Annotated in this window: 47 protein-coding genes and 1 tRNA gene; 23 read left to right on the top strand and 25 right to left on the bottom strand. The window is 40.0% G+C overall.

What is annotated here, in order from left to right; translation table 11 throughout:
* Positions 1 to 20: 20 nt before the first annotated feature.
* A complete protein-coding gene (locus ACKPEB_RS12295; RefSeq protein WP_408965209.1) occupies positions 21 to 512 on the bottom strand; it encodes a DUF29 domain-containing protein in 492 nt (163 codons plus the stop codon).
* Positions 513 to 526: 14 nt separating this feature from the next.
* Positions 527 to 742 (bottom strand): type II toxin-antitoxin system Phd/YefM family antitoxin, encoded by a 216-nt coding sequence (locus ACKPEB_RS12290; protein ID WP_408965208.1) that lies wholly within the window; start codon positions 740 to 742, stop codon positions 527 to 529.
* A 303-nt stretch (positions 743 to 1,045) separates the two neighbouring features.
* Here ACKPEB_RS12290 and ribBA point away from each other — a divergent pair, with 303 nt between their 5' ends.
* Entirely contained in the window at positions 1,046 to 2,782 is a 1,737-nt protein-coding gene (ribBA, locus tag ACKPEB_RS12285) for a bifunctional 3,4-dihydroxy-2-butanone-4-phosphate synthase/GTP cyclohydrolase II (protein ID WP_408965207.1), read from the top strand.
* A 44-nt stretch (positions 2,783 to 2,826) separates the two neighbouring features.
* Here ribBA and ACKPEB_RS12280 read toward each other — a convergent pair whose 3' ends face one another.
* The 3 genes from ACKPEB_RS12280 to ACKPEB_RS12270 form a co-directional block, all read right to left on the bottom strand.
* On the bottom strand, positions 2,827 to 3,165 hold the full coding sequence (locus ACKPEB_RS12280) for a helix-turn-helix domain-containing protein (protein WP_408965206.1): 339 nt from the start codon (positions 3,163 to 3,165) through the stop codon (positions 2,827 to 2,829).
* A 171-nt stretch (positions 3,166 to 3,336) separates the two neighbouring features.
* Positions 3,337 to 4,512 (bottom strand): ABC transporter permease DevC, encoded by a 1,176-nt coding sequence (gene devC, locus ACKPEB_RS12275; RefSeq protein ID WP_408965205.1) that lies wholly within the window; start codon positions 4,510 to 4,512, stop codon positions 3,337 to 3,339.
* 98 nt (positions 4,513 to 4,610) lie between these two features.
* On the bottom strand, positions 4,611 to 5,912 hold the full coding sequence (locus tag ACKPEB_RS12270; RefSeq protein WP_408965204.1) for an ABC exporter membrane fusion protein: 1,302 nt from the start codon (positions 5,910 to 5,912) through the stop codon (positions 4,611 to 4,613).
* Positions 5,913 to 6,106: 194 nt separating this feature from the next.
* On the opposite strand from ACKPEB_RS12270, the gene ACKPEB_RS12265 reads away from it, so the two are divergent.
* The 3 genes from ACKPEB_RS12265 (at position 6,107) to ACKPEB_RS12255 (ending at position 9,788) form a co-directional block, all read left to right on the top strand.
* Positions 6,107 to 6,745: a TetR/AcrR family transcriptional regulator gene (locus ACKPEB_RS12265; protein WP_408965203.1), complete on the top strand. Its 639-nt coding sequence runs from the start codon at positions 6,107 to 6,109 to the stop codon at positions 6,743 to 6,745.
* A gap of 8 nt (positions 6,746 to 6,753) precedes the next feature.
* A complete protein-coding gene (locus tag ACKPEB_RS12260; protein ID WP_408965202.1) occupies positions 6,754 to 8,559 on the top strand; it encodes a DUF3685 domain-containing protein in 1,806 nt (601 codons plus the stop codon).
* A gap of 638 nt (positions 8,560 to 9,197) precedes the next feature.
* Entirely contained in the window at positions 9,198 to 9,788 is a 591-nt protein-coding gene (locus tag ACKPEB_RS12255; RefSeq protein WP_408965201.1) for a thioredoxin family protein, read from the top strand.
* Positions 9,789 to 10,032: 244 nt separating this feature from the next.
* On the opposite strand, the gene tkt is transcribed toward ACKPEB_RS12255, so the two are convergent.
* Positions 10,033 to 12,027 (bottom strand): transketolase, encoded by a 1,995-nt coding sequence (tkt, locus tag ACKPEB_RS12250; RefSeq protein ID WP_408965199.1) that lies wholly within the window; start codon positions 12,025 to 12,027, stop codon positions 10,033 to 10,035.
* 302 nt (positions 12,028 to 12,329) lie between these two features.
* On the opposite strand from tkt, the gene plsX reads away from it, so the two are divergent.
* The 6 genes from plsX to ACKPEB_RS12220 all read left to right on the top strand — a co-directional run bounded on the left by plsX (position 12,330) and on the right by ACKPEB_RS12220 (position 19,271).
* Positions 12,330 to 13,373: a phosphate acyltransferase PlsX gene (gene plsX, locus ACKPEB_RS12245; protein WP_408965198.1), complete on the top strand. Its 1,044-nt coding sequence runs from the start codon at positions 12,330 to 12,332 to the stop codon at positions 13,371 to 13,373.
* Between the two features lie 127 nt (positions 13,374 to 13,500).
* Positions 13,501 to 14,493 (top strand): beta-ketoacyl-ACP synthase III, encoded by a 993-nt coding sequence (locus ACKPEB_RS12240; protein ID WP_408965197.1) that lies wholly within the window; start codon positions 13,501 to 13,503, stop codon positions 14,491 to 14,493.
* Positions 14,494 to 14,609: 116 nt separating this feature from the next.
* Positions 14,610 to 15,470: an ACP S-malonyltransferase gene (fabD, locus tag ACKPEB_RS12235; protein ID WP_408965196.1), complete on the top strand. Its 861-nt coding sequence runs from the start codon at positions 14,610 to 14,612 to the stop codon at positions 15,468 to 15,470.
* Between the two features lie 82 nt (positions 15,471 to 15,552).
* Positions 15,553 to 16,377 (top strand): alpha/beta fold hydrolase, encoded by an 825-nt coding sequence (locus ACKPEB_RS12230; protein ID WP_408965195.1) that lies wholly within the window; start codon positions 15,553 to 15,555, stop codon positions 16,375 to 16,377.
* A 231-nt stretch (positions 16,378 to 16,608) separates the two neighbouring features.
* Positions 16,609 to 17,625: an ABC transporter substrate-binding protein gene (locus ACKPEB_RS12225; protein ID WP_408965194.1), complete on the top strand. Its 1,017-nt coding sequence runs from the start codon at positions 16,609 to 16,611 to the stop codon at positions 17,623 to 17,625.
* 38 nt (positions 17,626 to 17,663) lie between these two features.
* The gene (locus ACKPEB_RS12220; RefSeq protein WP_408965193.1) at positions 17,664 to 19,271 is read left to right on the top strand and encodes a methyl-accepting chemotaxis protein; all 1,608 of its coding nucleotides are present in this window, start codon (positions 17,664 to 17,666) and stop codon (positions 19,269 to 19,271) included.
* A gap of 12 nt (positions 19,272 to 19,283) precedes the next feature.
* Here the strand turns inward: ACKPEB_RS12220 and ACKPEB_RS12215 are convergent, their stop codons facing one another.
* The 6 genes from ACKPEB_RS12215 to ACKPEB_RS12190 form a co-directional block, all read right to left on the bottom strand.
* Positions 19,284 to 20,039, bottom strand: a complete 756-nt coding sequence (locus tag ACKPEB_RS12215) for a metallophosphoesterase family protein (RefSeq protein ID WP_408965191.1) — start codon at positions 20,037 to 20,039, stop codon at positions 19,284 to 19,286.
* A 45-nt stretch (positions 20,040 to 20,084) separates the two neighbouring features.
* A complete protein-coding gene (locus ACKPEB_RS12210) occupies positions 20,085 to 20,828 on the bottom strand; it encodes a DUF1995 family protein (protein WP_408965189.1) in 744 nt (247 codons plus the stop codon).
* A gap of 40 nt (positions 20,829 to 20,868) precedes the next feature.
* Positions 20,869 to 21,435: a hypothetical protein gene (locus ACKPEB_RS12205; protein WP_408965188.1), complete on the bottom strand. Its 567-nt coding sequence runs from the start codon at positions 21,433 to 21,435 to the stop codon at positions 20,869 to 20,871.
* Positions 21,435 to 22,751: a hypothetical protein gene (locus ACKPEB_RS12200; protein ID WP_408965186.1), complete on the bottom strand. Its 1,317-nt coding sequence runs from the start codon at positions 22,749 to 22,751 to the stop codon at positions 21,435 to 21,437. Before ACKPEB_RS12200 ends, ACKPEB_RS12205 begins: the two co-directional genes overlap by 1 nt.
* 34 nt (positions 22,752 to 22,785) lie before the next feature.
* Positions 22,786 to 23,964 (bottom strand): cysteine desulfurase family protein, encoded by a 1,179-nt coding sequence (locus tag ACKPEB_RS12195; protein WP_408965185.1) that lies wholly within the window; start codon positions 23,962 to 23,964, stop codon positions 22,786 to 22,788.
* 79 nt (positions 23,965 to 24,043) lie between these two features.
* Complete coding sequence (locus ACKPEB_RS12190; protein WP_408965184.1) at positions 24,044 to 24,445, bottom strand: hypothetical protein; 402 nt, start codon at positions 24,443 to 24,445, stop codon at positions 24,044 to 24,046.
* Between the two features lie 273 nt (positions 24,446 to 24,718).
* Here ACKPEB_RS12190 and ACKPEB_RS12185 point away from each other — a divergent pair, with 273 nt between their 5' ends.
* Entirely contained in the window at positions 24,719 to 26,389 is a 1,671-nt protein-coding gene (locus ACKPEB_RS12185) for a DUF655 domain-containing protein (protein ID WP_408965183.1), read from the top strand.
* 177 nt (positions 26,390 to 26,566) lie between these two features.
* Here ACKPEB_RS12185 and ACKPEB_RS12180 read toward each other — a convergent pair whose 3' ends face one another.
* The 3 genes from ACKPEB_RS12180 to ACKPEB_RS12170 form a co-directional block, all read right to left on the bottom strand.
* Positions 26,567 to 28,090: an ATP-binding protein gene (locus tag ACKPEB_RS12180; RefSeq protein WP_408965182.1), complete on the bottom strand. Its 1,524-nt coding sequence runs from the start codon at positions 28,088 to 28,090 to the stop codon at positions 26,567 to 26,569.
* A gap of 214 nt (positions 28,091 to 28,304) precedes the next feature.
* Positions 28,305 to 28,760 carry a response regulator gene (locus tag ACKPEB_RS12175; RefSeq protein ID WP_408965181.1) on the bottom strand — a complete coding sequence of 152 codons (456 nt, stop codon included), beginning with the start codon at positions 28,758 to 28,760 and terminating at the stop codon, positions 28,305 to 28,307.
* A complete protein-coding gene (locus ACKPEB_RS12170; RefSeq protein WP_408965180.1) occupies positions 28,735 to 30,948 on the bottom strand; it encodes a PAS domain S-box protein in 2,214 nt (737 codons plus the stop codon). The genes ACKPEB_RS12175 and ACKPEB_RS12170 overlap by 26 nt, the downstream gene beginning before the upstream one ends.
* A gap of 384 nt (positions 30,949 to 31,332) precedes the next feature.
* Between ACKPEB_RS12170 and ACKPEB_RS12165 the strand changes: the two genes are divergently transcribed.
* Positions 31,333 to 32,292 (top strand): protochlorophyllide reductase, encoded by a 960-nt coding sequence (locus ACKPEB_RS12165; protein ID WP_408965211.1) that lies wholly within the window; start codon positions 31,333 to 31,335, stop codon positions 32,290 to 32,292.
* Between the two features lie 100 nt (positions 32,293 to 32,392).
* On the opposite strand, the gene ACKPEB_RS12160 is transcribed toward ACKPEB_RS12165, so the two are convergent.
* The 3 genes from ACKPEB_RS12160 to ACKPEB_RS12150 all read right to left on the bottom strand — a co-directional run bounded on the left by ACKPEB_RS12160 (position 32,393) and on the right by ACKPEB_RS12150 (position 36,276).
* Positions 32,393 to 33,805, bottom strand: coding sequence for a GTP-binding protein (locus tag ACKPEB_RS12160; protein WP_408965179.1), 1,413 nt, complete (start codon positions 33,803 to 33,805; stop codon positions 32,393 to 32,395).
* A 95-nt stretch (positions 33,806 to 33,900) separates the two neighbouring features.
* Positions 33,901 to 34,200, bottom strand: a complete 300-nt coding sequence (locus tag ACKPEB_RS12155) for an RNA recognition motif domain-containing protein (RefSeq protein ID WP_408965178.1) — start codon at positions 34,198 to 34,200, stop codon at positions 33,901 to 33,903.
* A gap of 777 nt (positions 34,201 to 34,977) precedes the next feature.
* Complete coding sequence (locus ACKPEB_RS12150; protein WP_408965177.1) at positions 34,978 to 36,276, bottom strand: hypothetical protein; 1,299 nt, start codon at positions 36,274 to 36,276, stop codon at positions 34,978 to 34,980.
* 993 nt (positions 36,277 to 37,269) lie between these two features.
* Between ACKPEB_RS12150 and murF the strand changes: the two genes are divergently transcribed.
* The 4 genes from murF to ACKPEB_RS12130 all read left to right on the top strand — a co-directional run bounded on the left by murF (position 37,270) and on the right by ACKPEB_RS12130 (position 41,289).
* Positions 37,270 to 38,664, top strand: a complete 1,395-nt coding sequence (gene murF, locus ACKPEB_RS12145) for a UDP-N-acetylmuramoyl-tripeptide--D-alanyl-D-alanine ligase (RefSeq protein WP_408965176.1) — start codon at positions 37,270 to 37,272, stop codon at positions 38,662 to 38,664.
* Positions 38,665 to 38,856: 192 nt separating this feature from the next.
* Positions 38,857 to 39,585 (top strand): UMP kinase, encoded by a 729-nt coding sequence (gene pyrH / locus ACKPEB_RS12140; RefSeq protein WP_408965175.1) that lies wholly within the window; start codon positions 38,857 to 38,859, stop codon positions 39,583 to 39,585.
* Positions 39,572 to 40,120, top strand: coding sequence for a ribosome recycling factor (gene frr / locus ACKPEB_RS12135; protein WP_408965174.1), 549 nt, complete (start codon positions 39,572 to 39,574; stop codon positions 40,118 to 40,120). The genes pyrH and frr overlap by 14 nt, the downstream gene beginning before the upstream one ends.
* Before the next feature lie 80 nt (positions 40,121 to 40,200).
* Complete coding sequence (locus ACKPEB_RS12130) at positions 40,201 to 41,289, top strand: geranylgeranyl reductase family protein (RefSeq protein ID WP_408965210.1); 1,089 nt, start codon at positions 40,201 to 40,203, stop codon at positions 41,287 to 41,289.
* A gap of 251 nt (positions 41,290 to 41,540) precedes the next feature.
* Here the strand turns inward: ACKPEB_RS12130 and ACKPEB_RS12125 are convergent, their stop codons facing one another.
* The 4 genes from ACKPEB_RS12125 to ACKPEB_RS12110 form a co-directional block, all read right to left on the bottom strand.
* Positions 41,541 to 43,136 carry a metallophosphoesterase gene (locus ACKPEB_RS12125; RefSeq protein ID WP_408965173.1) on the bottom strand — a complete coding sequence of 532 codons (1,596 nt, stop codon included), beginning with the start codon at positions 43,134 to 43,136 and terminating at the stop codon, positions 41,541 to 41,543.
* 106 nt (positions 43,137 to 43,242) lie between these two features.
* Positions 43,243 to 45,036 (bottom strand): N-acetylmuramoyl-L-alanine amidase, encoded by a 1,794-nt coding sequence (locus ACKPEB_RS12120; RefSeq protein WP_408965172.1) that lies wholly within the window; start codon positions 45,034 to 45,036, stop codon positions 43,243 to 43,245.
* Between the two features lie 361 nt (positions 45,037 to 45,397).
* Positions 45,398 to 45,949, bottom strand: coding sequence for a GNAT family N-acetyltransferase (locus ACKPEB_RS12115; protein WP_408965171.1), 552 nt, complete (start codon positions 45,947 to 45,949; stop codon positions 45,398 to 45,400).
* Between the two features lie 79 nt (positions 45,950 to 46,028).
* Positions 46,029 to 46,817, bottom strand: a complete 789-nt coding sequence (locus tag ACKPEB_RS12110; RefSeq protein ID WP_408965170.1) for an HAD family hydrolase — start codon at positions 46,815 to 46,817, stop codon at positions 46,029 to 46,031.
* Positions 46,818 to 46,914: 97 nt separating this feature from the next.
* Here ACKPEB_RS12110 and ACKPEB_RS12105 point away from each other — a divergent pair, with 97 nt between their 5' ends.
* The 7 genes from ACKPEB_RS12105 to psbV2 all read left to right on the top strand — a co-directional run bounded on the left by ACKPEB_RS12105 (position 46,915) and on the right by psbV2 (position 51,303).
* Positions 46,915 to 47,178, top strand: a complete 264-nt coding sequence (locus ACKPEB_RS12105) for a hypothetical protein (protein WP_408965169.1) — start codon at positions 46,915 to 46,917, stop codon at positions 47,176 to 47,178.
* 185 nt (positions 47,179 to 47,363) lie between these two features.
* The gene (locus ACKPEB_RS12100) at positions 47,364 to 48,179 is read left to right on the top strand and encodes a prepilin peptidase (RefSeq protein ID WP_408965168.1); all 816 of its coding nucleotides are present in this window, start codon (positions 47,364 to 47,366) and stop codon (positions 48,177 to 48,179) included.
* 39 nt (positions 48,180 to 48,218) lie between these two features.
* Positions 48,219 to 48,440, top strand: coding sequence for a hypothetical protein (locus ACKPEB_RS12095; RefSeq protein WP_408965167.1), 222 nt, complete (start codon positions 48,219 to 48,221; stop codon positions 48,438 to 48,440).
* A gap of 132 nt (positions 48,441 to 48,572) precedes the next feature.
* Positions 48,573 to 49,535 (top strand): acetyl-CoA carboxylase, carboxyltransferase subunit beta, encoded by a 963-nt coding sequence (gene accD / locus ACKPEB_RS12090; protein WP_408965166.1) that lies wholly within the window; start codon positions 48,573 to 48,575, stop codon positions 49,533 to 49,535.
* 160 nt (positions 49,536 to 49,695) lie between these two features.
* Positions 49,696 to 49,899 carry a translation initiation factor IF-2 gene (locus tag ACKPEB_RS12085; protein ID WP_408965164.1) on the top strand — a complete coding sequence of 68 codons (204 nt, stop codon included), beginning with the start codon at positions 49,696 to 49,698 and terminating at the stop codon, positions 49,897 to 49,899.
* A 207-nt stretch (positions 49,900 to 50,106) separates the two neighbouring features.
* Positions 50,107 to 50,598, top strand: a complete 492-nt coding sequence (gene psbV, locus ACKPEB_RS12080) for a photosystem II cytochrome c-550 (protein WP_408965163.1) — start codon at positions 50,107 to 50,109, stop codon at positions 50,596 to 50,598.
* Positions 50,599 to 50,787: 189 nt separating this feature from the next.
* Positions 50,788 to 51,303, top strand: coding sequence for a photosystem II cytochrome PsbV2 (psbV2, locus tag ACKPEB_RS12075; protein WP_408965162.1), 516 nt, complete (start codon positions 50,788 to 50,790; stop codon positions 51,301 to 51,303).
* 112 nt (positions 51,304 to 51,415) lie between these two features.
* Here psbV2 and petE read toward each other — a convergent pair whose 3' ends face one another.
* From petE to ACKPEB_RS12060, 3 genes are all read right to left on the bottom strand, one after another.
* Entirely contained in the window at positions 51,416 to 51,823 is a 408-nt protein-coding gene (petE, locus tag ACKPEB_RS12070; RefSeq protein WP_408965160.1) for a plastocyanin, read from the bottom strand.
* Positions 51,824 to 52,007: 184 nt separating this feature from the next.
* Positions 52,008 to 52,080 (bottom strand) — tRNA-Met (locus ACKPEB_RS12065).
* 166 nt (positions 52,081 to 52,246) lie between these two features.
* Positions 52,247 to 53,439, bottom strand: a 1,193-nt coding sequence (locus tag ACKPEB_RS12060) for a M23 family metallopeptidase (RefSeq protein ID WP_408965159.1), incomplete at its 5' end; no start/stop codon positions are given.

Here is a 53,439-nt window from a genome sequence, read left to right as displayed (position 1 = left end):
ATTGAGCGGTAGATCTATTTCTAGTTTTGGAAGGTATCAGAAGGTTGTCCGGGGAAAAATTCAGCGTCTAAAACTTCCTCTAGGGTATAAAGACATTCTGTGGGAAAATCTTGATCAGTTAGGGATGTTTCACGTATAGCTAAGTCAATTCCACTTTGATAACCTTTGTATAAAGCTTCAGTAAGATAGGGTTTTAAACTGGGATTTTCTGTTAATAAATAGCCAATCTCTCGGCGTTGTTCTCGCAGAGTTACAAACCAACTTTTAGAAGGTTTACTGGGTTGACATTGCCACTTGAGTAAATGACCGAGTAAAATTCCTAAACGGTTTCTTAACTCTTGACGTTGTTGCTTCCCCAAAGATTCAATTTCCTCCGCCAAATTAACAAAATCAAGCTGATTTAATGTTCCTTCCCGTAACAGTTTAGCTTGTTGTTGTGTCCATCCATAGAAATCTTGTTCATAAAGAGTTGAGTTTTTTTCAAAGGATGTTTTTTGTTTTATTATATCCATGAGATTAGTTGATGCTATTCTAACGATTGAAATAAACGTTTGGCATTTTCAGGCGATCGCAATAAATAAACGCATTCTAAAAAACTCGATAATTCTGATTCAGAAATCAAAGCAATATTTTTATTATTTTCACGTCTAATCACAATAATATTAGATTCATCATAAACTTGATTAAGTAACTGATCAAGGTTAGCTTCAGCTTCAGAATAACTAATATCTCGGCTTAACATTACAGTTATCCCCAAGTTTACATAACACTATTATGGAAAATTCTCACGATTTCGTCAATCAATCTCACTGATCAATAATCAGGTTTAATTGCTGGTCGTGCGAATGATGACGCTGGCTTGATCACTTTACTGTGTTGAGCTCAATAATGATAAAATTTACCGCACCTAAGCAGACTATCCTATTTTTGTCTAACTCCCCTGAGCCAAATTTTAATTCCTTGGAGTGGGAATGCGATCGCAATCAAACAACAGCGTTACAATCAATAAAGAAGCGTTGATGACAAAACGATTTTGAACGAGTCTGTGCTAACGACCAACCCCTTCCAATTTGACCCCATTGAAGCCGCCTTAGCCGATCTAAAAGCGGGACGCTGTATCGTGGTGGTAGACGATGAACACCGCGAAAATGAAGGCGACTTAATTTGTGCGGCTCAATTTGCGACACCGGATATGATTAATTTTATGGCGGTGTACGCCAGGGGATTAATTTGTTTAGCGTTAACTGGAGAACGTCTGGATCAGCTAGACTTGCCGTTAATGGTAACGAAAAACACCGATGCGAACCAAACCGCCTTTACGGTGAGTATCGATGCGTCGCCTCAAATGGGAGTTTCAACGGGAATTTCCGCCGATGACCGGGCGAGAACGATTCAAGTGGCCATTAATCCCGCCACCCGACCGGAAGATTTACGACGTCCTGGCCATATTTTCCCCTTGCGGGCCAAAGAAGGGGGAGTCTTAAAACGGGCGGGACACACCGAAGCCGCCGTTGATTTATCTCGCTTGGCGGGATTATATCCGGGGGGTGTGATTTGTGAGATTCAAAATCCTGATGGGTCAATGGCGCGACTTCCTGAATTAGTGGAATATGCCAAAACCCATGAATTAAAATTAATTACCATTGCGGATTTAATTAGTTATCGCCTCAAACATGACCGCTTTGTTTATCGAGAAACCGTTGCTAAATTACCTACACAATTTGGTGATTTTCAAATTTATGCCTATCGCAATACGTTAGATAATACTGAACATATTGCCTTAGTAAAAGGGGAACCCGAACAATTTAAAGATAGACCTGTTATGGTGCGGGTTCACTCCGAATGTTTAACCGGAGATTCCTTTGGTTCCATGCGTTGTGACTGTCGAATGCAGTTACAAACCGCCATGAAAATGATTGATTATGCGGGAGCGGGAGTGATTGTTTATTTACGACAAGAAGGGCGAGGAATTGGATTAATTAATAAAATTAAAGCTTATTCTTTGCAGGATATTGGACTGGATACCGTTGAAGCCAATGAACGCTTAGGTTTTGCTCCTGATTTACGGGATTATGGCATGGGGGCACAAATGTTAAATGATTTAGGCGTGCGTCAAATTCGTTTAATTACGAATAATCCTCGAAAAATTGCCGGATTAAAAGGTTATGGAATTGAAATTGTGGATCGAGTTCCGTTAATTATTGAAGCAACGGATTATAATACGGTTTATTTGGCAACTAAAGCTCAAAAATTAGGTCATTTGTTATTGCAAACTTACTTAATTACGATTGCGATTACTTGGGATGAACCTCAATCTTTATCGCGAAATTTAGAAGAAGAATCCTTAGAACGAAAACGACATTCAACTCATGTTCCTAGCCGTTATGAACGGTTAGAAAAGTTACGGTTTTTAGCCCAAACCAATGATTTATTATTACAAGAAGAAGCACGACCAGTGGCGATCGCTTTGTTTGATCAAGCACCCTTAATCGTTAATTTAGGCTTTGATCAAGCGGAAGTCGCCGATCCTTACTGGTATCAACAATTAGATCATCCCTACTTAAAAGCCATTACAGAAATTTTAGATCAAATTGCTCAATGGCCCCATCTCCAAACCTTACAATTTCTGATTTCTTCTGGGGTCGATCCCTTAACTAATTTACAAGTTAAACTCAAACGAGAACAATTTTTACTGACTCAAAAACCAGCTTCGATTTGTCAACAGTTACAGACTCAAACGATTTATAGCTTTTCTGATCAATTCAATCAACTGGAGGATTAAAACTGATGAATGAATAAAGCTTCATAATTCTATTATTCAGTGATCTAGCCAATCAACTGCGATGTTTGTCTGTCTGTTTGGGACTGTTCGCTAGATGAATCTGACTGATGTAACGGGACAAGTTTAATCTCAACAGCGTACCCTACACTGGCGGCGATCGCTGCAATTGTTTCTAATCGTGGAGATTGTTTTCCCGATTCAATTCTAGCAAGCTGAGGCTGTTTAATTCCAGCTTTTTCTGCTAATTCTCGTTGAGTTAGAGCTAATTTTCGTCGAATTTCGATAAGAGCGCGGGCTGCTTCAAATTCCGGTTTAATTTCCTGATAATGGGCTTTGACTTTGGGATCGCTCAGAAGTTTGGTTTTAAGATTTTCTAAACTCATAACTAAACTCTCTGTAATAAAATTGTAAGATCAAATGAGAGCAGGTAGCACTATGACGCCAAACCTAGCAGCGTGTTCGAGTTGTCAAAGTTCAGATGGTTTGATTTACCCTGATAACTTTTATGTGATCAAGCGAGAAGCTGGTTGTCAAGAGTTAATCCATAATTGTAGTTAAAAGATATCGGCGGGGTCAGCAGCTTGTAATTTACGAGTTGCGATCGCACCGGATGACATACACATAATAATCGTTAATATTAATACTTGAATGGCTCGAAATAAAGTCATATATAAGGGTAAATTAGTCGCTTGTCGAGTTAAGTGATATAACCCTAAAGAAATGGTAGCACCGGGGATAAAACCTAATAAAGCTAAAATAATAGCTTCTTCAAAGACAATTCCTAATAAATAAGCATTGGTAAATCCCATGGCTTTAAAAGTCGCATATTCAGGTGTATGGTCAGCAACATCCGTAGCTAGAACTTGATAAACAATAATGACCCCAACCACAAACCCCATTGCAGTTCCTAAACTAAAGACAAATCCAATGGCGGTATTTTTCGACCAATAATCCTGTTCAAAAGCTAAAAATTGTTCACTGGTTAAAACTTTTACATCTTCAGGTAAATAATTTTGTAGGTCTGTTACGACTTTTTGCACATCATAACCCGGTTCAACTTTCACCAGTCCCGCACTAATTCCACCCGGTTTTCTGCGGGGAAATAAGCGTAAAAAATTGCGATCGCTGGTAATTAAAGTTCCATCCGCCGCAAAGGAAGCCCCCACTTTAAATAATCCGGCAATTTTAAGGGTGCGTTTCTCTAATTCCGTACTAACAATTCCTCCTTGTTCAACTTTTTCAATCACGTCTTGATAATCTCCCCTGGAAGACCGATCAAATAAAACTTGATCCTGTAATTTAATGACGTCTAAATTTTGTTGAACTTCTGGTAAATTAAAAGCTGATTGATGAGGATCAAATCCAATCACTAAAATAGCTGTTTTTTTCCCAGTTTTAGGAGTTTTCCAATCAGAAAAATTGACATACAATGCTTCTGCGGATTTCACCCCTGGAACATCAAGTGCTTGATATAAACGTCGTCGGGGTAAGGTTGATAAATTCACTAAATTTCTGGCTTGGGGACTAATCATAAAAATATCGGCATCTAAATAGTTATGCAATCGAGTATTACTGTCATATAATGCCGTTTGAAATCCCAATTGCATAAAGATTAAAACATCAGCAAAAGCAATCCCTGATAACGCCACTAACATTCGGGTTTTATCATGACTTAATTGCAACCATCCTAATGGTGTTCTATTGGTCAATCGTTGTATAAATCCAATCATAATATCAGTTATTGGTGGTAGAGGCGGGGTTCTCCTGCCCAAAATCTTTTATCAATGATCAGTTATTACGAGCGAGAAAACCTCGCCCCTACAACTGATTACTGATTAATGGTAACTTTAACTTGTAAATTTGTTAAACTCTCAGCTTTTTGACTAGAAGTTTCATCTAATTTAACACGAACTTCGATAATTCTGGCATCAATATTCGTGGTTGGATCAATATCTAAAGCACTTTGTTTTTTGACTCTTAACCCTACTTCTTCAACCGTTCCTTTTAAGGGTTGAGGTAACGCATCCGCCGTAATTATTGCCGTTTGTTCGGGGCGAATTTTAGGAATATCACTATCATAAATTTCTGCAACCGCATACATTTGTTGAGTTTGTCCCAGTTCCAGAATTCCTTGATTAGAAATTAATTCTCCAGCCTGGGTATGAATCTCAATCACCCGTCCCCCGTGAGGCGATCGCACATAAGCTTGTTCTAAGTTGGCTTTGGCTTGTTTAACTGAGACTTGAGCTTTTGTTAACTCACTTTTAGCTAACTGAATATCCACTGGACGCACCTCCGTAACGGCTGTTAAGGTGGCTTCTGCTTCGACAATTTGTTGGTCTACGGTAGCAATGGTGCGGCTGAGGTTCGCTTGAGCTTCTCGAATTTGTTCTTGACGGCTGGTAATCGTTTCGTTGAGGTTCGCTTGGGCTTCCTGTAACCGTTTCAAACTCGTTTCAGCCTGCAAACATTCACTATCTCGATCCTGGGCGGAGACAGCCCCATCTGCATATAAGGTTTCGTAGCGTTGACAGTTGGTTTCGGCGTTTTTCAGTTCCGCTTCAATGCGGTCAAGGGTGGCTTCTTGGGCGCTGCGTTCTCCCCGCAGTTGAGCTTCTAAAGTTGCAATCGCCGCTTTTTGGGTAATCATTTGTCCCTCTAACTCCGCTTGGTTGCGTTGAAATCGGGCTTTTTGAGCTTCAATTTCTCCTTGTTTGGCTCCCGCTTGAACTTGATCTAAACGAGCTTGGGCCACTTCTACTTCGGTTTTTGCTTGTTCTAGGGCGGCTTGAAGTCGATCTCGACTATCCAAAATCGCGATTGTTGTTCCCGCCTCCACCCAGTCTCCTTCTTTGACCAACAGTTGATCAACTCGACTCCCTGAGTTCGACTGGGGGGCTGAGAGTTGAATAATCTCTCCTTGGGGTTCTAGCCAACCTAACGCCGTCACCGTTTTGACTTCTCGAACGTAGGTTTCTGATAAGGCTACAGGTTCAGCCGGGATGGGACGATACCGCCAGAAGGTATAAGCCGTTAAACCACTCATGGTTAAGGTGGTGGCTGCAATGAGAATCCCGATGTGAGGGGATTTTGGGGATGAAAGCTTACCAACTGTTCTTTCGCGCACCATAATTGTGCCTCCCGGCTGATTTGATACTAAACTGTTTAGTTTAAATTAGTGTATCATGAAAACCTGAGATGAAACAAGCACTCTCCCATCCTCAATACCCAAAATTCTTAGGAGGATAGAAAATGATCAGGGAATAACGGTTGACCGGGAAGGATTCTGTACAATGAAGTCAATATCATTGAACTCAAAAATTAATGAACCCAGTGGAACAAACCGAAGTCTCTCAATTGGATAGTATTGGCGAAAAAGCAGAACAAATTTTTGAGGGGGCACTGCAAGAATTTTTAGTACATGGCTATACAGGAACCAGCATGGATCGGGTTGCAGCATCGGCGGGAGTGTCGAAAGCGACGATTTATAACTATTTTGGGGATAAAGAAGGGTTATTTATTGCGTTAGTCAAGCGGTTAGCCCAGAAAAAATATCAAATTTTTATTGAGTCTAACAAAGCCGAATTGATGTCAGTTGAACCTGCAATTGCGTTGCGACAGTTGGCAAATCTTATTTTAGATCATTCCATGCAAGATCAGGAATATTTAGCCTTTATCCGCCTTGTGATTGGGGAATCTGGGCGGTTTCCAGAATTGGCTCAAACCTTTGTTCATAATTTAGGAAAACCCGGAATTCAAGTATTAACAGAATATTTAACCAATCAGCGCTATATTATGATCAGTGATCCTGAAGCTATGGCACGAGTGATTATTGGAACCTTAGCCCATTATGTGTTATTGCAAGAAATTTTACTCGGTAAAGAGATTGTTCCGATGGAACGAGATCGTATTATTAATACGTTAGTCGATTTAATTAGTCCTCAGCCGACACCTGACACTTGAATTGATTTATGAGTCCATCTCCTTTACAACTTCTAATCATTGATGATGACCCGATTTTTCGGATCGGGTTACGAACAGCATTGGAACCTTTTTCAGATTTGGAAGTCATCGCAGATCTTGAAAGTCAGGATGCGGCATTACAGGTATTAGTCAGCCGCCGTCAGATAACAATTAACACAACTAACCAGAAACCTGTTGATTTAATGATTTTAGAATTCGGATTAAACCCAGATTCTATTCTTAATTTTTGCCAAGAATTAAAAAAACAATATCCTGAAATTCCGCTTATATTATTAACAGCAATTCAAAACAAAAGTTTATTATTAACAGCCCAAAAAATAGGGGTAGAGGGTTATTGTCCCAAGGGAATTCCGGTGATAGAATTAGTTCCGATTATTCGGAGAGTAGCGACGGGAGAACGCTATTGGCTAGAATCTTTAGCCAGTTTAAATCGAGAACCTGTTTCTGAAATTTTATCTCAAAAAACCGGATTGTTTTTCAATAAAATTCGAGGCTTTTTAGTTCAACCAGGACTGCGACAAATTGAACAAGCGATCGCCGAAGTTAACCAAGAAATTCAACAGAATCTAGCTGAATTCAATCAACCGGATAAAATCACCATTATTAATCAATTTATTCTGACGGGAAAACGGCGAGAACTGTTAGTCGCTCGTTGGCTAGTGAGTCAGCTTTTACCCGATTCTCCTGCTTCAACTCCAGAAAATTATCCTACCATTTCTTCTGATAATGTTCCCGTTTTTAATAGTTCTAATCCTGAAGCTGACAACTTTAATTCACAAGAAGCCTTAGTGATCAATTCTAACTCAATTAACGTTCAGAATTCAGCAATTATCCTCAGTGATTTACAATCTATTTTGTTTGATAAAACTGTTATGAAGTTACAGTCTGGATTAATTAATGTCACTGGAATTCCGTTAGAAATTGATATTTTAAGATTATCTAAAAAACGAGAATTATTATATATATTATTAAAACAATTAGAAAGTTTATTAGATGAATTAATCTTATCCGATGTTCAACCGGAACAACTTTCAGAAAAAGTTTCTGATTTAGTTCAAGATTTCTGGAAATCTGCTATTTTAGATTTTTTTGGAAAATATTATACTCTGAACGCAAATAACCTGGATTTTGAAATTGTTCCGATTTTATTAAAAGATGCTAATCTGATTCAACGGGATATTTTAAGTAAAATTCCGTTAATCAGTGAATTATTTGAGCATTTATTATTCCAAACTCCCTTAACCATTGATAATCTATCCTGTCCGGCTGGAAGTTTGGAAGCCATGCAACGTTCAGAAGCATTGTTACAAAACTTATTAATTCAAGTAGCAAACGCAGTGATTCAACCCTTACTGAATTATTTTTCTGATTATGAAGAAGTTAAACTAAAATTTTATGATCGACGTTTATTATCAACCCGTGAAATCGAGAAATTCAGAAATAATTTATCCTGGCGATATCGTCTTTCTCAATATGTAGCAGAACCCAAAGCTATTTTTGAAAGTTCCTATTTACTCTTTATTTTAGGAGAAAGAGGAATTCAAAAACAAGTCATTTATTCTCCCCGCAGAGAGGAGTTAGAAAAGTTAAAAGGAATTCCCTTAGCAGTAACATTACTCTTAGAAACACGGGATGCTGTTGCTCCTCGTCTTCGGTCAGCCGTTGCCTTTTTAGGAAGTGGAATTATTTATATTTTAACCAATGTTGTCGGTCGAGGATTAGGGTTAATTGGAAAAGGAATTTTACAAGGCATTGGAACATCTTTTCAGGATAATAAGATGGGAAAAAAATAGATAAAGTTGATGGGATGGTGCGTGCACTGTGCTTACCCACCCTACTTTCATCCTCCTCGTTGCTAGGTTCCACCTAGCAATGCCTTATTGCAGGCTCCGCCTGATATTAATTGGAAGCAGAGCGTCCGGTTGTCTTCTCCTGGTAGAACCAGGGAAAAAGGTTAAAGGAAGTGAAGCAACTTTAAAAGCACCTTTTCCCTTCCTAACCCTCCTCTGATTTAGGGGAGGACTTTTTAGTCGGATCTGATTCTTTCTCTCAACGCTCAATATTGAAGTTTTGTATAGATTTTAATCTGATTTGGATGCAATACAATAACTCCGTTTTATAATCTTTGTTATGTCAATCTCCTTATAATAATAAGACTTATAGTTTTGTTTTTGGCTGGGGGTTGAGATGAACAGTTGAAGACTATGCGATCGCGTTTATAAGAATACAGAATAGCATCAATGACGTAGGTTAAATAGATTAAATCTTACCAGAATTTGTAGCAAATATTGAAGGATAGAATATCACTCATCGGGAAGCCTAAAGATCATTAATTCTAAAAGAACAACCCCTAACTGTCATCCTGAACCGAGTAAAGTATCTTAAATTAACCTCTAAAATAGTAAGAGATTTTGCATTATTTTCAAGGATCATGAACGAAAATCCATCCTATTCAACAACCTCGGCTCAACCTTCCGATTTAGCCAAACGAATTAGAAACTTTTTAATTGTTATCGCCGCAATTATTCTGGGTGTCGCCATCTACTTAGGAATACGAATGGACGCCACCTCTACCTCCCTTCCTCAACTCGCAGAAGAATCTGTTCCCTTGGAGGTCGCCTTGAGTAATGGTAAACCGACTTTAATCGAATTTTATGCCAATTGGTGTACCAGTTGCCAAGCGATGGCTCCAGAATTGCATGAAATTAAACAAGAATATGCTGAAAAACTTAATTTTGTGATGTTGAATGTCGATAATAGTAAATGGTTGCCCGAACTCTTGAAATATCGGGTAGATGGTATTCCTCATTTTGTGTATTTGAATCAAAAAGTGGAAACCCTTGCACAAACTATTGGTGAAATTCCTCGAAATATCCTAGAAGCGAATTTAAACGCTTTAATTGCAGAAAATCCTATCCCCTATACTCAATCTATGGGTCAAGTTTCTGCCTTTAATTCTCCTCTAACAACGGATAAACCTAGTGCGGTTGACCCGCGTTCTCATGGTTCTCAAGTCCAATAATTGACTAAAGTGCTTAGTGCTAACAAAGATTTTGTAGAGACGCGCCATGGCGCGTCTCTACGGGGAACGGATGCGTAGCAAACCATTTATTTCATATTACTGTTCCCTGTTCCCTCGCGCGTAGCGCTATAGCCCTCAAGACAAAAAGAGCTCAGGTTTGAGGAAAGAGTCAGAAGTTAATCATTTTTCCTGAGTCTTTTCTTTCTGTCCTGAGCTCTGCTTCTATTCCCTAAAATTTTGTTGTCTAACCTAATAACGCTTTAGCTTTGGTTAAGACATTCTCAAGGGTGTAACCGAATTTCTCCATTAACACATTACCCGGAGCAGAAGCACCAAAACGATCAATACTGATCATGTCTCCTTCAGTTCCGATATAACGTTCCCAACCGAAACGGCTGGCAGCTTCCACCACTAAGCGTTTCGTGACTGCGGCCGGTAAAACGGATTCTTTGTAAGCAGCATCTTGCTCTTCAAACAGTTCCCAACAAGGCATGGAAACCACACGAACGTTGTTGCCTTCGGCGGTTAATTTTTCAGCCGCTTCCACACACAGAGACACTTCGCTTCCGGTTGCAATCAAAATTAAATCGGGGGTTCCTTCGCAGTCAGACAGAACATAAGCGCCTTTGCTGACCACATCAACGGAACTGCCCTTTAAGTTGGGTAACGCTTGACGAGTTAAGGCGATTAAGGTGGGACGATGACGATTTTCAACGGCGATTTTGTAAGCACCAGAGGTTTCGTTACCATCCGCCGGACGCATCACCAACAAATTCGGAATCACCCGTAAAGAAGCAATGGTTTCGACGGGTTGGTGAGTTGGGCCATCTTCCCCAAGAGCGATGGAGTCGTGGGTCATAATGTAAATGATACCCACTTCCGATAACGCGGATAAACGAATTGCCGCCCGCATATAGTCAGCGAAGACTAAGAATGTGGCGCAATAGGGGATTAATCCAGAGTGATGTAAACCAATCCCGTTACAAATGGCGCCCATTCCGTGTTCACGGACACCGAAACGCAGGTTGCGGTTTTGATATTGTCCTTTTTGGAAATTACCAAAACCTTTGATTTCCGTTAAGTTGGAGTGGGTTAAGTCCGCCGAACCTCCAATCAATTCAGGCAGAACGGGGGCTAAGGCATTAAGAACCCCTTCTGAATATTGACGGGTGGCTTTACCTTTTTCTTCCGGGGTAAAGCTCGGCAGGGCTTTTTCCCAACCTTCGGGAAGTGTTCCGCTAATGCGACGTTCAAATTCTGCGGCTTCTTGGGGATATTTGGCTTTGTAAGTTTCCCAAGTTTTGCTCCATTCGGCTTCCAAACTGGCACCGCGTTCAACGGCTTTACGGAAATGGGCTAAAGCTTCATCGGGAACCACAAACGGTTCATAGTCCCAACCGAGGTTTTTACGAGTGGCAGCCACTTCATCTCCACCTAACGCCGCCCCGTGAACTCCGGCGGTATTTTGTTTATTCGGAGATCCGTAGCCGATGGTGGTGGTGACTTTAATTAAAGACGGTTTATCGGTGACAGCTTTAGCGGCGGCAATGGCTTCAGCAATCGCTTTTAAGTCGGTGTTTCCATTCTCAACGTGCTGAACGTGCCAACCATAAGCTTCAAACCGTTTGCTGACATCTTCGGTAAAGGAAATTTCCGTATTTCCGTCAATGGAAATATGGTTATCGTCGTAGAGGGCAATTAATTTACCCAGTCCCAGGTGTCCGGCTAAGGAGCAAGCTTCACCTGAAACCCCTTCCATGTTGCAGCCATCCCCTAAGATCACATAGGTGTAATGGTCTACCAATTGGGCATCGGGTTTATTAAAGGTTGCTGCCATGTGGGCTTCAGCCATTGCTAACCCAACACCATTGGCAATTCCTTGACCCAAGGGGCCCGTTGTGACTTCCACCCCGGCCGTGACAAAGTTTTCTGGATGACCGGGGGTTTGAGAATGCCACTGACGAAATTGTTTGATATCTTCTAAGGAAACGCTATCAAATCCCATCAGATACAGCAGGGCATACTGTAACATAGAGCCATGACCTGCTGAGAGGATAAAGCGATCGCGGTTATACCATTTAGGATTTTTGGGATTGAACCGCATGAACTGATCCCACAACACAAAGGCCATTGGCGCAGCACCCATGGGAAGCCCGGGGTGGCCAGATTTGGCTTTTTCTACGGCATCAATGGCAAGGAAGCGGATCGAATTTATGCAAAGTTCTTCAAGTGAAGCCATAATTATTGTTATCTGTAGATTTTAGTGAGCGTGTGAGTGCCGGAGCATTGAATCTCAACAAGTTTAGATTCTACGCTCCTAAGTGGCTCTGGAATTCCCCTCAGACTGCATCTCAATCATCTCACCACTGGGGACACGCAAGCAACCTAATTCTTAATTTTTGATCAAACTTGTTTTTTGGGTTGGTAGAGCCGGATTTTAGATCAGAAGTTAGACCTCAGACTGTACCTTTAGGTTAGTGGGAGTCGTTCATACGTGGCAATCTTCCGGTAAAATTTTGTAGGTTTCTCTAAAGTTGGTCAATGGGTTCAACTCGCGCACGAATTGCAATTGACGCTATGGGCGGAGATTATGCTCCAGCCGAAATTGTTGCAGGGGCAATCATAGCCCAGGAAAAATGGGATGTCGAAGTCTTTTTGGTTGGAGATCCCGATCAAATTGAAGCGGCGCTCAAACACCATTCTAGTCATTTGCCCCTGCCACAAATTATTCCTGCTGAGGGAACAATCGAAATGCACGAAGAACCCTTGGGGGCGTTAAAACGCAAACCCAAGGCTTCAATTAACGTGGCAATGAATTTAGTCAAGGAAAAAAAAGCCGATGCCGTCGTTTCGGCGGGTCATTCCGGTGCGGCAATGGCTTCGGCGTTATTGCGTTTGGGACGTCTGCCCGGTATTGATCGCCCTGCCATTGGTGCGGTTTTACCGACCTTAAAACCCGACTCTCCGGTGCTGGTTTTGGATGTGGGGGCTAATGTTGATTGTCGCCCTAAATTTTTAGAGCAGTTTGCTGTTATGGGCACGATTTACAGTCGTTATGTTCTAGGAACGGCTCAACCTCAAGTTGGGTTACTTAATATTGGGGAAGAAGCTTGTAAAGGGAATGATTTGGCAATTCGCACCTATCAACTCCTAGAAAATCATCCTGAGATTGCCTTTGCAGGAAATGCTGAAGGGCGAGATGTCCTATCGGGAAAATTTGATGTCATTGTCTGCGATGGTTTTGTCGGAAATGTGCTACTGAAATTTGCTGAAGGCGTCGGAGAAGCCGTTCTGCAAATGCTCAAGGAGGAGTTAACGTCTGGATTTCAGGCTAAATTGGCAACGGGTTTGCTTAAACCGAGTTTAAAGCGGTTTAAACAACGGGTGGATCATGTTGAACATGGCGGTGCTTTGCTCTTAGGAGTTGCGGGAGTTTGCATTATTAGTCATGGTTCCTCGAAAGGGCTAACCATTGCTAATGCGGTACGTTTGGCAATGGATGCCATCGATAACCAGGTGCTAGAACGCATTCAATCCCAATATCAACACCACCTTCAGCCTGATCAAAAGGCCGTCAGTGGTTAATCCTAATTTAAAGGCAAAAGTCAAACGTGAAAAGGCTCTTATATAGCTGGTTTTTCCCTTTGACCTTTTCCCTTTTTCCTCATCACTGATCGCCATCTTCAAGCTCATGATAAAGAACAGAGGTTCAATGATAACTACAGGTATTGCGATTACGGGCTGCGGATCGGCTACACCCTCGGTTTTACTCGATAATCATGGACTCTCTCAACGGGTCGAAACGTCGGATGAATGGATTACTTCTCGCACAGGGATTGCTACTCGACGATTAGCTGATCCCAATACTTCGTTAAGTACATTAGCCCTATCGGCAGCACAAGCAGCCATCACAATGGCGCACATTGACCCAGCAGAGATCGATTTGATTATCTTAGCCACATCAACGGCTGATGATCTCTTTGGCAGTGCCAGTTTGATTCAAGCTCAATTGGGGGCCACCAAAGCGGTCGCTTTTGATATGACCGCCGCTTGTTCTGGGTTTGTGTTTGGGTTAGTCACCGCCTCCCAATTTATTCGGACTGGAGTTTATCAAACTGTTCTTTTAATTGGGGCTGATATTCTTTCCCGTTGGGTTGATTGGTCAGATCGAACCACTTGTATTTTATTCGGCGATGGGGCGGGAGCCGTCATTTTACAGGCTGATGAATGCGATCACTTATTGGGGTTTGAAATTAGAAGTGATGGCAAACAAAATCAGTCTTTAAATTTATCTTATCATCCTCAACAAACAGAAATATTACCCGGCATTACTATCACTCAGGGAAACTATCATCTAATTCGGATGAATGGTAAAGAAATCTATCGATTTGCGGTGCAAAAAGTTCCAGAAGTTATCGAAAAAGCATTATTTAAAGCTAATTTAACGGTCGATCAAATCGATTGGTTGATTTTACATCAAGCCAATCAACGCATCTTAGATGCGGTCGCAGAACGGTTAAATATTCCATCTGAAAAAGTTATTAGTAATTTGGCAAAATATGGTAATACTTCTGCTGCTTCTATCCCTTTAGCCCTCGATGAAGCAGTACGAGATGGCAAAATTAAACCGGGCGATCGCATTATGACATCGGGTTTTGGTGCCGGATTAACTTGGGGAGCCGCTTTGTTTGAATGGGGGAGATAGGGGAGCAGGGGAGGCACGGGGAGCAGGGGGAGAAAATTCTATTGCCTATTGCAAGAGTGCCTATTGCCTGTTCCCAAGTTAGTAATTTATTTTGTCCAAAAACTTAACAATTAAAAATGGCAAAAACAGCATGGATTTTTCCGGGTCAGGGTTCGCAAAAAATTGGGATGGGGGCAGATTTATTTGCACAATCTGAACTTAAAGCTCAATTAGAATTAGCTGAAAAGATTTTGGGTTGGTCGGTTCCAGAAATTTGTAATCATCCTGATGATAAAATCTCTCAAACCTTGTACACTCAACCCGGTTTATATGTCGTTGAAACCTTACTGGTTGATCACTTAAAACAGCAAGGGCAATCTCCTGATTATGTTGCGGGTCATAGTTTAGGAGAATATGTGGCGTTATATGCTGCCGGGGTATTTGATTTTGAAACGGGTTTGAAATTAGTCAAACGTCGTGCTGAATTAATGAATGGTGCCGCAGGGGGACAAATGGCGGCGTTAATTGGGTTTAATTCAGACCAATTGCAGGAACAAATTGAGAAAACTGAAAATGTCGTTCTGGCTAATGATAATAGTGCCGCACAGGTTGTGATTTCTGGTACACCGGAAGCCGTTGATCAAGTCTTAGCTAATATTAAAGTTAAACGGGCCGTTAAATTAAATGTTTCCGGTGCATTTCATTCTCCTTTAATGGCGGATGCAGCTACAGAATTTCAACAAATTTTAGACGAAATTACCTTTAATTCGGCACAAATTCCCGTGTTATCCAATGTTGACCCCACACCCACAACCGATGCAGCTTTATTAAAACAACGTCTGACTCAACAAATGACGGGTTCTGTTCGGTGGCGGGAAATTTGTTTAAAATTATCAGAATTAGAAGTTGAACAAGTCGTGGAAATTGGCCCCGGAAACGTGCTAACGGGTTTAATGAAGCGGACTTGTCCTGAAATTCTGTTGCAAAATATAAGTTAATGGTTGACTGTTGACAGTTGACTGAAACCTAGCCTACTGTTAGCGGGCGGGGAAACCCGCTCTACACACCTAAACCTCAATTATGACTGTTGCATCCTTACCCTCATCCAGACTCAAAGAAAACACCCTACATTTTCTTCAATCTACTGCCCCTCGGCCGGATTTACCCTTATTTTTATTTTTACCTGGAATGGATGGAACTGGAGAACTCTTTACGGTTCAAATTCCGAGGTTAATGGATGCGTTTGAAATTCGGTGTTTAACCATTCCTAAAACCGATCAATCTGACTGGGAAACCTTAGCCTCGAAAACAATTGATTTAATCAATATAGAACGTAAAGCTAACCCGAAACGAGAAATTTATTTATGTGGAGAATCCTTTGGAGGATGTTTAGCATTATTAGTGGGAATTGTCGCTCCCCAATGGTTTAGTCGTTTAATTTTAGTTAATCCTGCTTCATCCTTTAAACAACGACCTTGGTTAAGATGGGGTTCCTATTTAACCCAATGGCTTCCTGATTGGTTTTATCCAAGTTCGGTGATGGGTTTATTACCGTTTTTAGCTTCTTTAGGACGCATTGAAGCTTTAGAACGTCAAGCTTTATTAACGGCCATGAGTTCATTACCTCAAGAAATTTCCGCATGGCGATTAGAATTATTGCGCTCCTTTAAACCGAATGAATTTCATCTGCGGGATATTAATATTCCGGTTTTAGTGATTGCTAGTGGTGCAGATCGCTTATTACCTTCGGTTTTAGAAGCTCAATATTTAACACAAACGTTACGAAATGCTCAAATGGTGGTTTTACCGGATAGCGGTCATGCCTGTTTATTAGAAAATGATATTGATTTATATGCCATTATTCAGGCTTATTCTCCTTGTCAAGATAGGGATGAACTAGCCTAGCCCAAAGGCGATCACAAAATCACAAATTGCATCCCGCTCCATCAAGAAGATCTGTTTTAGATATTATCAGAAAATATCTGTGACCCAACCCTTTAAATTATCTAGGGAGAGAAAACGTTAAATTTTTATTAAAAAATCAAGTTTCTGGGAGGGCTTTTAGCTTTAGAGATACAATTGAATAATCAGTAAAATAATAATCGATTCTGCTCAATAGCAATGAGGCAGACAGTCATGAAACATCGTCAAGCCTTAATTTATTTCAGTCTCATCTTAATCAGTTTACTGTGGATTGCAAGTTGTCAATTCTTTCAACCTCAATTAAAAACCGAAACTCCGCTACCGACCTTTCGCCTCGGTTTCAATAATTGGCCCGGATGTGCCGTTTGGCAAATTGCTTCAGAACAAGGAATTTTTGAAAAAAATAATCTGGATATTGATTTACAATTTTCTGACTATACGACCGGAATCACTACCTTTGCTAACAATCAGTTAGATGGAAATTGTCAAACGTTGTTTGATACTATTTATATGTTAGGCACAAATTCAAGTGTTGATCCGGTGATTGTCGCTCTCACAGATTGGTCTACAGGAGGCGATCAAATTATTGCTGCTTCTAATGTTCAGAATATTCAGCAATTAAAAGGAAAAAAAGTAGCCTTTGAACTGGGCTCTGTGGGTCATTATCTACTATTAATGGGTTTAGAAAAATATGGATTAAAGCTTTCAGATATTCAAAAATCTAATAATAATTTAATCAGGAATCTTGCACTTTTTTTTGAAGAAGAAGTGGATGCAATTGTGACTTATATGCCCTTTGTTAAAGAAGCTCTGAATCGACCGGGAAGTCAAACTTTATTAACGTCTCAAGACTTCCCTGGAGCAATTTCTGATCATCTGGTTGTGAATCGTCAATTTCTGGAAAATAATCCTCAAGTTGTAAAAGGTTTAGTCAAAACTTGGTTTGATACCGTTGAATTTATGAAAAAAAATCCTGATTTGTCACGTCAAATTATTGCTTATACTTCTGGTTTAACCCTGCAAGATTTAAAAGACGATGAATCCAAAATTTCCATCAAAGGACTATCGGACAATTTAACCGCTTTTGAACCCGGAGACAGTTTTGCATCTTTACCTTATGCCGCCCAAAATATCTATGATTTTTTAAGAACAAATAAATTAATTGAAAACTCAGTAGATATCCAACGAATTTTAGACTCAAGTTTTTTGGCTAACGCTCAGAATAGATAAAAAAATATTCATTTAATTGGAGGGCGAATTGAGAAGCGATGCTTAAAAGAATTATTAATTATTTCACAAAGTCCGACTTGTACTTGAAATTAATTAATTCCTTTGTTTTAATGGGATTAATTATCTTTCTTGTGGCATTTTTGTCCTGGCAAACAACCTTAAGTTTAAGCAATGAACTTAATGAAATTAGCCTAGTCAGACTCCCTTCGATTTTATATTTACAAAAGATTGATCAAGGAATGAGGAATATAGATTCCCAACAATCTTGTCTTTTAAATACTTGTTTAGGGGGCAATAATGTCGAAATTACTCAGAAACAAATTCAAGAAAACATTCAGTTAATTAAAACCGGTTTTTTGGAGTATGAACCCTTGCCTCGGACACAGAAAGAAGAGCAACTTTGGCACCAATTTAAATTAAGATGGAAGCAATGGGAAAAACAGCATAAAACCTTTATGGATCTTTATGATCAGTTTCAAAAATTAGGAATTTTTTATCCCTATAAAACGCAATTAAACTTATGGAGAACGGGTCAACAAAACTCTCCAAAAATGCAAAAAGCTCGTGAAGCTGCCTTGCTGTTATCAGAATTGCAAATTCAGGAACACTCCATTAATCAACCCATTTTTTACGCGACGGCTAAAAGTTTAGAAAAAGTGATTCAAGAAAACGAGTCAATTGCACAACTCTCAAAAATCAAGGCAGATCAAACCATTAGTAGCAGTAAAAGTTGGAGTTTGTTTGGGATGATAGTAGGGCCAGGAATTGCCTTGATTTTAGGGATTATTTTAAGTTTAGCGATCGCTCGTCCCATTACTAAAACCTTGAAAGGATTAGTCAATCGTGTTGCCAGTTCATCTACTCAAATTGCAGCATCTGTTGAAGAACAGGAAAAAATCTTGGCTTTACAAGCAGAATCGGTGAATCAAACCACAACAACAATGGGTGAATTAGGCCGTGCTTCTCGTCAAGCCACTCAACAAGCTCAATCCGCCACTCAGGTTGCTCAACAAGTCTTAGGGTTAAGTCAAAATGGGGCTAACGCTGTTTCTAAAGCCATGTCAGAAATGACGATTTTAGACACCAAAGTCAGCGAAATTTCCCACCAAATTACGACTTTGAATGAAAAAGCCCAACAGGTTAATAGTATTAGTAATCTTGTGAGTCAGATTGCCAATCAAACGAATATGTTAGCACTCAATGCCTCGATTGAAGCAGTTAGAGCCGGAGAGCATGGTTTAGGGTTTAATGTCGTTGCTGTAGAAATTCGTAAACTCGCCGATGCGACCCACGAATCAGCCCAAAAAATTAATCAATTAATTAATGAAATTAAACAAGCAGTTAAAGAAACCGTGGTAGCAGCCCAGGATGGTAAAAATACCGTTAAAAAGAATTTAAAAATCGCGGAAGAAACCACAGCAATTTTTAGTCAAGTGACCGTCGCTATTGATCAAGTTGTTTTAAGCTCTGAACAGATTTATTTGACTTCACAGCAGCAACTTCTCGCCATTGAAGAAGTGATTGCTGCCATGAATTCTATTAACAATGGCTCTCAACAAACGGTGATTGCGATTAGTGAAACAAAATTAGAAAGCCAACAGTTAAAAAATGTCGCATATAATCTGAAAGTATTAGGAGTTAGATAAAAAACAGAAATTTTACGGTCTAACATAACTCAATCGAGCTAATAAAGATGGCGGTTTCAAATGAACAACAGCCCGATTTAAAGGTAAAATCCGAATTTGATTATGATGCAGAACATTCACCTGATAAACTTTTTTATTCGTCAGATCCAATCCGGTTAACCAGCCACTTTTGGCATGATAAACACCCGTATCAATTCCTAACCATCCTTGACCTTGAACTAATTGTCCGGGTTCAATCCCATCAAACGTAAATGTGATCGTATGACCGACAATAATTAATTTATCGGCAAAATAAGGTTTAGGAATATTGTGAAATTCTCGCCGTATCCAACAAAATTCCTGTTCATTTTGTTCTTTAAGCGGCATTTTGGGATGGACACCCCCATGAACCAGCCAAGTATCTCCTAAATCGATATATAACGGTAAAGAAGCCATCCAGTGAACATGATCTCTGGGAATAATTCCTAAATCTTGATAACTGGTAATCGTAGTTAAACCCCCACTATATAACCACGCTTGCCAAGCTTGAGGATTTTTCCCGTCATCGGGTAAAGCATTTAACATTAATTGTTCATGATTGCCCCGGATACATTGATACGAGCTATTTTTGACGAATTCAACCACCTGAGCACTTTTGGGGCCACGATCAATTAAATCCCCTAAAAAATACACTTGATCATGAGTACCCGGAGCAATTCGCTCTAAAAGGGTCATGAGCCCGTCATAATGTCCGTGTACATCCCCAATAACAATGCGTCGAGTCAACATTTTTGATTCATTTGCACACTTAAGAGGGTGTTGGTAGGAACGGTTTTATCGGCTTAAGGCCCGAATAAAACTTTGAAGTCCAGACAAAACACCTTTTTTGGGCCGTTGGACAGGTTGTGCCACTGACTCACCATTTGCTGGAGTCACCTGTGCCAGAATTAGATCCAGTTCATCACCAACAGGTTTTGTCGCTTGTTCAGTAATTAACTGGTACTGCCCATCAATTTCCAACCAAACTTCCCACATCGAAGGATAACAACGTCTGAGCGCGGCTCCTTCTAAGGGTTTGAGGTAATAACAAGACTCAATGGTCTTGATAAACCGTTCGCGTAACTGACGAGCAGCATATCCTATTCCTATAATAGCAATATCTTCGAGCTTTGGATTCAGTAAAATTACAGGGCGATCGCCAGCTAATTGTGACAACTTCTCCACCTGGGCGACTTCTACCGCCGAAGGAGAAACGACTAAAAACTGTTCATCCCCCTCTTCTAAGCGGGTTTCAACCGGAGAGCGAGAAGTTCCGATATCTGTAACCCGAAAAGACGTTTGACCCCAATCTCGACGAGCTAAAGCAGAAGCTCCGGTATCGGGAAATAATACCACTAATTGACGATTGGATTCTTCAATCACCGGAATAAATTCTTGGGCAATTGATTGAGCTTGTAGTTCAATTTCAGGAAACACTAATTCAATTTGAATTAACTTATAACCATCGGCTAATGCTGCTTTTGTAGCTTGTTTGGCTTGTTCAATGGCTTCTTCTAAAGTGTTAGGTAGCTGGGACATAGGTAGGATGTGATTCTTAATGGTTTTGATTAAGCTGCTGTTAGTTATTAATTGATCTTGAGTATAACCCTCTTCGGGCTTGTAACCAAGCTTTTAAATCGAAACCTGTTATTTCAAATAAATACTCAAAGGCATCTCGCCCCGATAGCACTCTCCAGCCTCCTACAAGGCAAGCATTAACCGCTTGAGGTAAACTATCAGTCCGCAAAATCAGTAAAACGGGTGTATACCCACTATTTGTTAATCGTTCAGCGTATTGCTTAAACTTTTTTAAAGTTCCTGAATCTCCTGAGCCAATTCTATATTTTGCATCGATGGCATCGGTTCCAATGACTAAATCACATAATTCATCTTTTCCATCTCGGATAGCTGGAGAAAAATCTGCACAACTTTGTTTGCAAACTTCAATAACCAGACGTTCCCAACATTTGCCTAATTCTCTTCCCCAATACTGTTTATTGAGATCTTTGATTTCTTGTGTTAAACCAAAAACCAGCATTAAATCATCTTCTTCTAAGGATTCTTGTATAAATTCTTTTGCATTGAATGATACACTATACTGTTGTAAAATGGATTCAAGATGCCGATCATCAATGAAGTTAGACATTAATTTATTTTCTCCATAACAATAATAGTATCATGTTTAATAGTTCCTGCCCAATTAACGTTTCTAGGTACATTCAAACGTCGATTTTTTAAAAGAAGATTAAAATTAAATATTTTGTTAAAACCCAAGTCACAAGCTATTTCTGACAAAAGAGATGCTACAGGGATTTCCACACCACAAATATTGCTAACATCGCCTACGGAAAAACAGTAATACCCTCCTTGTTTTAAAACCTGTAAACTCTGTAAAAAATGTAATTTCATATCCATAAAATATTGGTAAACCACTCTGGATCTAAGTTGATTTTGACCTGAAGTTGCTTGATATTTTTTTCCATAATAAATCTCTTCTATCAACTGATCTAAAGGTAAATAGCCTGTTTTACCTAATTCTTTACACCCGTGCTTAGGAATTCGTTCAGTCCCAATTTCTTTAGAGTATAAATTTAGACGTTCTTGGTTGCTGTTAACTAAACCTAACCAATGCAGTTCAAACTTAGAAGCCCAAACATAATCAATTGCATTAATATAGGGTGGAGAAGTAATAATTGCATCAACTTTTAATAATTCTGGTAGTTGTCGAGCATCTTGGGAAGATAGTTGTTGAATTTTAGCCTTAAAGTTTTTTAAGAAAGGGTTCCATTCTACAAACGCTTCAACGGATTGTTTAACATAGTGTTGAAAATATTGAAATACATCAGAACGGGAACGAATAGGGATTTTCTCAATATGGGAGCGTCGGGCTGCTAGAATCATGCCATCATTCATATTTGAAGTTTTTCTAACCGTCGAGGCAAACGCTAACCAAAGTAAGGGTTGAAGGCTAGATTCAGCTAATAGAATCTGTTCTCTTAAAAGTTCTAATCCTTCTTGTACAGGTTGCTGAAACCAAAAATCTTTATTTGAAAAATTGATAGTTGATGGTGCAAACTTTTGGGTAGATACTTTTTCAATAATTTGGGTTGTCGCTTCAAAAATTTCTTGGGGTGAAAATACAGTGGTTTTAACTTGGCAAATTAAACGACTGAGAGGGTGATAGTCTAACCAATAAGCCGAAATATTTTGTTGAATCGCTTCTAATAAAGTTGTACCTGAGCCACAAAAGGGGTCAAGAATCGTAAAAGCAGGATCAGCATATTTTTGGATAAACCAACGAGGAATCTCTGGGATAAATTTTGCAGGTTGGAATCCTAAAGAATAGATTTTTAGAGGGGAAATTCTTTCAACAGTTATAAACTTTCCAGACTCCAGATTACAAGGAATTTCTCCAGCAATATGTGAATAGGAACGAAACTGTTGTTCAAATGTGTTGATCATACTCTTTAGAATTCTACCAACCTGATTAAGTTAATTAAACACTCAAAGCTAACAACTGATTGGGGATGAGTCGTTCTAAGACTTGTTTAAGCACCATCGCTGTCCAATCAATATCCGCTTCGGTGGTATCCCGTCCCAAGGTGAAGCGAATGCCTCCTAACGCTGTTTTTTCGTCATAGCCCATAGCTAATAAAACCGGACTCGGGCTAAGTTTACCACTGCTACAAGCCGAACCCGCGCTGATACCAATTCCGGCTAAATTCAGTTGACGAACCAGGGTTTTTCCCGTTAAGGTAGCCGGGTCAATAGGTTTGGGGGGAACCACCGAGAAACTGACGTGATGAGGTAAACGATTTAAGCGATCGCCTGTGGGTAATAAATAAGGTACATCAGCCAATAAGTCAAATAAGCGATCTCTTAAGCCGATTAACCGAGGAGTTTCGGATGCCATCTCCTGGGCAGCTAATTGACAAGCTAACCCAAATCCAGCCAGAGTTGGAACAGCTTGTGTCCCCGAACGCAGTTGAAATTCCTGTCCTCCTCCGGCTAACAACGGTGTTAACCGCACCGTATCCCGAACATATAACGCCCCGACTCCTTGGGGGCCATATAATTTATGACTCGACAGGGATAATAAATCAACGGGTAACTGCTGCATATCCAAAGGTAAACGTCCGGCCACCTGTACCGCATCGGTATGAAACAGAACCCCATGAGCACGGGCAATTTGACCTAAGATCTCAATCGGTTGCAGGGTTCCGACTTCACTTTGACCATAAATAATCGACACTAACACCGTATTCGGTTGGATGGCGGCTTGTAAGTCTAGGGGGTGAAGACGTCCACGACTATCGACGGGTAATCGGGTGACTTGCCATCCCCATTGTTCCAACATTCGCACAGGTTCAGCAATGGCCGAATGTTCCACCGCAGAAATAATTAAATGTTGGGGTTGAGTATATTGACGAGCAACCCCCATAATAGCGAGATTGTCGGCTTCGGTTCCTCCAGAGGTAAAAATCATCGATTCCGGCGGGGCGTTAATCAGATGGGCCACTTGTATTCGAGATCGTTCTAAAATCATTGCCGCCCTCTGACCCCACTCATGAATACTGGAAGGATTTCCCCACTGTTGACTCATCACCCTTTGCATGAGGCTAATGACTTCAGCACGGGGAGGAGTGGTTGCACTATAGTCGAGGTAGATTTGCATGGATATTTTTGAATCAAAAGTTAAGTTTTGTTTTGTCGGAAAAAATTAAAAACGTTAAGATTAATGGCAATTCGCTGAATTAATCTCCCGGTTTACAAACGTTGTAATCTTCATGAGAAAGAACTTTTTGAGGAACGAGGAAACTGCCACTATCTTGACAAAGCATTCGATAATTCCGCGTTACGGGAATACTGATAATAAAACGATTATGGCGAAGTCGCTTTCCTCCAAAGTCTCGATAACTTTTTTGGTCATTTAATCCCGCAATAATGGCCCGTGCCTTAATCACGACATAATCGGGCAAGCCTCTCAGGTCAATAATATCCTGAGCAAAGGAGGCTTCCCATTCTAGCTTTTTGGTTTTTTTGTCCTCTATGGCCTGATTCTGGGAATCCTGTGTCACTTCTTGTTGATTACAACGATGACAGAGCTTCCCATATCCTTTGTGACCACAGGGAAATGTCCTCTTTCGTTTTGGCATAATACAGCAGTGAGGGTTATTACCAGTGCTACAAGCTCTAAGTTAGTGCTTACAGCGCTGACAGACCGTTAAAAAGCAAAACATCCTTTTAACTCGGTAGCTTGGCAGAAATTCAGTTAATCTCTCCCGATTACCCCTATTAATAGATTACCGAAAATTTGAGCTTAAAGCCCCGTCAATCGAGGATGGCTTTTTTGTGCTAGATTCTGAATTAGACCCTTAAGGGTCATCAACCTGTCTTCAATTAAAACCCAATCCTCAAAATAGTTAGCGGTGGCTCAATTTAATAAAATTTTGCGGCGGTTAGGGGTAACAGTTTTGCTGGCTTCGAGCCTGGGTGCTTGTTTTAAAACCTCGTCTCAACCTAGCTTAAAACCTCGTTTAGAACCTTTAACTCAAGAACGTTTAATTCAAGTTTATTTTAATCATTCAGAAGCCTCTATTTATTCAGAACCTTATCGTCAATCTCTACGGTTTGGAGATAATTTAGAACAAATTATTATTGATACAATTAATCAAGGAACATCAACAATTGATGTGGCGGTTCAAGAATTCCGTTTACCTAATATTGCTCAAGCGTTAGTTAAGCGTCATCAAGCTGGGGTGAAGGTACGAGTAATTTTAGAACATACTTATCGTCGTCCTTGGAGTCAATTTACGGCTGATGAAATTCAGCAATTACCGGAAAGAGAACAGGATCGATATCAAGAATTTATATCCCTTGCTGATATTAACCAGGATGGAACCGTTAGCCGAGAAGAAAGTCAACAACGAGACGCTTTAATTGTGTTAGAAAATGCCGGAATTCCAATTATTGATGATACGGAAGATGGCTCAAAAGGAACAGGATTAATGCACCATAAATTTATGGTCGTTGATGGCAAAACGGTGCTGATCATGTCTGCAAATTGGACAACTAGCGATATTCATGGAGATTTTAAAACCTTAGAAAGTCAAGGAAATGCTAATCATTTATTAAAAATTGAAAGTTCAGATTTAGCTCAAGTCTTCACTCAAGAGTTTAACTTCATGTGGGGAGATGGTGTTGGTGCGCAAAAAGATAGTTTATTTGGGATTAACAAACCGTTTCGAGGTGCTCAAAGGATTTTAGTGGGGAATATTCCTGTAACAATTCAATTTTCCCCAACTTCTAAAAAACAACTTTGGGAAAATAGCACCAATGGGTTAATCCAGAAACAATTGCAGAATGCTAATCAATCCTTCGATTTTGCTTTATTTGTATTTTCTGATCAAAATCTAGTTAATACCTTAGAAAATAAGTCTCAAAATCAAGTTTTAATTCGAGGATTAATTGATTCCAGTTTTGCCTATCGGTCTTATAGTGAAGGGTTAGATATGATGGGGATTGCTTTAGTGAATCAATGTCGTTATGAAGCAGAAAATAAACCTTGGAAACAACCGCTTTCAACGGTCGGAATTCCGAATTTACCACCCAGCGATCGCTTACATCATAAATTTGGAATTATTGATGGTCAAGTGGTAATTACAGGTTCCCATAATTGGACAGAAGTCGCTAATACTCAGAATGATGAAACCTTAATGGTGATTAAAAATCCAACGGTTACGGCTCATTTTCAGCGAGAATTTGAACGATTGTATCAGAATTCAGCATTAGGAGTTCCTCAATGGTTATTAACAAAAATAGAACAAGATTTAAAAGCTTGTGGGAGTTCTATTACGACAAAATCCAATTCTTCTAAACCTGTAGAAAGTTTAAATTCTCCATCTTCAGAAGTTAAAATTAATCTGAATACAGCCACCCAAGAAGAATTAGAAACCTTACCCGGAGTGGGTGCTCAATTAGCTCAAAATATTATAGCAGCTAGACAGAAAAAACCCTTTACTTCGCTTCAAGATTTAGATCAAGTGTCCGGTGTTGGGCCAAAATTATTAGAGAAAATTAGCGATCGCGTAACTTGGTAAACTGAAAGCAAACTGACGCATCAACCCAAGTGATCAATCAAGTGGAACGAAGAACCGTTTCATCATTTATCTGAAGAACAGCATGAGCAGTTCATTAGTTTTCTTGAACACTATTATGATAGTTTTATTCAAAGTTTAGAACAAATGTTAGCCAGTAGTCACCGCACAACAGACCGCTTAAGCATTGATAGTTTCTCTCTCTTGTTCTTCAATATGACGAGGAAGAATCACAGTAAAAGTCGTTCCGTGACCTTCCTTGCTGTCAACTTGAATGTTTCCTAGATGCAAATCAACGCATCGTTTAACAATGGCTAATCCTAAACCCGTTCCTTTAATTTTCCCAACATTTTTAGCTCTATGAAAAGGTTCAAATAGTTTGGCTTGATCCAGTTTAGGAATCCCAATTCCTTGATCTTGAATACAGAATTTAGCGTGGTGATCTGAGCAAGAAAGACTAAAGCGAATTATTCCTCCTTTCGGGGAATATTTAATTCCATTGGATAATAAGTTTTCCAAAATGTGTTTTAATAAACAGGTATCCATTTTAGCAACAATCGAAGCATCAGTGACAGAAAAAATAATTTGATGAGAGTTTCCTTTAGTAAGCTGAAACGTTTCTACAATTTCTGAGCAAAATTTTGTTAAATCTAACGAAGTATACTTAGCTTTAACTTTTCCCGATTCCGTTCGACCTAATAATAAGATTTCATCGAAAAGTTCTAAGGTTCGACTGATAGAACCGCGAATTTGATCATAATATTTTTTCTTTTTGTCTTCTGCAAAATTATAATTCTCTAATAAATCAACCGCTAAAATAATGGATGATAGAGGCGTGCGAAATTCATGGGAAATCATAGAAATAAAGCTATTTTTCATCTGGTTTAGTTCTTGTTCTTTAGCGAGGGATTGGCGAATTTCTGCCTCGGCTTGTTTCAGCGTACTAATATTCCATCCTTCGGCAATTAATAAAGTAATCGTATTATTCCCGTTTTTTAAAGGTTTAATAGAAAAATCTAACCATTGTAAAGTTTCTTGAGAAGTATAAGCTTGAAGTTCTGCTTGTAGAGTTTCACCTTCAGAAGCTCTGAGAATTGCCATCTTTAACCAAGACTGTGATTGTTCTACGAATTTCCAGTAGGGTGCTTCCCAAATCAGATGGTTTAGAACTACTTCATCAGGAAAACCCATCCGATCTCTCAAGGCTTGATTAATATCTAAAACAACACCATCAGGACTTAATAAACTTATGAATTGAAAGGTTTGATTAAAAATTCCTCGAAAACGCTGTTCACTTTCTTGAAGCCGTTGTAAAATCTGGATTCTCTCTCTCGCATAACCGACTGTTTTGAGAAGTAATTCCGATGAAACTTCACCTTTAACCAAGTAATCTTGAGCCCCCTGAGCAACCGCTTGTAGAGCAATCCTTTTATCTTGTAACCCGGTCAGTACAATAATCGGAAGATGAGGAACACGGCTTTGAACTTGAACAATCGTATCAAGACCTTGGGAATCTGGTAAGGAAAGGTCAAGAAGAATCACATCAAACGTTGTATTTTGAAGATATTCTAAGGCAATACTCAAGCGTTTAGCGTGGGTAATTTGCCAATATTCCAGATCCGCATCCTGTAACAATTCTGTTAACAAAGCGACATCAGCAAGATTATCTTCTACTAATAGAACGGTAATAGGGTAATCATCCATATATTATCTCACGTTTATAAAATTGATTAAAGAACTTAAACATCTACTATTGAGTTTTTAGCAAAGCTGATCTCTGAATGAGCGACAAATAATATTTTATCGGTTCAATTAATTTTGATCAATGGTCTGTAACACAACATTCCTTTTGAGGTGGAATCGTTGAGTCTTAAACTTTCCAAACTTAACTTCATTGAACTCAAATGATGAACAGAATTTAATTCTGAGCAAAGGGTAATCTCACAATAGCAAACCAAAATAGCTCAATCGACTTGATGACCTCGATAAATTGATCTAAACCCAGGGGTTTAACCAAGTAGCAGTTTGCATGATGGCGATAGCTCGTGAGAATATCAATCTCATTACAAGAGGTGGTGAGAATGACAACGGGGATGGTTTTTAATTTCTCATCTGCTTTGATTTCAGCTAATACTTCTTGACCATTTTTCTTGGGTAAATTCAGATCCAATACAATCAGATCTGGGCGAGGAACATCGGAGTATTTTTCTCGATGATATAAGAAATCAGTCGCTTCAACACCATCACGAACAATATATAACTGCTCCAAAAATGGGCTTTCACTTAAGGTTTCTTCAATTAATAGAGCATCACTCTTAGAATCTTCAACCAATAATATTGTCAGTGATTTAACATGACGAGGAGGTAGGCTCATGCTGAGTAGAATTGATAACAGGGATGGTAAAGAAAAAGGTTGATCCTTGATTGGGATTAGACTCAACCCAAATTCGCCCTTCATGTCGTTCAAGAATCTTTCGACAAATTGCCAGCCCTAAACCTGTACCCGGATATTCATCGCTGGTGTGTAAACGTTGAAAGATACCAAAAATTCGTTCTGCATATTGAGGTTTGATCCCAATTCCATTGTCTTGAATAGAAAACAGCCATTCCTCTTGAATTTTGGTTGGTGCTGGCATAGAAGGTTGAGTCAGATTTTCTAATTGAACTTCTAGTTTATTTTTTTTAGCAGAAATATGGATTTTGGGAAAGGTTTCACTTCGGTATTTGAGGGAATTATTAATTAAGTTCTGGAGCAGATTTCCGAGTTGATTCGCGTCTGCAGTAATGGTGGGTAAAGAATCTGCGGTAATGACAGCTTGAGTTTCTCTAATCGAGATTTGCAAATCTTTTTTGACTCGTTCTAGTAACAGATTACAATCAACCGATTGCAATTTTAGTTCAGTACGACCAACGCGGGAATAGCTGAGTAAATCTTGAATCATCTGCTGCATTCGAGTTGCACCATCGATAATAAACTCAATGTAAGTATCCGCTTTACTATCGAGTTGTCCCCGATATCGTTTTGCTAACATTTGGGTAAAACTAGCAACAGCCCGCAACGGTTCCTGTAAATCGTGGGATGCAATATAAGCAAATTGTTCCAGTTCCTCGTTAGAGCGTTTCAAATCCTCCGCAAGTTGTCTAGCTGACTCTTCTGCCTTTCTCAATTTTGTAATATCTCGCGCAATTGTAATCACAGATTCTACAGACTCCCCATCCCCAAATTCTGGGACAATATAGGTTTGATAAGTTTTTGCTTCATTGAGATTGACAATTTGAAATTCATCAATCCGTATTCTACCCGTTGTAAAGACATTTTCTAAACAAGCCTCCCAAAAATCGGTAATTTCTTTGGGATAGCTCAACTCAGAGGGTTTTTTGCCCAAATACCCAACCGTTGGAATTCTTGATTGTTGGATACTGGCAGGATTGATATAAAGATAGCGATATTGGCGATCATGTCGAGTAATAATATCGGGGGTATTTTCAACTAAGGTTCTAAATTCTCGTTCCCGTTGTTGCAGCCTGTTGTTGATTTCCAAAAGTTCCTGGGTACGTTCTTGAACCTGTTCTTCTAATTCATCCCGTGAACGTTTCAATGCTTCTTCAGCTTGTTTCCGTAGGCTAATATCCCGACAAACACAGAATCGCAGGATTTCTCCTTCCCACTCCACAACGTTATAGCTAATTTCTACATCGTAGATGGAACCATCCTTGCGTTGGTGCTGAGTTTCCAAGATTCCCTGATTATTGATCATCGCTTCTTTCATCAATTGCTGAAGTTCTTCGGAGATCAATTGAGCTTCCCAATCAGCAACCGTCAACCTTAAAATTTCTTCTGGTGTGTAGCCCAGCATTTCTGCAAAGCGGGGATTAGCATCCAGCACATTGCCTTCTTTATCCATAATGACAATGCCATCAAAAGAGGTATCAAAGAGGGTCTGAGTTCGCAGCAATTCTTTGGCTAAGGTTTGTTGGGTTTGTTGACGTTCATTGAGTTCTGTTTGTAGCTTTTCAACAAGGGCCGATTGCTTAAGGGCGATACTCATTCCAGAGGCAATTTGTTTGAGGAGATCAATCTCTGAATCCTGCCACTGGCGAGACGTTTCACAGTGATGGGCAATCAGTAATCCCCACAACTCTCCATCCTGAAGAATCGGAACAGCTAAATTGGCTCTGACTTGAAAACTTGACAATAGTTCAAGATGACATTCACTAATTCCAGCGATATAAATATCAGATTTTGCCGTCACTAATCCTTGTTTAAACGGTTCAATATAATTTTGATGAAAACAGGGATCATAAATTTCAGTGGATAATATTGATGTCCAATTTTCTCCACAAGACTCAACCACAACCTTTCCCTTAAAATTCGCAAAAAATTGAAAAATAATTACCCGATCAGTTTGAAGAAATTGTCGCACTTCATGAACAGTTGTTTGCAGAATTACTGGCAAATGCAAAGAAGCTATAATCCGATTCGTCATTTCCATCACTAATCGTTGTTTATCCAATTGTTTTTCTAATAATAATTGAGCGTTTTGACGCTCAGCAATCTCCATTACAGTTCCTAAAATTTTAGCTAAAAGTAGTTTGAGAGAGGATGTCAGTAACAGACCCCTTATTCTTGAAATAATAGCAACTAAGTTCAGCAAGAATTTCATGAGTGATCAACCCTCAATGATTCGTTTCTAGTTAATCCTTCAAAACTATAACAATACTCAGTAATTTTTGTCCAATATTGTAATAGAAAGAAAGTTATAAACAGCAACAATACTTTGATATTTTTCTGATAAATTTTAGAGGATGAAAACCCCTACAGAAATTGCTATACTCACCCTTGACTACTAACTATTAACTGTTAACTGTTGACTCATGACTGATTTTTGTCGTAAAACATGAGATCCTAGAAAGAGTCAACGATGGTTAATTGAGTTAGAATCATGATGGCGAATCAACCCACAGTTGTGATTACAGGAGCGTCTTCGGGCGTTGGTTTGCAAGCCGCTAGAGCCTTAGCCCAAAAAGGGTGGTATGTGGTCATGGCTTGTCGGAATTTAGCGAAAGCTGAACAAGCCGCCCAATCGGTCGGAATCCCCACCAACAGCTATAAAATTCTTCACATTGACTTAGGCTCTTTAGCCAGTGTTAAACAATTTGTTGCCGATTTCCGGTCTTTGGGTCGCTCCCTGGATGCGTTAGTCTGCAATGCGGCAATTTATATGCCTTTAATTAAAGAACCTTTACGCAGTCCAGAAGGCTATGAGTTAACCGTAGCTACCAACCATTTATCCCATTTCTACCTCTGCAATGTCATGTTAGAGGATATGAAACGTTCCTCCTACCCAGATCGCAGAATGGTGATTTTGGGAACTGTTACCCATAATCCTGATGAGTTAGGCGGTAAAATTCCTCCTCGTCCCGATTTAGGAAATCTTGAAGGATTTGAACAAGGTTTTAAAGATCCGATTACGATGATTAACGGGAAAAGTTTTGAACCCGTTAAAGCTTATAAAGATAGCAAAGTTTGTAATGTTTTAACGATGCGAGAATTACATCGCCGTTACCATGAATCGACGGGAATTACCTTTACTTCTCTGTATCCGGGTTGTGTGGCAACAACGGCTTTATTCCGTAATCATTATCCCCTCTTTCAAAAGATTTTCCCCATTTTTCAAAAGTATATTACCGGGGGATTTGTTAGCGAAGAATTATCCGGCGATCGCGTAGCCATGGTTGTTGCTGATCCAGAATATAAACAATCAGGAGTTTATTGGAGTTGGGGAAATCGTCAGAAAAAAGATCGCAAATCTTTTGTTCAAAAGGTTTCTCCCCAAGCTAGTGATGATCAAAAGGGTGAAAAAATGTGGGATTTAAGCGCTAAATTAGTCGGATTAGCATATTAAAACCTCAGTTGGATTGTTAACTGTTTTTGTTAAACAGCTAACAATCCACTCAGTTTAGAAATATTGAATAGAGGTTATAATCTAACGATAAAAAACAAAATTAACGTTCTAAAACCCGGTTTTGAACATTAATTTTATTCCATAATTCTTGTTTAATTCGATTTAAAATTGAAGTTTCATCTAAGGTTTCTAAAATATGTTGAACTACGGCTTTTGGCCCTTCTTCTCCCCAGGATGCCCCATTCGCTAAATACGCTTTTGTTACTTGTCCAATAGCATAACAAGAAACCCCAGCGATCGCTGCTTGGGGAATTGCAACGGATAAATAAGGAACTAAGGATAATCCCCCAGTAACGGGTGCACTCAATCCCAATAAACTTTTTAACGAACTTAAACCAAAATTAGCAACTAATTCACTAGCTGTAATTCCCCCCATACTTAAAGCTATTTTTTGTAATAATTCAACGGCTCCTTGTTGGGTCATTGAAATACCATACAGTTTAGATAACGTTAAGATCAACGCCACATCAATCATTGCTCCACTTAATAAATCAATCATCATCAGAGGATTTAAAGCAATAGCAACAGATTTAGTAATGACTCCATTCCAAATCACGTGGTTAGCACTTTGTTCTCGAATTTCCATTTTTCGCTGCACTAATTTTTCATTTACATCTCCCGCATATAACATCGTATTTAAAGCAACTAAAGATTTCCCTTCCCGATCTAAAATCTCTAAAATTTTGAGCTTTAATTCTTCAATTTGAGGTTCTCCTCGCGTTAATTGAGCGCTCAAACTTCCATCAGGACGACGAATGGCTTTAGCCACTAATGGAGAAGCCGCAGCCATGACAATTTCATCAGGAGATAATAATTCTTTGACCCGTTCATCTCGAATTTTTTCATAAATTGCTAGTCGGTCAGCTTCTGGATATTGATCAATTTTATTAAAGACTAATAACATCGGTTTTCCCGCTTCTCTTAATTGAGACAGGGCATCATATTCAACTTGAGTAATATCTCCGGCAATTACAAATAATAATAAATCCGCTTGTTGGGCAACCTGACGAGCAATTTGTTCACGGGTTTCACCATCCACTTCATCAATTCCGGGGGTATCAATTAATTCAATTTGAGAAATTCGATAAGAAACCGCCGGAATAGAGGATAAGGAATTCTCACTCACTCGCCATTGTTGCATTTGGGTGGTTTGGGTGACACCATGAATGGGGCCAGTAATAAACACTTCTTGACCTAATAAAGCGTTCAAAACTGAAGATTTTCCCCGTCCCACCATGCCAAAAACGGCAATTTGTACCACTGTACGGTCTAATTTATCCATCATCTTTTGCAACCCCCCTATATCGGGTTCTAAACCTTCTCGCTCTGTGGGGGTTAAGTCCAGATGGTCTACAATGTCTCGTAAAGCATCTTGAGCATGGCGTAAGTTTAATTCCGCTTGCAGGTCGGTAAAATTGAGCAATGTGGTATTGAGTTCGTCATCCAGATTCATCTTAATTTTTAGACTCTATTTCTTTCTATCTTGACAAATGAATAGCGGGTCTTACCATTGGTAAAACCCGCTATAGATTTGATTAAATTTTGTTTCTAGTAAGAATTATTACGATAGCCTCCCCCAGAGCGTTGCTTACCGCCTTGATTATTATCACGGGGTTCAGCTTTATTGACTCGCAGACGACGACCCATCCATTCTGCTCCATCCAGAGCTTCAATTGCACTTTTCTCGTCGTCTTCATTGACCATTTCTACAAAGCCAAAACCGCGAGACTTGCCAGTTTCTCGATCTTGAGGAACTGTGGCTCGCTTGACTTTACCGTATTCTTTAAAGACTTCCCCTAAGTCTTCAGAGGTAACCTCATAAGCTAAGTTACCGACATAAATCGACATGGAATAACTCCAACCTTAAACTCGGACAAAATTTATTTTTCGGAAATATAGTTTTTGACATCCGCCCCGCCGTGAACAGGCAGGGATTCCATCTATTTAAGTTGGTCAAAAATTGACAACTGCTTAAATTCTGGATGGGTTGACGCTTCACTGAGATGCGCTTTCTTTACAGAAAGTCTAACCTTCTCTCCACATCCGTTTAAAGTCTCCGAATGCCCTCCGGCGACTCGCTGAAATCTTGTTGTTTTGTTTTGTGCGTTCAAGGGTAGACTGATACCATTGCCTTACATCCGCTTCCCCAGTTCTCCTTTAGGCTCGGTTTCACATCTCGGTGATGGTATATCGACTGCAAAGTTGGGCGGGTTTTTTAGACCGATTTAATTTTAACACAAAGCCTAACCAGAAGTTAGGGGTTTTAAACCCAATTTTTCGATAAAACCATTGACCAATCTCTCTGGCTTGATTATGCAGGAATCAACCTAACAGGGTGGACTACAACAGCCCAAGACCCATTGCGAAAAGCATTTGGGACTACTGTTGTCTGAATGCCTTAACTGGATGATCTGCCTGAATCAATTTCTGCACTTGTCAGAAAACAGAAGCTTAAACTTAGGTTCTAATGTAACTAGAGGTAGCGTCTTAGTCCAGGTTATGTACCCGATTGAATTCAGATTATCGACTTTTAAGGCTATATTATCTCATTTTAAGAGATAATATTTTGATTATAGCATAGAATCGCTGATTGGGTTTAGTGACTCTGAATACAATTTTGTCTTTTCAAGGTGATTGGATGAAGGATAAATCAACGCCTCCAAAATTGGTACTTAAGGCAACATTCAAATTTTCTAAGACTTTTACCAGCCAGAACACTCCATCTTGGGAACAAGACTCGTAATGATTAAATAAAATCGCAAACCGTTTTTCGAGGTAGGGTTTGACTTTTCGACAGATTAAGACGATTTTGAGGAGTAACCCCACGGTCATCGTTGGCCCCACATTGGCAATTAAATCAATAAAAACGAAATGATTCGGTTTCTGTGGACTTTCAACCACCAGAAAATTTAACATCTGGTTACAGGTTCGCAGCAAGAGAAACTCACTAAAGTTTTCATCATCACTATGGGGAATAGTATTTTGTAATTGCTTATACAATTTTTCGTTAAACTGGTTACGGATATAGGATGAATCAAGGGATTTTGGAGTAATATATTCATAGAAATTTTCTTTAAAAGACCGGAAAGTTTGATTGGGTTGGGTTTGAGCTAGAAAGCTCTGCGCTAAATCTCGATAGGTATGGATTCCGTCTACTTTTCCTGCAAATTGTTTAAGGGCTGCAAACAATTCTCGATTGCTTAAAAGGGTGGGATTTGCAATAGGAGACGGATTTTTTTTAGCTTCTTCAACCGAGAAACGACGGGCCATAGTTGCTAATCGAATTTGATGGGCAGTATATTGAGATAAATCGATTTCAAATTTACGCTGTTTTTGCGCTTGAATTTGTTGAATCATTTGTTGATGATCATAAGAACTATCTTCACTCAGTAAACAGTGTTTATACAGGTAAGGATAACGAGGAATTAAAACTCGCAAAGGTTCAGAAGATTGAGTATTATAATCTAATTCAGTGGGCTGGTTAATAACAGCAGCAAAGCGTTTTAATGCTAAATATTGCTCACTTTTGGTAAATTCATAGATTAAATCCCCCAATTGACGAACTGATTTTGAATAGGAGTACACTCTGCGGATTTTAGGGATTGATTCATCAAAAAGTTGAATTAATTTATTAATAGCTGTTTTCCGTTGAGGAGAAGTATGCCAGCAATTAATTAAAATATAACAACAGCGATTCATAATGTAATTAAAATCTTGAGATTCTAATTTAGAAATCACTAATTTATTTAAAGCTCTGGAGATTTCTATATCTGGATATCCAGAACCTTCAATAAACAATAAATTTAGTCGCTCTATCAGTTGATTTGGTTCATCAATTTCTACACGACTCAGTAAATGATCATAGATCATTTGTTCTTCTCGGACAGTCCATCGATTAAAAGAATTGACTAAACTTTTGTTCATTTCTGATTACCCATCTGCTCAATTTGAGTTGATTTTTCTGGTCAAATTCATTGATGTTTTTCAGGTCTAATTTTGACCTTTATCCTGACAAGAGAAATTTCTAGTCTTCTCTTATTTTTTATAATAAATTCACTGAAGGAACTGTTATATTAGGAATCTTTAGGACTGGGATTACCCTGCCTTGATTGAGACAGTAGAAAGGACGAGGAGGCTGAACCCTTAAAAAGGATATCCATCATTCATGTCCTAACCTCCTTAGCGATTGCTATAATATCCATCAATACACTAATAAACTAGCAGAAACGGAGCGATTTTATTGATCAAATCTAACTTTAAAACCTACTTTAATTTCATCAGGACGATGAAATTAATCTAAATTGATTTAAAAATTAATCTGACTCAATTTTATTCAGTTGTTCATCGCTTTCAGTGTTTGAAGGATGTGGAGATTGTACACCCTGGATAAATCTATTTTAGCTTGAAGGCAATCCTAACACTTAATTCCAGACTAACTGAAACATTGATGACACAAGGCTCTTATAAAAAACACTCCCTGGAGTTATTTCGATTAATAATCACCTTTTTATCTGGTGGTTTAATTTCAAAATTAAGGCTGAAATTATACTCCATTTAGATTGAAATGGTGATCAAATCAGCGATGTTTTATAATACCATAATGGGTTCAAACTTTCTGCACAATCAGTAGAAAGATTCTGGGTTCTAAGAATCCTCTTAACAAGATGGGTGTTCCAATCAAGCTAAAGCCGGTTCTCAAGCTGGCCTATTCACCTCGAAATAAGGGAGTGTAATCGTCAGCACGACCCAGAACGCTCAAAACCTGGAAAAATTTAATCTTTCAGGTTGTTGCTGCTGGTTTTAATTCTAACAGCAACCGCTATCCCAAAAGGTAACGAAACCTGTTAAAGAAAGGACGAGGCTTGACACCCGGTTTTGGGGTGATCGATGATCATTAATTTTACGCTTATTCAGAGAATGTCTAATCTCATCACTAGCGGTCAACTTGTTAATATTCTAGCGATTGACTCACCATTAAACTGTGATTTCCCTTTAACGACTCCGGTGATAGGGATCACAACAGATAGCCGAAATTTGCAACCGGGACAAGTGTTTGTGGCGTTACAAGGAGAAAACTTTGATGGTCATCATTTCGTAGAACAGGCCATCAACCAAGGGGCAATTGCAGCCATTGTAACCACAGATTTTGCCCAAACTCACCGGAATTTACCCCTTTTACCCGTTCTCAACCCCTTAAAAGCTTATCAACAAATTGCCCGGTGGTGGCGGGATCAATTTCAAATTCCCATCATTGGGGTTACGGGTTCGGTGGGAAAAACCACGACCAAAGAGTTAATTGCGGCGGTCTTAGGAACTCAAGGCCAAGTGTTAAAAACCCAAGCTAACTACAATAATGAAATCGGAGTTCCTAAAACCTTGTTACAACTCACACCAGATCATGATTTTGCTGTCATCGAAATGGCAATGCGAGGTCGAGGACAAATTGCTGAATTAACCCAAATTGCCCAACCCACTCTAGGATTAATTACCAATGTGGGAACGGCCCATATTGGATTATTAGGGTCAGAACAGGCCATTGCTGAAGCCAAATGTGAACTATTAGCCGAAATGCCGAAAACCAGTATCGCCATTTTAAATCAAGATCAACCCCGGTTGATGAAGACGGCTGCAACGGTTTGGTCGGGAACCACCATTACCTATGGGTTAGAAGGCGGTGATTTGCGGGGAGAATGGATAGATAACCAAACCCTACGAGTTGAGGGGGTCAATTTACCTTTACCGTTACCCGGAGTTCATAATGCCTCTAATTTGTTAGCTGCATTAGCTGTGTTACGAGGAATTTACGGCTGGGAAATAGCCGCAGAAACCCTTTATGCACCCCTTGTCAACGGCATTTCTGTGGAGTTACCGGAGGGACGAGCAAAACGCTATGAATGGTCTGAAGATGTGGTGATTTTAGATGAAACCTATAATGCGGGTTTAGAATCGATGTTAGCTGCCTTACGGTTACTGGCGGAAACCCCCGGAAAACGTCAGATTGCTGTTTTGGGAACGATGAAAGAGTTAGGAGAGCGATCGCTAGAATTCCATCAACAGGTCGGGCGTCAGGTACGGAAACTGAATTTAGATGGATTATTGATTTTAGCTGATTTTGAAGAAGCCAATGCTTTAGCAACAGGAGCCGCGGGTTTACCTTTTGTGGAAATTGTCGATATTCAGACCTCAGATGCTCATCAGCAAATGGCAGAACGGTTAAAAGCGTTAATACAACCGGGTGATCGGCTGTTATTCAAAGCGTCCCATTCGGTACAACTCAATCGAGTCATAGAACTTTTAGCTAATGAAACCTGATATCTTAGTTGGGAGATGATTTTAAGCTAGGGGGAACGAGGGAACTCGTTCTCTTGTGCTGTGTTAACCTTCGACTGCAACTGTAAAGATCCTGATATGATCACCCCAATGTGTAGGCCTATAGACCGATCAAACTTAATTCGTCAATCTCAATTGGCGATGTTGATTCAGATAGAGGCGATGGGGGTATAAATGGGAACAGCGTACAAACGCATTTTACTGAAATTAAGTGGCGAAGCTTTAATGGGAGATTTGGGCTATGGCATTGATCCCGCCGTGGTTCAAGACATTGCCCAGGAAGTCGCCGAAGTGGTCAATATGGGTGTACAAGTCGCCATTGTCGTTGGTGGCGGTAACATTTTTAGAGGCGTTAAAGCGGCGGCTGGAGGAATGGATCGAGCCACCGCCGATTATGTCGGGATGATTGCTACGGTGATGAATTCTATTACCTTGCAAGATGCCCTAGAACAAATTGGAGTTCCGACCCGAGTCCAAACCGCGATCGCCATGCAGGAAATCGCAGAACCCTATATTAGACGGAAAGCCATTCGCCACCTAGAACTTAATCGGGTGGTTATTTTTGGGGCGGGTTCAGGAAATCCTTTTTTCACAACGGATACAACCGCAGCATTACGGGCGGCAGAAATCGATGCTGAAGTGATTTTTAAAGCCACTAAGGTCGATGGCATCTACGATAGCGATCCGAAAAAGAACCCAGACGCCAAACGATATCAAACCTTGACCTACGGCTATGTTCTTACCCATGATTTACGGGTCATGGACAGTACGGCAATTGCGCTGTGCAAAGAAAATAATATCCCTATTATTGTATTTGACCTTACTGTTCGGGGAAATATTAGCCGTGCGGTGAGTGGTGAATCTGTTGGAACCTTAGTAGGAGGTTTGTGTGAAGTTAGCTGACGTTGAAGATCACATGAATAAGGCGCTGGAAGCAACTCAGCGAGCCTTTAATACGATTCGGACTGGACGGGCTAATGCCAGTTTATTAGATCGAATTATTGTCGAATATTATGGCAGTCCCACGCCGTTAAAAGCGTTGGCGAATATTAGCACCCCTGATGCCACAACCCTTGCCATTCAGCCGTTTGATCGGACGAGTCTCAATATTATTGAGAAGGCAATTTTAATGTCTGATATTGGATTAACGCCGAATAACGACGGTTCTGTTATTCGTCTGAATATTCCACCCTTAACGACTGAACGACGGAAAGAATTAGTCAAACAAGTGGCTAAATTAGCGGAAGAAGGGAAAGTCGCGGTCAGAAATATTCGTCGAGATGCAATTGACTCTGTGCGGAAACAGGAAAAAAGTAGTGAACTCTCGAAAGATGAAGCTGCTGATTTACAAGATTCTGTTCAGAAACTTACAGACAAATACATTGCTAAAATCGACGAAGCCCTGGCTGCTAAAGAAAAGGACATTACCACTGTTTAACAGAGGTTAAGGGTTGACAGTTGACAGTCTACCGTCAACTGTCAACAAACCATATATTCCCTAAAATACCCATGACAACGATGTTTGACTGTATTATTGTTGGTGCTGGCCCAGCAGGGGGAGCAGCAGCTTATCATTTGGCAAAACGTGGACGTTCGGTTTTAATCTTGGAACGATTGGCGTTTCCTCGCTTAAAGCCTTGTGGTGGAGGGGTTTCTCCCGCAATTGCTCAATGGTTTGATTTTGATTTTAGTCCGGCAATTTCTACAACCGTTGAACGAATTCGCTATACCTGGCAATTGGATGATGCGGTTGAGTCGGCAATTCCCACGCCGATGTGGATGGTACGGCGAGATGTTTTTGATCAGTTTTTAGTTGAACAAGCAAAAGGTCAAGGGGCGCAGCTACAGGATCAAACGGAAGTTACGGGGATTCAATTTAAAAGTGATCATTGGCAAGTCAATACCACTACTGAACCTTTAACGGCTCGATATTTAATTGGGGCTGATGGGGCAAAAGGTTCCATGGCAAAATGGTTAGGCTTGAAACAATCTAAATTACGCCAAAGCCAAATTATGGAAGTTTCAACGGATCAGCCGTTGTTACCTTGTTTTGAGTTTGGTTTGGTGAAAAATGGCAGTATTTGGGGATTTCCCAAAGCAGATGGTTATTCGATTAGTATTGCCACCTTCATTGGCGGAGAACCCAAAGATCTGAACAAGGATTTACAAGAGTATGTTACCAAAACGGGTTTAGGGAGTTCCACTATTGATGAGCATCCTTTGTGTTTGTGGGATGGAGATAAAACCCTCCATACTCAAAATGCTGTGATTGCTGGAGAAGCGGCTAGTTTAGTTGATCCGTTATCCGCCGAGGGCATTCGTCCTTCCATTCTCAGTGGGGTCAAAGCCGCAGAAGCGATTGATCAAGCGTTAGGCGGTGTGGGTAATGCTTTAGAAGGTTATACCCAAGCGATGAAGACCGAATGGGGTGCAGATATGGTTTGGGCTGGACGTTTAGCGGGTGCGTTCTATCGGTTCCCGAAAGTCGCTTATAAAGCTGGGGTGAAAATGCCCGCAGCCACTAAAGTTATGAGTAAAATTTTCTGTGGTCAACTGCGGTATGGCGATATTGCAAATAAAGCCATTAAGCAATTAATGCCTTTCTAAATTGATTAAAACCATTTTTAAGAACTAACTAAACCGGGTTTCTTTTAACCAGAAATCCGGTTTTTACAATCTGAAATCTTGAAGATCAAAGATTTTTTGGCACGGTCTATTATGGGATTAAGGGTGAGAGCTTTGATGATCATTTGCTAAAGAATCTTCAGAAACTAAATATTTAGCCATTCAAATTCAAATATTGAATGTCATGCTTTACCTGAACAAGGAACAGAATTTGTCGTGGAAATTCCGGTTTATCAATGAATGTTAGAATTTCCAGGTTCAATGATAAAGGCTTTTTGTTCTACCTTATTCCAACGACCTTGAAATCGTTCTGTAATTAACGGTTTGACTCGGAATTTAAGCGGTTTTTCCCCTAAAACATCAATGCGTAAACCTGAATAGGGGCGGCGTTTTTCTCGACCTTTCCCTTGGCGACCAACAAACAATAATGATTCAGCAATTGAACGAGATTTGACACCCATTTCTGTTTCAAAAAATTCTATTAATTGAGAACCTTCTGGTCGTTGTCGCCGCAAACTATAGCCGCTTCCACCACAAATTAACCAATGTATATAGGAATCCGCAAAACCTGTATTTCCGGTATATAAATGTTCAAAACAATGGGCGTGACCATTTAAAATTAAATCCACAATTGGTCTATTCTTGGCGAGATTTCCAATGGTATTCGAGACTTGATTTAACACATAACGTAAGTTATTTCGGACAGCAAGTGTTTGGGCTTGATCCCATTTTGTGGCTTCTGTAACATAGGGAGGATGATGAAAATAAAGCACTCGTCCTCGAACCTCTGAATCATGCCAAGATTCAATTAAACCTTGTTTTAACCAGTTGAGTTGTTCAAAATCAATGGTAATATTTTGAGGCGCATTCAGTTGTTTCTGAATATCCATTTTTTGTTCTTCTAATTGTTCGATTTTTTCTAAATAATCATGAACCGTTTCATCGTTTTTTTCGTTCTGACCTTGAAGAATATCTAATTGTTTGATCAAGTGTTGTTTTTCTGTTTCAATGGCATGAACTCGTTGTTGTAATTGCGATCGCAAATCTTCACCCTCAAAGGTATGTGGTAAGGGTTCAGGAGCATTAAAAGTATTAGAATCTAAGGCAAAAAAATCAATCCCGCCATAACGAAAGGTATAGTAACGATTGGGAAGACGAGTAAATATTCCAGGTTGATAGCGCAGGCAACGACCTGTATCAATTTTAGCGGTATAATGTTTTTCTAAATGTTGTTGTAATTGTAGAGGATTATAACTTTCTAAATAATCTAAAAAAGCTTGAGCATAGGCTTTTCCTTGAAAAGAACCATGCCAACCGATATCAAAATCTAATCGAGACAAAAGTAAATGACGAGGTAACCAAATTAACTGAGCTAATAAACTATAAATCCAAGGTAAATCATAATAATCATGATTGCCTAAAACAGGTAAAAAAGGTAAATTAAAGACCATTTGATCGTAAGGAATATTGTTAGGATTTTCACCTCCGACTAAAAATTCTCGATAGGGATAAATAAAATTATTGGGGTAATATTCACTGGAACCTACCAAATAAACAACATCTCCTGTGTGAAGAATAAAACGGCAATCATCTTGATTTTCTAGTAGTAATTCTGCCACTTTTCGTTGAGGACTGGGACTCGGTTGATAACCGGTTCCACTATCTCCAATCACCAAAAATGAAAACTCAGTATCCTGGTTTTTTCCATCATCAATGACTAAAGAGGTTTGATTAATTCCTAAATTTTCAATTAAAGAATCTTGCCAGCGAACCCGTTGCTTCATTTTATTAATTTTTGTGGCAATGGGTGGATCAAATACAAATTGCATATTAAAATTGTTCCATCATATTAATTTCAAAATTTCAGGTGTCGCCTACACTTCAAGAATGCACCTGACTGTTGATTGTTATCGTCACACCTAAAACCCCTATTAATTATTGGGTTAATTTTACCCATTCTACAATGCCATCGGCTAAAGTTATTGCTAACTTTTGTTGTTCTTGAGGATTAATAATCCATTCAAATTCCTCTGGATTAATCATAAACCCTAATTCTAATAAAATTGATGGTGCAACGGTAGGACGAGTTAAAGCTAAATTATTCCAAAAAACTCCATAGGAAGGACGGTTTAATGTTGTCACTAAATAGTTGTGTAAAAATACCGCTAAACTATGAGCTTGGGAATTATACCAAAAGGTACTAACACCCTTGGTTTTAATCGCATCTCCATTATCAGGTAAGGCATTATAATGAATAGAAATTGATAAATCAGGTTCTTGTTCGTTAATCATTTTTATTCGATCTTGGGGATATAAATCATCATCGCCTTTGCGGGTCATCAACACTGATGCACCCCGTTTAATGAGTTCCGCTTCTAATAACTTAGAAACGGTTAAATTAACATCTTTTTCAGGATAACCTGTAGGGCCTTTTGCTCCTAAATCATTTTCGCTTCCATGACCGGGATCGAGTAAAATATTTAACCCTGATAGTGGTAAATTAGATTGCAATTGGGGGGGAGTTTTTAAGGATAAAACTAAGGTTGTTCCATCATAACGCAGTTTATAACCCCATTGTTGTTTAGTTTTAAAATGAAACGTATATTGCACAACATTTTGTGATTCTCCTTGGGGAGATAATATCGGTTGCCAATCCATTCGGGAAATTAAAGGATTATCATTAAAACGAATAGTATCTGTTTGAGCCGTTGTATTATAGAGGGTTAAAATGAAACGTTGATCTTCTTGTTTGACGGTAATCGGAACAGGAACTTGTAGGGGAAAATAAACTTCTAACCAGTCTCCGACTTGACGAGAACTGGCACTTCTAATCATAGAATTGGGTGGAATCGGTTCCGTTGTAATTCGGGTTTCATTAGCTTTAATCCATCCGCCATAATCGAGGTGTAAAAACTCCCCTTGTCGTCCTATAATTCGGGCACGGGTTCCTTTTGGTAAAGGCGTTAAACGAGAATGATCCGTACTGGGGCCAGTGCGTGCAGTTCCTTCATTAACCGTGACTTCAGCGACTTCAAATTGTGTAGGAGAAAGGATTGAAATTTCACCAGGTGCCGCTTGAGTCAGGGTTTGATTATTGAGGGTTAATTGATATTGAGGTTGACCTAAATCTAATTGTTTTTTTTCTCCCGAAATCTGCAAATTTACTGCGATTTTCCCGCAACCTTGATATTTAACTGTATTGGATTTTACAGGTTGATTCAGTTCTGTTAAAACCGCTTTATTATCAGGTAGCTCGAAGGTTTGGGATTGGGGAGATAACGGGATAATTTGTCCAGCTAATTTAACAGAAACTGTTGCTTTTTCGGGAGCGATCGCACTAAAACAGATTAACTCACCTGGTAGTCTAGCTATATTTTCAGCAGGAGTCAATGAATCTTTTAAAAAGTTTAAAGTTTCTAAAGGTTTGGGTTCGGTGGAAATTCGAGTAACATTTAATTTGATTTTTTGATCTCGATGACGTAGAATAAAAATGTTCTCCCCAAGCTGCAATGGAAATGTCGGTGCAAAATGACCAGCCTTGCTTCGGGAAATGACTTGACCATTAATTGAAACTTCCTCATTAGGTGTCGCCGTTCCAATCAAGAAAATACGGTCAGATGTTGTTTTGTGATCTGGCGGTGGATAGGCAATATATAAAGGTTGCTCCGCCGATATTGAAGATGACAAAGCCCAACTGATCACCGTTGTTAGTCCTAGAATGTGTTTCATAACTATTATTTGAATTCTTTCTCAACTGATTTTATCGTCTTAGGGAGTATGATAGTATCCTCATTTTCTTCCAATTTTATCAAGATTAATTTTTATTGCATTTAGCAAGCAATCTTGATAAAAAAAAGCGACTGATTTAGGGTATTAGGGTGTAGCCAAGATCAATAGCTATAAAGAAGCCTACCATGAATCAAGAGTTTTTTAGCTTAACAGAAGATCAATATATTATTAAGTTAGGAAAAGATACCTTCACGATTTCAAGATTGCAAGAACTAATTGCGATTCAGTTTGAAGAGCATATTATGAATTACGGAGACTTCTTTAATCTAACGTTTTCTCTATTCGGGCAATTTTGTAGAACCTATTCCCGCCAGTATTCAGGATGATTAAAAGCATCAGCACAGTGTATTTTACCTTGATATTTTCTGGCTAGGTCAGCATCCAGAATATTAACCATCCAGGCATCTGATTGAGCTTTAACAATAGGATAAGGCGGGATGTAACCTCTTGGAAAGGCTGGTTCAAATCCATACCGAGTATAATATTCAGGATAACCTAATACGAAAACAACAGGGACACCCATTGCTTTTAATTGGTTGATACCATCGTGAATTAATTGACCACCTATACCTTGATTTTGAGCGGCAGGAATAACAGCCAATGGCGCAAGAATTGAAGCTGATATCACTCCTTGATCTGATATAATTTTAACGTTAGAAAATAAAATATGTCCGACTATTTTTGACTGTTGAATAGCAACCAATGAACAACAAGGTTCAGCCGTTTGATCTTGTAATAAATCATTGATTAATGTTATGATTTCTCGGCTATTTTCCAAACCAAAAGCTTGTTCATGAATATGATTAATCAGACTGCGATCGCTGTCTATCGATTTTCTAATTTCTAAGCTCATCGTTATTTAATTAAAATAAAATTAATTGTTTAACGCTGGACTATCTGTTTTTTTCCAAAAACAGATATTTTTAATCCAATTAATGATTTAACCAATCTAAAAAATCTCGACTAAATTGAGACAAAGACAATAAATGAATTCTCGGATAGTTTGATGTTAAATCTCGTTCTTGTTGTAAATTATAACCCCAATCGGCTAAAAATAATTGTACCGAGTCTAAATCCGCTTGTTGTTGAACCGATAATAAGGTTTGTAAGCGATCTTCAATAAACCAAATTTTCGGAGTGGGTTGAATGGTTGTTAATAATTCCCGTAAAATTTGCGCTTTTGGACGTTTATAACCTTTGCCAAAAATTCGACCTTCAGGAATTGTAACGCCTTGTTGTTTAAGAAGCGATCGCACAAATCGTTCCTCTTTTGTGGTAATAATATAAACTGGGAAATCTTGTTCAATTAAAGGTTTAATTCGTTCAATCACACCCGGATAAAATTGATGTAATCCTAACCAACCGGATAAATCATGATGAATCCATTGATCTCGAACCCCATCCAAACAGGGGCCAATCACGTCTGCTTTTAATTCTTCTTTCGTGACAAGATTGTGAGCAATTGTTGACCAATTCTGCAAAATTTCAGTTTCAGAAATCCCTAAAACCAATGCTCGAATTAAAACAGGCATTTCCCAACCAATTTCAATTACAGGACGAGTTCGATAGAAAATGGGAGCTAAGGCTTCAGGTGAAACCTTCTCAGGAGGCGACCACAGTTGACAATAAGTCCGCCAAGCGGTTTCAAAATATTCTAGGAGTCCATCACACAGAACCCCATCAAAATCCAATGCGAGTAAAGTCGGTTTATCGTTTATCATAAAAATTTAATTGAAAATTGACCATTTCAGAATTAATTCAACTTATATTAAATTAACGCTATTTTATTCCTCCCAAATTTATGATTGAGGAGCGATCGTGGTACAAGCCTTAGAACGGGAAACAGAATCCCCTCTTAATCCTCAAATGCTATCCTATCAGCTTGATGCCGATTTAATCCGGGTGGCGAAACATCTCTATTATGCTTATGTAGACGTCCATGCTCAACGAATGCGGCGACCCTTGGGAGTGGCTATCAACCCCAACAATTATCGCAGTTGTTTATTATTTTCTCATCAAGCGATTTTGCTACCTGGGGAACGTTTCATCCCTTTTGAACGCATTGAAGCCGATTTATTTTAGTCTCAGAAACCGGGTTTCTATAGCAATCTTCCGCTATCAAATCAAAACCCTTTTAGAAACAGGGTTTCTGTTAGATTCTTTCAGGGTTATGAGAAACCGGGTTTCTATAGCAATCTTCCGCTATCAAATCAAAACCTCTGTAAGAAACCCGGTTTCTAGTCCCATCTTAAGAGTTAGCATTGAAAATGGATATTTTATTGAGTTTACCTGCCTTATTGATCGTCTTTGCGTTTGGAGCATCCATCGGCAGTTTTCTCAATGTCGTGATCTATCGAATTCCCGCCGGGTTATCCATCCTCCATCCCCCCTCTCGTTGTCCCCGATGCCTAACACGGTTAAGTCCCTCAGAAAATATTCCGGTTTTCGGTTGGATCTGGCTTCAGGGACGCTGTAAACATTGCCATACACCGATATCCATCCGTTATCCCCTCGTAGAAGCCGCCACAGGACTGTTATTTTTATTAATCTTTTTAACCTCCCCAACCCTCAGCCAAACCTTGGGGTATTGGGTCTTATTCAGTTGGTTAATAGCCCTGTCTTTGATTGATTTTGACACCTATACTCTCCCCAATGTTCTCACCCAGTCGGGGTTAGTCTTAGGCTTAGGATTTCAACTCACCCAAGCCTTAACCCTCTCCTCATCCTTGAGTCAGGGGTTAATGACCGGAATAATCGGTGCTGTTTTGGGGTTATGGCTATTTGATATCATTTCCTTTGCAGGAACCGTAGTCATGGGGCAAACCGCAATGGGGGCAGGAGATAGCAAACTTGCCGCGATGATGGGAGCTTGGTTAGGCTGGAAATATTTACTTGTGGCTGGATTTATCGCCTGTGGGTTAGGAGCTTTGGTCGGAGGAGGAGCGATCGCCCTTCAATTCATCAATCGCCGTCAACCCATTCCCTTTGGCCCCTTTCTCGCCCTTGCCACTGCCATCACTGCCCTCTGGGGCCAAACCCTGTTATCGGCTTACCTGAGTTTATTTTTTCCCACTCTCAATTAAGCCATGAGGTTTGATCCTTTTCCGTGCACCCTAATTCCTATGTCTTGGATTACGATTAAAACCACAGCCCTACGATGGGAAGCTGAATTGATGCAGCAAGTGTTAGAAGCGCAGGAAATCCCCAGCCGAATTATTGACTTAGGGGTGTGTTCTTCTTTGGGAATGGGGAGTCCTGTGGGGTTGCAAGTGCTTCCGGGTGATCAATGGACGGCTTTGCTATTATTAAGCCCGATTGATGAAGAATTAGAATCTGTAGATTAACGTGATGGATAGGATGTAGATCGTTCTATCATAGTAAAGATTTAAAATTTAATCCTGGGGCTAACGGGAATCCCCCAATTTCCAAACGCCTCAATTTTTAAATTAGAAACTGAAAGGTCAAAATAATCTTTAATGTCTCTATTTGATTGGTTCGCAAATCGGCGTAAATCATTACCCAGCAGCCCTGAACCCCAGGAACGGGAAATTGCTGATGGGTTATGGGTTAAATGCGAACAGTGCAATGCTTTAACCTATGCCAAAGACCTACAAGCTAATAACATGGTTTGTTTGGAATGTGGCCATCATTTCCGGGTCGATAGCAATGAGCGCATTCAGCAACTCATTGATCCGAATACCTGGATGCCCCTAGATGCTGAAATCTGTGCTGTTGATGCCTTGAAATTCCGCGATCGCAAATCCTACAGTGATCGACTGCGGGAGACACGGGAAAAAACCGGGTTAAGCGATGCCGTACAAACGGGGGTTGGGTTATTGGATGGAGAACCCGTTGCCCTCGGTGTGATGGATTTTCGGTTTATGGGTGGCAGTATGGGTTCTGTGGTGGGGGAGAAACTCACCCGCTTAATTGAACACGGCACAAAAGAACGCTATCCCGTTGTGATTATTTGTGCGTCGGGTGGAGCCAGAATGCAGGAAGGAATGTTAAGCCTGATGCAAATGGCTAAAATCTCCGGTGCGTTGCATCGACATCAACAATCTCGGCTGTTGTATATTCCCGTTCTCACCCATCCCACCACCGGAGGGGTGACGGCGAGTTTCGCCATGTTAGGAGATATGATTTTAGCCGAACCCAAGGCTACCATTGGTTTTGCGGGAAGACGAGTCATCGAACAAACCCTTCGGGAAAAGTTACCCGATGACTTCCAAACCTCAGAATACTTATTGGCTTATGGGTTTGTTGATGCCATTGTTCCCCGAACTCAACTCAAGAAAACCCTAGCTCAACTCATTCGTCTCCATCGTCCCCCCCAAAATCCCCACCCTTTTTCCCATTGTCCTGAAGTTAAATCTTTAACTTCCCCCCATCCTGAAGTAGACCTCTCCCACGAAGTCTCACCGTCAAAGTCTCTCTAAGATTTTGATCATTATTCAGGACGTGGAACAGGCATCTGGCCTGTTAATTGGCATGGCAAGAAGCGGCTAACGGTCAACAGCCATCCTAGAAAATTAGCTGTTTTCACAGATCCCAAACCTTCCTATAATTTTTGATCAAGACCTGTCAGCAACAAGACTCATGGGTTTTGCAGACCTGTCAATCACAGAAATAGCGACCGATTACAATCTCCCGGTTGAGGTTGTACTCAAGCTGTGCGATCAGTTGGGCATTGCCTATCAACATCCTCAAACCCGTTTGGCCCTTGAGGATGCTAAAGCTTTGATGTCCTATATCATGGCTAACAACCAGTCGTCAGAATTCACCGAATTTGATCACCTTTAACCAGGTCTTGAAGTCATAATCTGTGAAATTATATTTCGCAGACTATCAAAAAGGGTAAATAACAATAGACGATTGACAAATAATGATCAGCTAATGACCGGAATCAGGTACATTGAACATCTGAACCGAAACTGAACTGACTTCTGCTTGTGGATAACACCAAGACGGGATTAAACCTTCAATAACGACTTAGCTATAAGGAGAACCATGCTAAAAAGATACTTTTGGCTGGCAGTAGCCACTGTATTCTTCACCTTTCAACTCTTTGTCACTCAAGCCAATGCGGTTGAATTGACGAAAGAATTGCGGACTTTACGTCTGAATGAACAAGGCGATACCGTTGTTTTGAGTGAAAAACAACTTCAAAAGGGCAAAGAGTTATTTAATTATGCTTGCGCTCAATGTCATGCTTTAGGAATGACTAAAACCAATCCTGACGTTAACCTCAGTCCGGCTACCTTAGCGGGTGCGTATCCCTCCCGCGATAATATTGAGGCTCTGATCAGTTTCATGAAAAATCCCACTACCTATGATGGGTTAGAAGAAATTTCTGAAACCCACCCCAGCACCAAGAGTGCAGATATTTTCACAAAAATGCGGAATCTATCAGACGATGATTTATACGATCTGGCTGGATATCTGTTATTAGAACCCAAAGTTCGTCCTGAACAGTGGGGTGGTGGTAAATACCTTCGCTAATCTTTGTTAAAACCTCATAATTTTAGACTTTAGGTTTTAGGTGTTGGATGATTCAAAAGTTTAATTTTTTTACCCCAAGAGCTAAAAAAGATAAACAGAATCATCTTCAATCTAAAATCTAAAGTCTAAATTTTCAGGGGTTGCTAGACTGACACAGGAAATCAATTATCTATAATTAATATATTATTTATGATTAATTCAAAAAGTTTTGTACGCTGTTTATTCATGCTTTTGGTTTTGGGAATTAATTTTTTTAGCTGGAATTTACCTGCACAAGCTGTATCGGTTGATCCGTTTATTCGGCGTTATTTGGACGTGAGCCAACCCGTTGAAATTCCAGTGGATCAAAAGGGGAATACCCGGAAATTTTCAGGCGAAGATCTTACCGAAGGAAAAACATTATTTGAAAAAAATTGTGTGAATTGTCATGTCGGTGGCCTCACCCTCCAAGATCCCACGGTATCCCTATCTTTAGAAGCGTTGAAAGGGGCAACTCCTAGCCGCGATCATCTGAATAATTTAGTCGCCTATTTTAGAAATCCTGTCAGCTACGATGGTACAGATTATAACTATTGGTGTCGTCAAGTTTCTGAGGATTGGATGTCAACGGAAGAAGTTCAAAAAATGGCAGCTTATTTGTTAAGGGCGGCGGAAAAAGTTCCTTCTTGGGGGATTCAACAACCGCAACAAACACCATCTTTTTAGTTAAAAAATAGATGGGTAGTTTCTTGTTAATTTCATCAAGAACAAAAGACTACCCAAAATTGATGGTCAATTCAAGAACTAGAGTTGCTCAACTGCAATTCAATTCGTTTAGTTATTGAGTTATAACAAGCTCACCAACCATGCCGGCACCACGATGGGGTGAACAGAAGAAAGGATAAACGCCAGCAGGTGCATCAGCAGGAATATCAACATTAAAGGATGCACCAGCCGCACTCTCTAATTTATTATGAGAAAGGGCTTTAGCGAGACCTGCATCAGCAGATTTATCGGCATCAAAGACTACGTTATGGGGAGGAAGCATTCCAACCTTAAAAGTAACCGTATCACCCGGTTTTACGGTGACTTTCTTGGGTGCAAAAGCCAATCCACCAGCACCCATTGTCACCTCATAGTTGTCTGCGGAGGCTTGATTTGCACCCAAAACAAATGTGCTAATCATTAACAAAACCACAGACAGAACTAAGGCTACCCGCTTGGACACTGAAACAATCGGATTCATAACTTGCCTCTAAAAAATATAACTTTCTAAACTCTGGAAAATATCTTACCACGAACTATGACAATCTGTCGTATTAATCAGCAAAAACAACAAAGCCAGCCATCAACTGACTGACTCAATCCGGTAAGATCGAAAGCTATAGGGTCAATTTCGGTCAATCTGACCGGACTCTAGTCTTTAAAAATGGCTCAGGCGGGATTTGAACCTGCGACCTTGGGCTTATGAGTCCCCTGCTCTAACCACTGAGCTACTGAGCCTTATTTGCTTCACAATTTATCAATATAGCACAACCTTTTTGTAAAAGTCAAGCTTTTTTTTCAGAACACCCAGAGAAAACAGGAGCCAGGAGAGAAAAGGGATCATCAATTCTGATAGCTTCCCCAGACCCTAGACCCCATTGTCCTCCTGACTTCTGATCAGGTTCTAATAATTCTGAGAAACCGTTGAACTTTCAGCCGGCAGTAAAGCCATGGGATTAACCGCACCTTGGCCATTAGGATGGATTTCAAAGTGCAGGTGCGGCCCTGTGCTGCGACCTGTTGTTCCCATTTCAGAGATTTGCTCCCCTTGAGCCACTTTTTGGCCTTCGTTCACAAGGATGCGATCATTGTGGGCATAAACCGTTAAACTGCCGTCAGGATGTTCAATTTCAACTAAATTGCCATAGCCGCCATCATTCCATCCGGCATAAGTCACAACCCCTGGGGCTGCTGCAAAAATCGGAGTTCCAATCGGCCCTGCAATATCAATTCCCCGGTGCATCCGTCCCCAACGCCAACCATAGCCTGAAGTCAGAATGCCTGCTGATGGCCAAATATAGCCATTAAACCGCATGGAACCGCCCGGTAAATAAGCATCTGGCCCAGGGAGCGGGGGTAATTGGGGGGAAACCATTTGACCCAAGGTTGGGTTATTGAGAGGATCATAGGCTTTAGATCCGATGGGAGCCGTCGCAACAACTGAACGGTTAGATGCCGATTGCAGTTGAGACGCTAAAGACCCAACTTGATTGGGAGAGACTTGTGCCAACGGTTCAGCCGATAAGGTTTGTTCGGTTTGAGTAGCTTGTTGGCGAGAATAAGCCTTGGGATTAAACTCAGGATTAATCCGTTTTTGTCGATGTAAGGGGGCTGTCGCTGCTGTGGTCAAGGCTTGAAGCGTTGATTCCTGATCAGGATCGACGGAAACGTTCGTCACCTGATAGCCACTCTGGGCTTTATATTCTTCGCGCAGTCGTTCTACTTCAGATCGAAGGCGATCAGAGTACAATTTGCTCACGGCTTCTGATTTGCGAACAGAAACCTCCTGAATGGCGATTTGTTGAGAAAGGGCAGATCCTTTTGACTCAACAGGAATTGAAATCGCTTCGGCTGCGACAGGAGTGGTAGACTCAACCCCCTGAACTGTACGGGAAGCTAATTGGTTGAGAGAGAGTTGATTTAACGTGCTCTGGGTCGGAATTGAACTCAAATCAGTCATCGCTTCCCCTGAAAAATCGGCAACTGAAGAAGGATTATGATTGAGTTCTGAGGGAATGACGACCGGAAGTACAGCTTGAGGGAATCTACCCCCTAGAGCACTCAAGTCGCTTGTGGAAGAAGCTTGTTGTGAAGCGG

This window comes from Planktothrix sp., assembly GCF_046067725.1.
In the GTDB taxonomy this organism is placed as follows: Bacteria; Cyanobacteriota; Cyanobacteriia; order Cyanobacteriales; family Microcoleaceae; genus Planktothrix.
This window is presented reverse-complemented; position numbering and strand designations above follow the sequence as displayed.

Bases quoted from the DNA above. Each gene is read 5' to 3' on its own strand.
- ACKPEB_RS12295 (WP_408965209.1), bottom strand. From the start codon at position 512: ATGGATATAATAAAACAAAAAACATCCTTTGAAAAAAACTCAACTCTT.
- ACKPEB_RS12290 (WP_408965208.1), bottom strand. From the start codon at position 742: ATGTTAAGCCGAGATATTAGTTATTCTGAAGCTGAAGCTAACCTTGAT.
- ACKPEB_RS12280 (WP_408965206.1), bottom strand. From the start codon at position 3,165: ATGAGTTTAGAAAATCTTAAAACCAAACTTCTGAGCGATCCCAAAGTC.
- devC (WP_408965205.1), bottom strand. From the start codon at position 4,512: ATGATTGGATTTATACAACGATTGACCAATAGAACACCATTAGGATGG.
- ACKPEB_RS12270 (WP_408965204.1), bottom strand. From the start codon at position 5,912: ATGGTGCGCGAAAGAACAGTTGGTAAGCTTTCATCCCCAAAATCCCCT.
- ACKPEB_RS12265 (WP_408965203.1), top strand. From the start codon at position 6,107: ATGAACCCAGTGGAACAAACCGAAGTCTCTCAATTGGATAGTATTGGC.
- ACKPEB_RS12260 (WP_408965202.1), top strand. From the start codon at position 6,754: ATGAGTCCATCTCCTTTACAACTTCTAATCATTGATGATGACCCGATT.
- ACKPEB_RS12255 (WP_408965201.1), top strand. From the start codon at position 9,198: ATGAACGAAAATCCATCCTATTCAACAACCTCGGCTCAACCTTCCGAT.
- tkt (WP_408965199.1), bottom strand. From the start codon at position 12,027: ATGGCTTCACTTGAAGAACTTTGCATAAATTCGATCCGCTTCCTTGCC.
- plsX (WP_408965198.1), top strand. From the start codon at position 12,330: ATGGGTTCAACTCGCGCACGAATTGCAATTGACGCTATGGGCGGAGAT.
- ACKPEB_RS12240 (WP_408965197.1), top strand. From the start codon at position 13,501: ATGATAACTACAGGTATTGCGATTACGGGCTGCGGATCGGCTACACCC.
- fabD (WP_408965196.1), top strand. From the start codon at position 14,610: ATGGCAAAAACAGCATGGATTTTTCCGGGTCAGGGTTCGCAAAAAATT.
- ACKPEB_RS12230 (WP_408965195.1), top strand. From the start codon at position 15,553: ATGACTGTTGCATCCTTACCCTCATCCAGACTCAAAGAAAACACCCTA.
- ACKPEB_RS12225 (WP_408965194.1), top strand. From the start codon at position 16,609: ATGAAACATCGTCAAGCCTTAATTTATTTCAGTCTCATCTTAATCAGT.
- ACKPEB_RS12220 (WP_408965193.1), top strand. From the start codon at position 17,664: ATGCTTAAAAGAATTATTAATTATTTCACAAAGTCCGACTTGTACTTG.
- ACKPEB_RS12215 (WP_408965191.1), bottom strand. From the start codon at position 20,039: ATGTTGACTCGACGCATTGTTATTGGGGATGTACACGGACATTATGAC.
- ACKPEB_RS12210 (WP_408965189.1), bottom strand. From the start codon at position 20,828: ATGTCCCAGCTACCTAACACTTTAGAAGAAGCCATTGAACAAGCCAAA.
- ACKPEB_RS12205 (WP_408965188.1), bottom strand. From the start codon at position 21,435: ATGTCTAACTTCATTGATGATCGGCATCTTGAATCCATTTTACAACAG.
- ACKPEB_RS12200 (WP_408965186.1), bottom strand. From the start codon at position 22,751: ATGATCAACACATTTGAACAACAGTTTCGTTCCTATTCACATATTGCT.
- ACKPEB_RS12195 (WP_408965185.1), bottom strand. From the start codon at position 23,964: ATGCAAATCTACCTCGACTATAGTGCAACCACTCCTCCCCGTGCTGAA.
- ACKPEB_RS12190 (WP_408965184.1), bottom strand. From the start codon at position 24,445: ATGCCAAAACGAAAGAGGACATTTCCCTGTGGTCACAAAGGATATGGG.
- ACKPEB_RS12180 (WP_408965182.1), bottom strand. From the start codon at position 28,090: ATGGATGATTACCCTATTACCGTTCTATTAGTAGAAGATAATCTTGCT.
- ACKPEB_RS12175 (WP_408965181.1), bottom strand. From the start codon at position 28,760: ATGAGCCTACCTCCTCGTCATGTTAAATCACTGACAATATTATTGGTT.
- ACKPEB_RS12170 (WP_408965180.1), bottom strand. From the start codon at position 30,948: ATGGAGATTGCTGAGCGTCAAAACGCTCAATTATTATTAGAAAAACAA.
- ACKPEB_RS12165 (WP_408965211.1), top strand. From the start codon at position 31,333: ATGGCGAATCAACCCACAGTTGTGATTACAGGAGCGTCTTCGGGCGTT.
- ACKPEB_RS12160 (WP_408965179.1), bottom strand. From the start codon at position 33,805: ATGAATCTGGATGACGAACTCAATACCACATTGCTCAATTTTACCGAC.
- ACKPEB_RS12155 (WP_408965178.1), bottom strand. From the start codon at position 34,200: ATGTCGATTTATGTCGGTAACTTAGCTTATGAGGTTACCTCTGAAGAC.
- ACKPEB_RS12150 (WP_408965177.1), bottom strand. From the start codon at position 36,276: ATGAACAAAAGTTTAGTCAATTCTTTTAATCGATGGACTGTCCGAGAA.
- murF (WP_408965176.1), top strand. From the start codon at position 37,270: ATGTCTAATCTCATCACTAGCGGTCAACTTGTTAATATTCTAGCGATT.
- pyrH (WP_408965175.1), top strand. From the start codon at position 38,857: ATGGGAACAGCGTACAAACGCATTTTACTGAAATTAAGTGGCGAAGCT.
- ACKPEB_RS12130 (WP_408965210.1), top strand. From the start codon at position 40,201: ATGTTTGACTGTATTATTGTTGGTGCTGGCCCAGCAGGGGGAGCAGCA.
- ACKPEB_RS12125 (WP_408965173.1), bottom strand. From the start codon at position 43,136: ATGCAATTTGTATTTGATCCACCCATTGCCACAAAAATTAATAAAATG.
- ACKPEB_RS12120 (WP_408965172.1), bottom strand. From the start codon at position 45,036: ATGAAACACATTCTAGGACTAACAACGGTGATCAGTTGGGCTTTGTCA.
- ACKPEB_RS12115 (WP_408965171.1), bottom strand. From the start codon at position 45,949: ATGAGCTTAGAAATTAGAAAATCGATAGACAGCGATCGCAGTCTGATT.
- ACKPEB_RS12110 (WP_408965170.1), bottom strand. From the start codon at position 46,817: ATGATAAACGATAAACCGACTTTACTCGCATTGGATTTTGATGGGGTT.
- ACKPEB_RS12100 (WP_408965168.1), top strand. From the start codon at position 47,364: ATGGATATTTTATTGAGTTTACCTGCCTTATTGATCGTCTTTGCGTTT.
- ACKPEB_RS12095 (WP_408965167.1), top strand. From the start codon at position 48,219: ATGTCTTGGATTACGATTAAAACCACAGCCCTACGATGGGAAGCTGAA.
- accD (WP_408965166.1), top strand. From the start codon at position 48,573: ATGTCTCTATTTGATTGGTTCGCAAATCGGCGTAAATCATTACCCAGC.
- ACKPEB_RS12085 (WP_408965164.1), top strand. From the start codon at position 49,696: ATGGGTTTTGCAGACCTGTCAATCACAGAAATAGCGACCGATTACAAT.
- psbV (WP_408965163.1), top strand. From the start codon at position 50,107: ATGCTAAAAAGATACTTTTGGCTGGCAGTAGCCACTGTATTCTTCACC.
- psbV2 (WP_408965162.1), top strand. From the start codon at position 50,788: ATGATTAATTCAAAAAGTTTTGTACGCTGTTTATTCATGCTTTTGGTT.
- petE (WP_408965160.1), bottom strand. From the start codon at position 51,823: ATGAATCCGATTGTTTCAGTGTCCAAGCGGGTAGCCTTAGTTCTGTCT.